Raw genomic sequence first — 56826 nt, 5'->3', positions numbered from 1 at the left:
CGCGTTCCTCCTTGACGCCGCGGAAGGCCTGCTCGTCGCCGTAGTAGATGCTCGGGACTCCCGCGACCGCGAACAGGATCGCCAGCGCGTGGCCGAGATGCCGCTCATCGCGGAGCTGGCTCGCGATGCGGGTGACGTCGTGATTGCCGACGAAGGTCTGCGGCACGAACGTGTCCAGCAACTGGTCGTGCCGCTTCAGCGCGTAGTCCAGCTCGAAGAAGTTGCCGTCGTTCAGCGAACTCCAGATCGCCTTCCACAGCTCGTACTGCGTGACCGAGTCCAGGCCGCTCTGGTTCACATAGCCTGCGTAGTCGCCGTGGATCACCTCGCCGACGAACCACGCGTCGGGAAACCGCGATCTGGCCTGGGTCAGCACCTGATGCCAGAAGTTCGGCGGCACGGCGTACGCCGCATCGAGTCGCCACCCGTCGATCCCCCGCTCGAGCCAGTGGCACATGACGTCCACGACGTACTGGACGACCGCCGGTTCATCGTGGTTGAGCACGACGAGCTGTTCGTGGCCTTCGAAGACGTCTTCGCGGAACCACTCGGGTGGGGCTTGGAAGCTGCGGCCGACGTGGTTGAAGACGCCGTCCAGCAGAACGCGCAGACCTCGGGCCCGCGCCGCCGCGACCAGGCGGTCGAAGTCCTCGTGGTCACCCAGCCGCGGGTCGATGCGGTAGTGGTCGATCGTGTCGTAGCCGTGCGTCTCCGCGGCGAACACCGGCCCGAGCATCAGACCCGAGCAGCCCAGGTCGATTGCGTAGTCGAGCCAGTTCTCCAGCTGCCCGAGCCGATGGGTGACCGGCGCGCCTTCCGTCAGGGCAGCCTCGGCGCCGACGAAACCCAGGGGGTAGACCTGCCACCAGATCGCGTGATCAGCCCACGATGCCATCCGCGCTCCTGGTCTCCTGCCCCGCGGCCCCGCCGGAGGTCTCGTCGGCGAGCTCGCACGCCACTGGGTCGGGCGTCTGCTGTCCAGCGTGCGGGAGCAGGCGGAGGTGGGCGAGGTCGGCCGGCACCGGCGTATCGGGGCGGAAGAAGAGGTCGGACTCGCCGTCGATGCCGGTCGCCGGGGCATCGGTGAGGCGGAAGCGGTCGCGGAGGCGTCCGTAGAAGTCGGTCGGGCGGAGCCGAACGAGGCGCAGCGGGCGAAGAGAGCCGTAGACGCCGATCCAGTCGCCGGGATCGAGGATGCCGCGCAACTGGCCGTCGACGCTCACCGCAGCCTGCCCGGAGTGCGGCAGCACCCGCAGCGCGACCGGCTCGTCCGGCGCAGCCACCACGGTCCGGTTGAAGGTCATGTGCGGCGCCACCGGGGTGAAGACCACCGCTTCCATGTTCGGCGACAGGATCGGACCACCCGCCGCGAAGCTGTACGCCGTACTGCCGGTCGGGGTGGCCACGATGAGCGCGTCGGCCGAGTACGACGCGAGCAGCCGCCCGGCCAGGTAGACCCCGATGGCCACCTGGTGGTCGCGCGCGAGCTTCTCGATCACCACGTCGTTCAGAGCCGTCACGTCCAGGGCGACTCCCCAGCCGTCACCTTCGGTGCTCTCCGGCCGCACAGCCGGCGGTGGGAGCGCCGGGCCGTGCCCGTAGCGCAGCAACGCGTCGATGCCGGGCGGGATCTCCAGCGGCCGCGATGCGCGCATGTTCAGCGTCATCCGGGTCTCGATGGTGGCGCCGCCGTGGTGGACGGCCTCCAGCGCCTCCTCGACGTCGCTGCAGGCCACTTCGGTCAGGAAGCCGACCTTGCCGAGATCCACGCCGAGCACGGCCGCGTCGTTCTTGGCCGCGATCCGGGCGCCGCGCAGGAAGGTGCCGTCACCGCCGAGCGTGACGACGAGGTCCGGATTGCCCGCATGGTGCAACTCGTCCATCCCACCGCGCCGGCCCTCGTGCTGCTTCCACACATCGATGTCGGTGCAGCCGATGTCGTGACGCCGGCACCAGTCACGGACCACCTCGGCGGCCTGGACGGCGAGCGGGCGGCCTTGGTGGACGACTAGGCCGATACGACTGACTGGCACAGTTGACTCCTCCGACTGTTGCGACCAGCCTAGTCGGGGTCGCTACGGCGGGCGGCGGTGATGATGGGGTCGGTCTCGTCGTCGAACTCGCCGATCACCTCCTCCAGCAGGTCCTCCAGCGCGACCACACCGACCGGGCCTTCGGCGCCCTGGACAACCGCCAGTTGCGACCGCTTCTCCCGCATGATCCGGATCGCTGCCGCCACAGGGGTGTCCGCCGGCAGGCGCAGCGGCTCGGTCATCAGGTCGGACGCGCGCAGCGTGTCTCCTCCGCGGGTCGTCGCCCGGGCCGCGTCGCGGACGTGCACGATCCCGCAGATCTCGGTACCGGTACTCACCACCGCGAGCCGCGACCGGCCCTCGCGAAGGCTGACCAGCTCGACCTCGCGGGCAGTGGCCGAGGCCGGCACTGTCGAGAGCCGGGAGGTGGGCGTCATCACCTGGGCGACCGTCGTGTTCTGCAACGCGAGCATGGCCGTCAGGAGATCGTGCTCGGCCGCGTCGAGCGTCCCCTGTTCGCGTGAAGACTGGATCAGCAGACGCAGTTCGTCCGGCCCGTGTGCGTTCGCCAACTCGTTCTGCGGCGTCACCTTCAGCAGCCGGACGCATGCGTTGGCCAGCGTGTTCAGCACGAGCAGCAGCGGCCGGAAGACGTAGGTGAAGCCCCGGAACGGCAACGCCAGCAGCAAGGCCGACCGCTCCGGATCGCTGATCGCCCAGGACTTCGGCGCCATCTCCCCGAACAGCACGTGCAGCAAGCCGATCCCACCGACCGCGATGATCAGCGCGATCGCGTGCGCCAGACCCGCCGGCAGGCCGACCAGCTGGAACAGCGGATGCAGCAGGTTCGCGACAGCCGGCTCGGCCAATGAGCCGAGGCCGAGTGTGCACAGCGTGATCCCGAGTTGCGCGCCCGCGAGCATCAGGGACAGCTCGCTGATGCCGGCGATCGCGGCCCGGGCCGCGCGACTGCCGTTCGCCGCCGTCTGTTCGAGCCGGTACCGCTTGGAGGCGACCAGCGCGAACTCGGCCGAGACGAAGAAGCCGTTGAGGATCAGCAAGAGCAGCGAGACCAGCAGCGCGATCGTGGTGCTCATCTCACCCGCTCCAGCTGAACCAGGCCGGGCACGTGGCGCAGTACGGTCAGCACCGTCAAGTGAGCTTGCTCGGCCGGCAGCGGCCGTCCGTCGTGGTCGAACCCCTGCGGCAGCTCCACGAACAGCTCATCGCCGGTGACCGGTATCCGGCCGAGCCGGGCCATGATCAACCCGGACACGGTGTCGTAGTCGTCGTCCTCGGGCAGCTGGATCCCCGTCTCTTCGGCCACCTGGTCGAGCCGCCAGCGGCCCGGGAGGAGCCAACTGCCGTCCGGGTTCCGCACCAGCTCCGGCTCGGGCAGGTCGTCCTCGTCGCGGATCTCGCCGACCAGCTCCTCGGCGATGTCCTCGAGCGTGACCACGCCGGCGAATCCCCCGAACTCGTCCACGACGATCGCCAGCTGCCGGTGCGCAGTACGGAGCTGTTCCAGTACTGCGGGCATTGGGAGCGTGAACGGCACGAGCACGGGTGGCGACGAGACCGATCCGGTGGTGACGTGGTGCCGGTCGGCCGGTTCAACCTCGACCACATCGCCGATCCCGATCACCCCGACGACCTCGTCCACCGACGTGGCGACCACCGGGAACTTGCTGTGGCCGGTGTCGAGGAGTTCGACCACCCGGGTCAGCGGGTCGTCCTCGTGCACGGTGACCACGTCCACCCGCGGGACCATCACCTCGCCCGCGATCCGGCCGCGGAAATCCAGGCCCCGATCGAGCAGCCGGGTAGTGTCCTGGTCCAGCAGACCCTGCTCGTACGACGTGGCGATGATCCGGTCGAGGTCCTGCGCGGTGGCGCCCTGCGACAGTTCCTCGACCGGCTGGATGCCGAGTCGTCGCAGGATCCGGTTGGAGGTGGCATCGAAGAGCTGGATCAGCGGGCCGGCGATGGTCAGGTACGTCAGGGTCGACCGGGACAACCGCAGCGCCAGCGCCTCGGCCCGGGCGATCGCCAGATTCTTCGGCGCCAGCTCGCCCAGCACCATCTGGATGATCGTTGCCAGCAGCAACGCCAGGATCACCGAGATCGACAGGCTCACGCCGTCCGGCAGGCCCGCGGTATCCAGGAGGTTCTCCAAGCCCTTGCCCAGGTAGGGCTGCGCGACATAGCCGGCCAGCAGCGCGGTCACGGTGATCCCGATCTGTGCCCCCGACAGCACGAACGACAGGCGTGAGGTGACCTTCAGCGCCCTCGCCGCGGCGGCGTCACCTGCCTCGGCCAGGCTCTGCAGCCGGTTCCGGTCGACCGCGACATAGGAGAACTCCTGTGCCACGAAGTAGCCAGTGGCAACGGTCAGCACCAGGATCAGCGCCAGGCCGACCACGATCAACATGTACCGACTTTACGAGGAGCGCGGGCGCCGGAAGACCGCGGGGTTCATGCGCCGGCGGAGTCACCGCGCCAGGGCAGCACCTTGCCGTCGCGGACGGCCATGACTCCAACGAGACTTCAGCGTCTCCCTGGTCGCTGAGAACCGTGGCCACCGAGGTCAGCGCGCCGGATTAGTCAGGTCGGCAGGGTGCCGCTGTCAGGCTTCGCCGGCCTGTCGGCTTTCCCGGCTTCGTCCGCTTCCCGACTGGCGGCGACGGGATCGTCGTCCTTGCCGTTGGTGATCTTCTTGAACTCGACCATCGCTTTCGCCGCGTTCCGGGTGAGTTCGGGCAGCTTCTTCGAGCCGAACAGCAGCACCACGACGATGAGGATGATGATCCACTCGCCGCCTTCGGGCAGCGCCAGCAGTGACACCATGACAAGTCCTTCTTTCCGGAGTCCCTCACCAAGATACGTCGGCGCCCGAACGTAGGGTGACCCAGTGACCGGAACCCTGCCCGACCTGTTCAGCGCCGCGGTCCGCCGCGACGGCGCCGGCCCCTTTCTGACGTACTACGACGACGCGTCCGGCGAGCGGATCGAGCTGAGCGCGCTGACCACCGCCAACTGGGTCGCCAAGACGGCGAACCTGCTCGTCGACGAGTACGACCTGGAGACCGGCGAGACGGTCGCGATCGGGTTGCCGCCGCACTGGCTCGGCGTCGTCTGGGCGCTATCCGCCTGGTCTGTCGGCGCCGCCGTGACCACAGGCGAGGGCACGCTGGCGGTCACCGGCCCCGACTTCGGCATCCGCGGCGCGCGGGAGACCATCGCGTCCGCCCTGCTCCCGCTGGGCGGGCGGTTCCGCGAGCCGCTGCCGGCCGGGGTGCACGACTACGGCGCCGAGGTCTACAACCACCCGGACCTGTTCGTGCCGTTCGATCCCCCCGCGCCCGGCTCCCCGGCGTACGACGAAAGCACGCACGCCGACCTGATCGGTACTGCGAAGCCGATCGGCGAGCGGGTGCTGACCACGAAGAACCTGGTCGCGCCGGACGGCATCGGGCTGCTCGTCGGGGTGATCTCCGGAGGTGGTTCGATCGTCCTCTGCCGCAACCTCGACGAGTCCAAGCTGGACCGGCGGATCGCGGACGAGAAGGTCGATCAAGTGATTGGGGAGAGCTGAGTGCAGCGATTTGAGGGACGGGTAGCGCTGGTCACGGCTGGGGCGCAGGGGATCGGGGCGGCCATCGCGCGCCGGATCGCGGCTGAGGGCGGCTCGGTGATCGTCACCGACCTGCAGGACGAAAAGGTCGCCGAGGTGGCGGCCGAGCTCGGCGACCGCGCCCTGCCGGTGCGGGTCGATGTCACGTCGCGGGCCGACATCGACGCGGCGGTGGCGGCCGGGGTCGAGCGGTTCGGGCGGCTCGACGTACTGGTCAACAACGCCGGCGGCTGCATCATCAACTCGCTGCCCGAGGAGACCACGGTCGAGGACTGGCACCGCCAACTCGATCTCACCCTCGTCGGCGCCGCACAGTGCATCCAGGCCGCGCTCCCGCACCTGATCGAGACCCGCGGCAACGTGGTCACCATCAGCTCGGTGAACGGGCTGGCAGCCTTCGGCAACGTCGAGTACGCCGCGGCCAAGGCAGGCCAGGTCGCGATGACGCAGAACTTCGCCGCCCGCTACGGGACCAGCGGGGTTCGCTTCAACGTGGTCGCCCCCGGCACCGTGCGGACCCCGAACTGGGACAGTCAGCCGGGCACGCTGGAGAAGTTCGCCAAGATGTACCCGCTGGGCCGGGTCGGCGAGCCCGAGGACATCGCGGCCGCCGTCGCCTTCCTCGCCTCCGACGACGCCGCTTGGATCACCGGCCACACGCTGCCTGTCGAGGGCGGTGTCCTGACCGGGCCCGGCCTGCTCGACCTCACTCCGCAGGGCCCCTTCCACAAGGAATGACGAGAGCCGGTCCCCTTGAGGCTCGTTCGCACTGATTGCCAGCCGAAGTCGGCAGCCCTGTTCGACGCGACGCCTGAGCGCCGTGGCGTTCACATCGTGGACGGTCACCCGCAGTGAATGTCTAGTGAGCTTATGGTCTTTTATACGAGGGCGGTCCGTCAGCGGCAGCCCGGGGACATCAGGAGCAGCCATGGCCGAGTGTTGTTGCCGCTAGCACCTGCTTTGCCACTGCGGTAAATCCCCTTTAATCCACCAGGCGTTGCCGATCGGCTCGCTGCCCGGTCACGGGCTCGCGAGCGGATCGGTGCTGCCGTCGCACCCGAGAACAGGACCGTTCGATGAGCGATAACACTCCCAACTGGTCTTTCGAGACCCGCCAGATCCACGCCGGCCAGACCTCCGACCCGACCACCAAGGCACGGGCGCTGCCGATCTACCAGACCACGTCGTACACCTTCGACAGCACCGACCACGCGGCCAGCCTGTTCGGGTTGCAGGAGTTCGGCAACATCTACACCCGGATCCAGAACCCGACCCAGGATGCGGTGGAGCAACGCGTCGCCAGCCTCGAAGGCGGCACGGCCGCGCTACTGGTCTCGTCCGGCCAGGCGGCGGAAACCCTGGCCCTGCTGAACGTCGCCGAGGCCGGCGACCACATCGTCAGCAGCCCGAGCCTGTACGGCGGCACGTACAACCTGTTCCACTACACGTTCCCCAAGCTCGGCATCGAGGTGTCCTTCGTCGACGACCCGAACGACCTCGAGTCCTGGCAGGCGGCGATCCGCCCGAACACGAAGGTGTTCTTCGCCGAGACGATCGCCAACCCGAAGAGCGAGATCCTCGACATCGAGGGAGTCGCCGGCATCGCCCACTCCTACGGGGTCCCGCTGGTCGTCGACAACACCGTCGCCACGCCCTACCTGATCCGGCCGATCGAGCACGGCGCGGACGTCGTGGTGCACTCCGCCACGAAGTACCTGGGCGGGCACGGTACGGCGATCGCCGGTGTCATCGTCGACTCCGGCAAGTTCGACTACGCGGCCGACCCCGAGCGGTTCCCTGGCTTCAACCAGCCGGACCCGAGCTACCACGGGCTCACCTACGGCCGGGATCTCGGCGTCGGCAGCGAGCTGGGCAACCTCGCGTACATCCTCAAGGCGCGGGTCCAGTGGCTGCGCGACCTCGGCCCGGCGGTCTCGCCGTTCAACGCGTTCCTGATCGCGCAGGGTCTGGAGACGTTGTCGCTGCGGATCGAGCGGCACGTGGACAACGCGATCAAGGTGGCGCAGTGGCTGGAGGCGCGCGACGAGGTGGACGGCGTCGCGTACGCGAGCCTGCCGTCGTCGCCGTGGCACGCGCTGGCCGAGAAGTACGCGCCGCGCGGGGCGGGTGCCGTGGTCGCCTTCGAGATCAAGGGCGGCATCGACGCGGGCAAGCGGTTCGTCAACGCGCTGCAGCTGCACAGCCACGTGGCCAACATCGGTGACGTCCGGTCGCTGGTGATCCACCCGGCCTCGACCACGCACAGCCAGCTGTCGGCCGAGGACCAGCTCGCCTCCGGGGTGACACCAGGCCTGGTCCGGCTCGCCGTCGGCATCGAGCACATCGACGACATCCTGGCCGACCTCGAAGTCGGGTTCGCCGCCGCCAAGTCGGCCTGAGGACCGGACTGATGAGCCGGGATCGTCCGTCCGCCGGCCCACCAGGTCAGGTGGCCGGCGGGTGGCGGGCGGGCGATCCTGTCGCCGCGCGGCGGTTCGCCCAGGTCGGGGAGCTCCAACTGGACAGCGGCGGCACGCTGCCCGGCGTACAGGTCGCGTACGAGACCTGGGGACGGCCGAACGCCGCCCGGGACAACGCCGTCCTCATCTGCCACGCCCTGACCGGGGACGCGCACGTCGTCGGCCCTGCCGGCCCGGGGCAGCCGACCCCGGGCTGGTGGGACGGCCTGGTGGGCGAGTACCTCGATCCTGACGACTGGTACGTCGTGGCCGCCAACGTGCTGGGCGGTTGTCAGGGAACCACCGGGCCGTCGTCCCCGGGCCCGGACGGCAAACCCTGGGGCAGCAGGTTCCCGTCCATCACCATCAGGGACCAGGTGGCAGCGGAGGCCGGGCTGGCGTCGGTGCTCGGCATCGACCGCTGGGCCGCGGTGATCGGCGGCTCGATGGGCGGCATGCGCGCGCTGGAATGGCCGCTGATGTTCCCCGACCGGGTGGTGACCGCGGTGGTACTGGCATCGACCGGCTACGCCACGGCGGAGCAGATCGCGTGGTGTGCACCTCAGCTCGCCGCCATCGAGTCCGACCCGTTCTGGCTCGGCGGCGACTACTACACCGAGGGCGTCGCGCCGGTCGCGGGACTTGGCATCGCCCGGCGAATCGCCCACGTCACGTACAGATCGGAGTACGAGCTGGCCACCCGGTTCGGGCGCAGACCGCAGGGCGACGGGCGGTTCGCGGTCGAGTCCTATCTCGACCACCACGCCGCGAAGCTGGCCGCCCGCTTCGATCCGGGCTCGTACGTCGTGCTCAGCCGGGCGATGAACAGCCACGACATCGGCCGGGACCGCGGCGGCCTAGAGGCTGCCCTGCACGGCTTGAAGTCACGCTTGGTGGTGGCAGCGGTCGACTCCGACCGCCTCTATCCAGCCCGCCTGTCCAGCGAACTGGTCGATGCCTACCCCGACGCCGGCCCCCTCCACCTGATCAAATCCCCCTACGGCCACGACGGCTTCCTGATCGAACTGGCCCAGGTCGGCACCCTGATCGCCGACTCTCTCGGCGCGTAGGGTCCGATGGGTGGAGGAAATGAAGGTCGCGTTGGCGGCTGATGACGAGATCGCGAACCACTATGACGAGTTGCCGCTGTGGTCGGCGCCGTTCGGGCAGCTCATCCTCGAGCACGTGCCGCTCCGCCGTGGGCAGACGGTGGTCGACATCGGCGCAGGCACAGGCTTTCTCGCCGTCGAGCTCGCCCAGCGGTGTGGCAGCGAGTCGCGGATCATCGCGGTCGATCCGTGGGCGGAGGCGATGGCCGTGCTGCGACGGAAGGTCGACTACCTGAAGTTGTCGAATGTCGAGCTGGTGATCTCGGACGCTGCGGAGCTCGCCCTGCCGGACGGGTCGGTCGACGTGGTGGTGTCCAACCTCGGCATCAACAACTTCGACAACGCGGCAAGAGTCCTCTCCGAATGCCATCGCGTACTACGGCCAGGTGGTCGCCTGCTGCTGAGCACCAACCTCGTGGGCCACATGGCCGAGTTCTACGACGCCTACCGGCAGGTGCTCGACCAGTTCGGCCTCGACCTCGTGCCGCTTGACCGGCACATCGACCACCGCGCGACCATCGGCAGCACCGCGGCCCTGCTGGAGGCCGCGGGATTCGTCACGAGCTTCGTGGAGAGCTCGTTCCGGATGCGCTTCGCCGACGGCACCGCACTCCTGAACCACTACTTCATCCGGCTGGGCTTCCTCGACGGGTGGAAGTCGATCGTGCCGGCCGAGGACACCGACCGGGTCTTCACAGCTTTGCAGGCCGAGTTGAACCGTCGCTCGGAGGCGACGGAGCTCTCCCTCACCATCCCGACAGCCTGCTTCGATGCTGTCGCTCAGCCCTTCGGCCAGGCCGCCCAGGCGGAGGCGAACATCTCGTCGACCGTGTAGGTGTTCTTCCACTCCAGGTCGCGCGCGGCGAGTTCGCCGGAGGCAACGACCCGAGAGGGGTCGCCCGGGCGACGAGGTCCTTCGGTCGGGGTGAAGTCGATCCCGGTGACGCGACGGGCCGCGTCCATGATCTGGCGGACCGACGTCCCGGTCCCGCTGCCCAGGTTGTAGACCGGCTCGAGCGTCTTGCCCGAGTCGAGGGCCCGCGCCGCGGCCACGTGCGCCCGAGCCAGGTCGGCCACGTGCACGTAGTCCTTGACGGACGTGCCGTCCGGCGTCGGGTGGTCCGTGCCGTAGATCTGCGGGATCTTCCCCTGCGTCAGCAGGTTGCAGACGATCGGGAACAGGTTGTACGGACTCGCGTCGTACACCTTCGGGTCGCCGGAGCCGACCACGTTGAAGTACCGCAGCGAGGTGTGGTTCAGCGGGACGGCCTTCGCCTCGTCCCGGAGCAACCACTCGCCGACGAGCTTCGTCTCACCGTACGGGCTCTGCGGATCCGGGGCGGTCTGCTCGGTCACCACCTCGTCCTTGGGCGTGCCGTAGACGCCTGCGCTGGACGAGAACACGATGTTCTCAACGCCTGTGTCCGCCATCGCGTTCAGCAACGAGACCATCGCGGTGACGTTCTGGGTGTAGGTGTGCATCGGCTTCTCGACCGAGACCCCGGCGTATTTGTACCCCGCCAGGTGCACCACGCCGCTGACCCCGGCCAGCGCCTTGCGCGTCGCCTCGCCGTCGAGCAGGTTCGCCTCGACGAACGGCACCCCTGGCACGAGGAACTCCGGCTTCCCGCTGGACAGGTCGTCGATCACGACGACGTCGATCCCGTCAGCCTGGAACGCGCGCACCACATGCGCCCCGATGTACCCGGCACCACCAGTCACGAGCCATGTCATGTCCGGCATCCTCTCATCAGCCCCCAACCGGGTCGGCGGGCAGTAGCATCCTCGGATGATCGGACTCGTCCTTGCCGCGGGAGCCGGGCGCCGCCTGCGTCCCTATACCGACACCTTGCCCAAGGCACTCGTGCCCATCGACGCGAAGACCAGCGTCCTCGACCTGACCCTGGCGAACTTCGCGTCGGTCGGGCTGACCGACGTGGCGATCGTGGTCGGGTACGCCGCGGAGGCGATCGAGGACCGGCGCAAGGAGCTGGAGAGCCGGTATGGCGTGACCCTCGAGCTGGTCTACAACGACAAGGCCCTGGAGTGGAACAACGCCTACTCCCTCTGGTGCGCGCGAGATCTGTTCGGCCAGGGGATGCTGCTGGCCAACGGCGACACGGTCCACCCGGTGTCGGTCGAGCACACCCTGCTGGAGGCTCGCGGCGACGGCCGGCGGATCATCCTCGCCCTGGACGCCGAGAAGCCGCTGGCGGACGAGGAGATGAAGGTGATCTGGTCTGCGGAGAAGGGGGTCGAGCGGATCACCAAGCTGATGGAACCGGCCGACGCGACGGGTGAGTACATCGGGCTCACCCTGGTCGAGCCGGCGGCCGCTGAGGATCTGGCGGACGCGCTGCGCACCACCTGGGAACGCGACCCGAACCTGTACTACGAGGACGGCTACCAGGAACTCGCGAACCGGGGCCGGCGGATCGATGTCGCCCCGATCGGCAGGGTCGACTGGGTCGAGATCGACAACCACGACGACCTGGCCAGGGCGCGAGAGATCGTATGCCCCTCCTAGCCCGGATGATCACCGCGCCGCTGGTCGTCGAGGTACGCCGCGGTGCTCTCGCCGAGCTGGGCACGATCCTCGCCGACCAACGGATCTCCACCTCCGGCCGGGTGGCGATCGCGGTCGGTTCGACGTACGGGCCGACTGTGCAGGAGGCGTTCGCGGGCGGGCTCGCCGGGGCGGACTGGTTCTCGGTGCGGGGCGGCACGATCAACGCGGCGATCCAGCTGGTCGAGCAGGTCCGCTCCCAGCGGTACGACGCGATCGTCGGCGTCGGCGGTGGCACCGTGCTGGACGTGACCAAGTTCGCCGCCGCCCGGCTGGGCCTGCCGATGGTCGCGGTGGCCACCAACCTCGCGCATGACGGCATCGCCTCGCCGATCAGCACGCTCGACAACGACGCCGGTCGCGGCTCGTACGGCGTACCGGCGCCGATCGCCGTCCTCGTCGACCTGAATCTGATCGCGCAGGCGCCGCCAAGGTCGGTCCGGTCCGGGATCGGCGAGATCGTCTCGAACCTCTCCGCGATCGCCGACTGGGAGGCCGCGCACGCCTTGCGGGGCGAGGAGATCGACGGACTCGCGGTGTCGCTGGCACGGACCGCGGCGCAGGCCGTGATGAACCACCCGGGCGGCATCCTCGAGGACAGCTTCCTCGCCACGCTGGCGGAAGGACTGGTGCTGTCCGGCATCTCGATGGTCGTCGCCGGTACGTCGCGGCCCTCATCCGGCGCCTGCCACGAGATCTCGCACGCGATCGACCTGCTGCACCCCGAGCGGCGCGGGTACCACGGCGAGCAGGTCGGGCTCGGGGCCGCGTTCGCGTGGTTCCTGCGCGGCGATCTCGACCGGTTCCACGCGACCGTGGACTGCCTGCACCGGCACGAGTTGCCGGTCCGGCCGTCGGACCTCGGGTTCAGCCTGGAGGAGTTCGCGGCCATCGTCGACTACGCGCCGCAGACCCGGCCGGGCCGGATCACCGTGCTGGAGGAGTCGTCCTTGACCCCGGCCCGGATCGCGGACAAGGTCGCCGCCTTCAACGACCACGCCTACGCCCGGATCAGCTCCGACGGGGCGGCCATGCCCGAGGGCGTCGTCCTCGACTGAGGCCCTTCCACCAGCGAGGATCGAGGCGAGCCGACCCTCTGGAGGATCCTGTGAGCCCTCAGCTCGACTGGCCCGACTGTCGCAACGTCCGCGATGTCGGCGGGCTGCCGACGGCGGATGGTGGGCGGATCCGCGACGGCGCCCTGATCCGTGCGGACAGCCTGCAGTTCCTGTCCCCCGAAGGCGTCGAGGTGGTCCGGCGGGCCGGGGTGAGCCGCGTCCTCGACCTGCGCTCGAAAGGGGAGCTCACCGGCTTCCCGACCCCGTTCACCGAGGACCTGCTGGGCCTGCACATGCCGCTAGCGGACCCGGCGGATCCCGACGCGGGCGCGACCACCATCGTCGGTGCCTGTATCGCCATGCTCGACCTCCATCCGGAGCTCTTCGCCGCCGCGGTGCTTGCGATCGCCGAGGCACCCGACGGGGCCGTGGTCGTGCACTGCTACGGCGGGAAGGACCGCACCGGCATGGTGGTAGCCCTCGCGCTGAGCGTGGCCGGCGTACCGGAGGAGGAGATCGTCGCTGACTACTTCCTCACCCAGGAGCGGCTCGCTCCCTACCTGGCCGAGCAGCTCGCTGCCGAGCCGGATGCGTCCCTGCACCCCGAGATGATCGAGTTCCGCGACACCCGGGCGGAGTCGCTGGTCGCCATCCTCGACCACCTCGACAAGGCCTACGGCGGCCCTGAGGCCTACCTGCGCCACGGCGGCCTGACCACCGAGCAACTAGCGGTACTGCGCTCCCGCCTGGTCGCCTGAGCGTCCACGGGCTGGGACGGCTGCACGGAACGACGCGGAAAAGTTAGCTTTGTCTATTGGCTTAGTCAACTTGTTCTGGAAGGTGCACCATGAGCGTGACCGACGAACTGCTCGCCAACGCCGAGCGGTATGCGGCGAACTTCGACAAGGGCGACCTGCCGTTGCCTCCGGGCAAGCACGTCGCCGTGGTCGCGTGCATGGACGCGCGGCTCAACCCGTACGGCCTGCTCGGCCTGTCCGAGGGTGACGCCCACGTGATCCGCAACGCCGGCGGCGTGATCACTGCGGATGAGCGACGCAGCCTGGCGATCAGTCAGCGATTGCTCGGCACCAAGGAGATCATCCTGATCCACCACACCGACTGCGGCATGCTGACCTTCACCGACGACGAGTTCAAGGCCGCCATCCAGGCCGAGACCGGTCTCAAGCCGGACTGGTCGGCGGAGGCGTTCCCCGACGTCGAGGAGGACGTCCGGCAATCGCTGCAGCGGATCGCCGCGGACCCCTTCATCCCGATCAAGGACTCGGTCCGCGGCTTCGTCTACGAGGTGGAGACGGGCAGGCTTCGCGAGGTCAAGGACTGACGGCGATCGCTGCGTCACCGAGCGATTGCGGTGACGCGGTGTGCGGCCTGCGACGCGCCTGAAACGGTTCAGGGGGCTCCGATGTCAGATCTTGGGCCCTGGCCCAGTAGATTGGCCCGCATGTCAACCGCCGCCGAGTCGGCCAAGACCGCTGAACTGGCGGCAATGGCCGAGCGCTATGGGTTGTCCAGGAGTTCGGCACGACCGCCGCTCCGGACCTACCTTCGTGACCTGTGGGGCCGTCGCCAGTTCATCGTCAGCTACGCCCGGGCCCGTACCTATGCCGTCTACGCGGGGGCCCGGCTGGGCTCGATCTGGCAGGTCCTCACCCCGTTGCTCAACGCGGGCGTCTACTACCTCGCGTTCGGCGTCCTGCTCGGCACCAAGAACGGCATCCCGAACTACGCCGCGTTCCTGATCTGCGGCATGTTCGTGTTCACCTACACGCAGCGGTCGATGACCGAGGGGTCCCGCGCGATCTCGGCGAACATGTCCCTGATCCGCACCCTGCACTTCCCACGGGCCACGCTGCCGCTGGCCTACGTGGTGAACGAGCTGAACCAGATGTTCCTCTCGATGGCCATCCTGCTCGCGATGGTGGGCTTCACCACCGGGCCGAACTGGCACTGGCTCCTGCTGGTCCCGGCCCTGTTCCTGCAGACGCTGTTCAACGTCGGCGCCACCCTGGTCTTCGCCCGGCTCGGCGCGTTCCTCAGCGACATCAGCCAACTGCTGCCGTTCATCACCCGGACCTGGCTGTACGCGTCCGGCATCTTCTTCTCGATCCCGGCCAAGCTGGAGGGGCTGCACGCCCCCGGCTGGGTGATCCAGGTCCTGTCGCTCAACCCGATCTCGGCGTACATCGACGTCGCCCGCCGTGCGGTGCTCGAAGAGCACGTCAAGAACCAGCTACCGCACGCCTGGGAGATCTCGATCATCTGGGCCGGGATCTCGGTCGTCGGCGGATTCATCTACTTCTGGCGTGCGGAGGACAGGTATGGCCGTGGCTGAGACGGCAGCTCCGACTCCGGCGGCTCCGGCCCCGGCCTCGGATGCTGTCCCCACTGTGATCGCCGACAACGTCAACATCATCTACAAGGTGACCGCCGGCACCGGCGGCAAGGGCACGGCCGCGAGCGCGTTCCGCCGGATCCTCAAGCGCCAGGACCGCCCGACCATCCGCGAGGTGCACGCGGTCAAGAACGTCAGCTTCACCGCGTACAAGGGCGAGGCGATCGGCCTGATCGGCCGCAACGGCTCCGGCAAGTCGACCCTGCTGCGGGCGATCGCGGGCCTGTTGCCGCCCGCCTCCGGCGCGATCTACACCGGCGGTCAGCCGTCCCTGCTGGGCGTCAACGCGGCCATGATGAACGACCTCACCGGCGACCGGAACGTAGTACTGGGCTGTCTGGCGATGGGCATGTCCGCGGCCGAGATCGAGGAGCGCTACGACGACATCGTCGAGTTCTCCGGCATCGGCGACTTCATCGACCTGCCGATGTCGACGTACTCGTCCGGCATGTCGGCCCGGCTGAAGTTCGCGATCGCCTCCGCCAAGACCCACGACATCCTGCTCGTCGACGAGGCCCTGGCGACCGGTGACGCCGAGTTCCGGGTCCGCTCCGAGCAGAAGATCAAGCAACTCCGCGACGAGGCCGGCACCGTCTTCCTGGTCAGCCACAGCCTCGACGTCGTCCTGGACACCTGCAACCGCGCCATCTGGCTCGACAGGGGCATTCTTCGCATGGACGGCGATGTCAAAGAGGTCGTAGACGCCTACAACCAGGAAGCCACCGGCAAACGCTGAGTGACAGCCGATGACGTGCCAGGAAGCCCCCCATCCGACCGCTTTCCGGACCGCGCACAGTTAAGCCTGCTACGGAGTAGTGACGGTCACGACCAGATACGTGTCGGTCGCGCTGTGGTCGCGGCTCGCCGTCGCCAGGACGAGCTTGTAGGGCGGCCGACGGAACGTGGTCGGGGACTCGCGCGTGAAGCCGGCCGCCGTGTAGAAGTCGGCAGTCGACCTCGTCACCTCGTCAGCCGTACCGTTCATCAGGAGCTCGACGCTCCAGCCGCCCGGTCCGCCGGTGGAGTACTGGATCGGGCCTGCCGGCAGGGAGACGTCGGCGGGCCAGGCGGTCGGCAGGCCTGCGGGCTGAGGCCGCCCCGCGGCGTCTGATGGACCGCCACCGCCATGACGACCGCCATGACGACCGCCGTTCGGCGTCGGAGCTGAGGCGGTGGTCATGGCGGGAGCCGGCGCGACGGCCCGCTGCGGGGTCGAACCGCAACTCGCGCAGAGCAACACACTGAGCACGACGGCGGCTGCCCACGCGGATCTCTTGGTGTGCATCCGTAGTTCCTCCCCTTGCAGCCTGACGGGACCGGGAGGCCGGAAGGCCCCCCGATCCCGTCAACCGGTGGTGCGGATCGCTCAGCTCACCACGGGCTGGGCGTCAGCGCCCCGACGCTCGGGCCGATGGCCGACGCCGTGGTCGCCCCTTCGCCGTTGCGGAGGAAGGGCAGCTGCCACAGGTCGTTCGCCACCAGCGGGTCTCCCGGCTTCACGTTCTCCGGGAAGATGTACTCGAACACCGGAGCGGTGTACTCCCCGGCCTGGAGACCGTTCGCCACCACGGGGGCGTTGTTGAGGCAGGCGTCCAGCGCGGCCTGGTCGATGGTCGGATCGGTCGCCGACACGGCCTTCGGCTTGCACAGCGTGCGGACTGCCACCCGGACCGTCCGGGTCGGCTGGTTCAGCAGCAGGAGCACGGCCTTGGTGGCCCGGATCCTGGCCCGCTGCGGTTGCGGGCCGGTGTTCTGCGTCGTGAGGCCACCCGTCGGGTCTCCCGCGATCGCCGGCGTCTGGTTCTCGCCGGTCATCTCGTAGGGGGTCACCCAACGGTTCTTGATCGCGCCGGTGCTCGGGTCGACCTGCGGGTAGTAGATGTCGACCGGGGTCTTGACGTCGGTCGTGGAGGCCTCCAGGAAGATGCGATTCTGGGCCTCCTGAGCGGCGCCGTTGACGCCGTTCGCGACCGGGTCACCGGTACCGACCCCGAACTCGCCGATCGCGAGGTAGCTGGGCTGGGTGCCGGGCTGGGTGTAGATGCCCAGGTTGGCCTCGATGGTGTGCGCGGAGATGCCGTCCACGGTCGAGCCGTCCACGAGCGGAAGCGCCACCCTGGTGCCGGCGAAGCTGACGTAATCGCCGATCTCGAACGGTGCCTGCTGCCGCGGGTCCGGCGTGTTCGCCGGAACGACGCCAGTGGCCGGCACGGCCGGCATCACGAACTCGGTGCAGTACTGGTTCGCAGGCGTCTGGGTCAGCTCGCCGCTGGCGGGTAGGGCGACGCCGGCGTTACCGAACAGTCGGCACGCGGCCACTGCGGGCACCGGAGCGTTGTTCACCGTCGTGGCCTTGCGCGCCGGCCGGTTCTGCTGAGGGCAGGCCGCGTCGTCCGGGCCTGTCGTCGGGTCGGTACGCGGGATGCACATCGGGTAGCCGGTACCGGCGTGGATGGTCGGGTTGGCCTGGTCGACGCTGAACCGCCCGTCCGGTGACTGGCCGGCGCTGTGCCGGCCGGTGTCGGCACCGGTGGCGTCCTTGATCGTACCCGTGGTCTTCGGGTCGTTGATCTGCACGTTGACCGTGCCGGCCGCCCCCTTGAGGTTCTCGACCTTGAGGATCCCGTTCGCGTAGTCGATGCCCGTGACGAAGCCGCTCCCTCCGTTGAGGGTCTGCTGGGAGGTGTACATCAGCGCCGCGATATTCCTGGTGACCCCGTCGGCGTTGTTCGTGACGACGTTGCCGACTGCCTGCAACTCGAGGCCGTCGAGCGGGACCTTGCCACCCTGGTAGGTCACGAAGTCTGCCCACGTGAAGGTATTGGCCGGCATCTGGATGACCAGGTTGCAGGGAACGGTGATCTCCAGTCCGTTGAGTGTCACCGACCCGCCGAAGCGGCTGGCCTCGGCCTCGTTCGGGCACGAGGAGTTGTCGGCGACCGCGTTGCTGATCACGCCGGTGACGTCGAAACCGTGCAGCGTTGCCGTGTTAGCAGTGAAGGCCGGGTCACCGAGCCGCGGCACCTGGAGTGGGACGGGTGCGACGGCACCCTTCACCGGCGGCTTACCGGTGCCCCCTTGCGCGTTGGCTTCACTGATCCCTACCGACAGCATGGCGATGATGACTGCGGCTACGACAGTCATCAACCTGTAGCGATCCCCCCAGCGCCGACGTGTTCTTGCAATCATGTTTGTTCCCCCCACTTGGCACGGACTTGTTACGCGCAGATGGACCCCACGCCCTAGCCTTAACAATGCCTCCTAGCAGCGGGTCTATATACCCCCGCCGTGAGGAGATCGGCAGCTACCCAATCGGAGGGGAATTTCTGAGAGTCTGCTGAGTAGCAGCGCCCAAGTCGTGCTTGTCGGATAGAAGCCCACGAGGTGCGCGCTGCTGGTGAATATGACCAGCGGCACCCGGTGATGAGAGCTCTGGACCGGGGCGATCGCGCTGCATCTGAAGGAAAGGCAGGATCACCGGGACCAAGCCCTGCCGCGTCGGTGATACCTCACAGCTTGGTTTGCCCTTGGTGGAATTGGAGGCACGCCGCCGAGATCGGAAGCTATTTGTGGGTCGAGGGGAACGTCACCGCGAAGAAGAATTCTCCGCAAAACAGCCAAACCCTCGGATTACCTGGCTTGTTACCGCGTGAAAGGTAGTCGCCCACGGCGAAAGATCTACGCAAATCAGTTTGTGCATCAGGGCGACGTACCGACGGACAGGTAAAGGTCGCCGGATCGGTTCACCACGCCGGCGCTTCAGGCGGTACGCCGCGCCTGGCCGGCACTACTTCCTGTCGGTCGGTACACCCGGCTCCGCGACCCGAGGAGCCCAGGGCGGAAGCGTCGACGGAGAAGGCGCGTGGGGTTGCCGGCCGGCGTACGAGGGCTAGTACGACTAGCCGTAGTTCGTGATGATGCCTTTCGGCAAGAGGCCGCGGAGGGCGGGGTGGGTGCGGCCCTGACCAAGAGTGGGGACCTGGGACAGGTAGTCGGGACCTTGAACACGTTATTTCGTGTCCGCGGTCCCTATTTGGTGTTCAAGGTCCCCACTTCGTGACCGCTGGTAGTGCGGGCCTGACCCCGCAACATCACAAACTCCGGCTGTAGGGCTAGGCGTTGTGGGGAGCCAGTGCTGGGCCGGTAGGACGTTCCTGGAGGCCGATGATGAAGCCGAGGCCCCAGGAGACGTGCATGGTGGCGCAGACCAGGGGCAGCCAGAAGATGGCTCTCCAGGGGAGGTAGCGGCCCTCCATGGCGGAACCCAGCAGGAGCAGCACGCCGTAGCCCAGAGGCGCCAGGAAGCCCAGGTCGAGCCAACTGACGCCGGTGGCGAGGCCGACGATGCCGAGAACCGTGCCGATCGTCAGCAGGACCACCGCGACCGGCGGGGCCAGGTAGCGCTTGTTGGCGGTCTCCGGGTGCCGGCGAATCACCTCGCGACGCCATTGGCCGGTGTGGAAGAACTGCTTCGCCACGGCAGCCAGAGATGACCTCGGCCGGTACGTGACGGACAGGTCGGGGCTGAACCAGATCAGCCCGCCGGTCTTGCGGATCCGATAGTTCAGTTCCCAGTCCTGGGCCCGGTGCATGGACTCGTCGAATCCCCCGACCCGCTCCAGCGCAGTACGCCGGAAGACGCCGAGGTAGACCGTGTCCGCGGGTCCGGCCTTGCCACCCTGGTGGAAGGTGGAGGCGCCCAGGCCGAGCCGGGACCGGTAGGCGCAGGCCACCGCCATCTCGAAGGGGGTGCGCCCCTCGGCCGCCATCACGCCGCCGACGTTGTCCGCGCCGCTCTCGGTCAGCACCTCGACCGCCCGGGTGATGTAGCCCTGCGTCAGCACGCCGTGGCCGTCGACCCGTACGACGATGTCGTGGCGGGCCTGGGAGATCCCGGTGTTCAGCCCGGCCGGTGTCTTGCCGGTCGGGTTCGGCACGATCGTGATGCGCTTGTCGGAGTCGGCCAGCCGATCCGCGATCTCCTGGGTGCGGTCCTTGCTCGGGCCGATCGCCAGGACGACCTCGAGCTCGCCGGGGTACTCCTGGTCGAGGACGCGGCCGACCGCTTCCTCGAGGTGACGTTCCTCGTTCAGGACCGGCATCACGACGGACACCGGGGGCCAGTGGGACAGAGCCATATCAGGTCAGGCCTTACAGATCGAAGCGACGTCTTCGACGTCGGTGGTGGGCTTGGACGGGGTGGAACTCGGCTTGCTCGGCTTCTTCGTCGGGGTGCTACTCGGTGTGTTCGACTTCTTACCGTTGCCGTCCGAAGCCGCCTTGTCCAGCGCTTCGGACTTACCGATCGCCTCGGCGACCTTGGAACGGATCAGGCCGAAGTCCGGATCGCCGGTGCGGATCAGCGGCGGGACCGGCGAGAAGCTTGACACCGGGAGCTTCTTCGAGTCCAGCGCGAGGTCTGTCATGGTGCCCAGTTCGCCGGCCGGGACGTTGGTCTGGACCACCTCTTTACTCGCCGAGGCGATGCTCTGGAACTTGGTCAGCACCTTCTGCGGCGACAGCTGGTTCAGCATCGCGGTCATCACGCATTTCTGCCGGGTCATCCGTTCGTAGTCGCTGGCGCCCGCCCGGGACCGCGCGAACCACATCGCATGGTACCCGTCCAGGTGCTGGTTCTTCCCCGGCTGGATGTAGCCCTTGATCGGGCTGCCGATACCGCCGATCGGCACCTTCTTGCCCACGTCCACGGTGATCCCGCCGACCGCGTCCAGCAGGTGCTGGAACCCGGCGATGTCGATCAGCACGTAGTAGTTGACCTTCAGCCCGGTGAGCCCCTCGACCGCCTGCTGGGTCGCGAGCAGACCGGGCTCCTTCACCCCCGGGAAGAACTGCTTGTGTCCCATCGCCCAGGTGTAGACGCCGTTCAGGTAGCAGTCGTGGCCGCAGTTGTTCCACTCGAACCCGTTCGGGAACTGCTTGGCCATCTCGGTGCCGGCCGGGAACGGCACCTTCGCCATGTTCCGCGGCAGCCCGATCAGCACCGTGCGGCCGGTGTTCGAGTCGACGCTGGCCAGGGTGATGCTGTCGGGCCGGGTGCCGATCCGGTCGGCGCCCGAGTCGCCACCGAGCAGCAACACGTTGTAACGGCCCTTGTCCGCCTTCGACTTCTGCCCGTTGCCGAACACGCTCGCCACGAAGTCGCGCTGGGCGGAGACGATCGTGCTCCCCCAGAAAAGAGCGCCCACGACCAGAACGACCAGGACGCCGTCGAGGATGCTCGTGGTCAGCCGGTGGTTCCGTTCCAGGGTCAGCGGGCGGCCGAGCCGGTAGGCGTCGACGAACAGTGCGGCCCAGCCGATCGCCAGCAGGACCATCAGGATCTGCACCACTCGCAGGGTGCGTGGCGAGACCAGCAGGTTGATCGTGCCCGACCGCCAGACCAACGACAGCAGGATCAGGAAGACCACGATCGCGACGATGCCGCCGATCACCCGCCAGGCCCAGCGGCCGGCCCGCTTGCTGCCGGCCGCGATCTGTGCCGAACCGGGCAGGATCAGCGTCATCAGCAGCAGCGTCAGCGCACGTTTGAACCGAACCGGCTCAGCAAGGTTGCGCAGGTCACGCTTCTCCTGCGGCATGACGTCCTTCCGTTCTCCGTACGGCGCGTTTGGTGCCGGTACTCCCCCGGGACGGCGTCTCCCTGTGCCGGTATCGCGTCGTTCAGTATGGCCATGGCACCACGACCACCTTGTCAGGCGCGCCGCCGTGCACCTTCTTCCCCATCCCACCACCTGGTACGACGTGGTGGGTGGTCAGATGGTTCGAGCGGGGCGGATCCGGAGACTGAGGGTAACAGCCCCCACACGGAGAGAGAGCGGCGAACTCCCCTGGACGTGCGCGCGGGGCGCAGCCGGGAATCCCCGGGTGCGCCCCACGCGACAGGGCCGTGCATACCGCTAGCTGGCGGTCACTCCGGCGGCCTCGAAGTTGTAGGTCTTGGCGTTGTAGACCAGCTTGTCCACCGCGCCGTGGAACTCGTAGTCCCGGCCCTTGCCGACCGCCAGGCTGATGACAGCGGCGTCTTCGCCGCCGTCGTTCAGTGCGGCCTGCAACTCGGTCCAGGTGCACCGGGCACCGTTGATGTTGCACGGCATGTCAGCGCCCGTCAGACCCCAGACCTTGCCGAGGCTGTCATCGGTGGCGTCCAGCGCAGTCCAGACGTTGCTGGTGCTGTTGTTCGGCGCGAACACCATCGACGAATAGGTGCGGGTGCTGCCACTGATGTGCGGGTTGATCTCGAACGTGATCGACGGCATGTTGTTGCCTCGGGCGGCGTTCTCCCCGGTTGTGTAGACCGAGACACCCAGCTTCGAGATGTCCTTCACGAGGTCACCGGTGAAGTCGACCTCGTTGCCGAACGACGCCTTGTCGGCGGCAGACGGGGTGTCGATGTTCAGCGCACCGTCGCCCAGCGGGGCGGCGGTGCTGGTGTTGCCGAGTTCGGACCGGCCGTTGCCGAGTACGTTCCGGTTCAGCGGACCCCAGTGCTTCAGGTACGTCGGGCCGGACGCGTTCAGCTTGGCCTTGAGGGCCGCATTCAGGTCGACCTCGCCGAGCGCTCCGTCCTTCACGCTGTTGGAGGTCACTGTGTTGTCCCACGTGCCGGTGAACCATTTGACGACATCGGGGTTGATGTCGGCCCCATAGATCGTGCCGTCCTTCAGGTGCCAGCCGGTGATGCTGCCCTGGCCGAGCGGCGTGCCCGCGGCGATCGTCTTCGGAGTAGGTTCGGCCGCGTCGGCCGACGAGCTGACCAGGATCCCCCCACCGGCCGCCGCAACAACCGCGACGGACACGGCAATGACCTTCTTGGTGATACGCAAGATGTTTCCCCCATCTCGAGTCCCCCAGGCATCGTCGCCCAAGGCAACCTCAGGAGTTAAGCACAAGTCCTGAACCTGCGGGAGATCGATTTCTACAACAATGTGCAAAATCCGCAGAGTCGGAGGAAAACCTCCGTTCTGGTGCGGGGACGAAGATTTCACGGAGTTGTAATGGCCCGCGGCCGTGGTGATCGGATACGAAGAGTCCTAGGGTGACTACGCCCTGCTTGCAAACCCATCGCAAGCAATCTTTCCCGTGAGGACAGGAAACCGCCCATGAGACTGTTCCGTTCCCTTACCGTGTCCGCGATAGCGGTCAGCACAGTGCTGCTCGGCGGCAGCCAGGCGCTGGCCGTCGAAGCAGACCAGGCCGCCACATCCCCGGCAGCCAAGGCCCAGCCAGCAGCCGCAGCCGCGCCCGGCGCCGACTTCACCGGCATCGCCGCGCTCAGCAACTGCTCGGCCTCGCTCGTCCGGTACGCCGAGTCGGTGTCGACCGACAGGGCCCTGGTGCTCACCAACGGGCACTGCTACGAAGGCGGGTTCCTGAACCCGGGCCAGGTGCTGGTGAACCGTGCATCCACCCGGTCGATCACGTTGCTCCGGCCGGACTCCAGCCGGGCCGGCGCCGTCCGGGCCAGCCGGATCCTCTACGGCACGATGACCAAGACCGACATGATCGTGTACGAGGTGAACGAGTCCTACGCCTCGATCAAGTCACGGCTGAACGTCAGCCCGCTCACCCTGGCCAAGCAGGGTCCCGCGGACGGCGCCGGCATGGCCGTGATGTCGGGCTACTGGAAGCGGATCTACACCTGCTCGGTGCAGGCGACCATCCCGGAACTGCGCGAGGGCGACTGGACCTGGAAGAGCTCGATCAAGTACCGCCAGCCCGGCTGCGAGACGATCGGCGGTACGTCGGGTTCACCGGTGGTGAGCACCACCACCGGTGAGGTGATCGGTGTGAACAACACCGGCAACGAGGACGGCCAGCGCTGCACGGTGAACAACCCGTGCGAGGTGGATGCGGCAGGCAACATCACGGTGGATCAGGGTGCGGCTTACGGGGAGCAGACCTGGTGGCTCTACACCTGTCTGACCGCCACGCGCACGATCGACCTGAACAGGGCCGGCTGCCAACTGGTGAAGCCCGCGGCCTGATCACGCTGCGCAGGTACGGCGGTCGCCTGCCACGGCCGCCGTACTGCGAATTTTCGTGAAAGGGTGATGCTGCCCACTTCCGATCAGGTATGGTCGCCGCCCATGGCAGTCGACTCCTCCACACCCGCTCAGGCCAGCGCCGATCGATGGCCCAGCCCCCTCGGCGTGCGTACACGGCTGATCGCGTCCAGCGCGCTGATGCTGTTCCTCGAGCTCGCGCTGATCCGCTGGACCGGCTCGAACGTCGTGCACCTGAGCTACTTCTCGAACTTCGTGCTGCTCGGCTCGTTCCTCGGCATCGGGATCGGCATCCTGCGATCCAGCCGGGCGAAGCGGCTTCCGTACTACTCCCCGGTGATGCTGGGCCTGCTGGTCGCGGTGATCGCCTGGAAGCCGGTAACGGTCAACCGCGGCAGTTCGTCGAGCGTCATCTACTTCACCAGTCTGAGCACCACCGGACCGCCGGTGTGGGTGATCCTGCCGATCATCTTCGTCGCGGCTGCGGTCGTTCTGGCCGGACCGGCCGAGCTGGTCGGCCGGTGCTTCGCCGAACTGCCCCGGCTGACCGCGTACCGGTTCGACCTGATCGGCAGCCTGATCGGCATCGTCTCCTTCACGGCGCTGTCGTTCCTCGGCGCTCCGCCGATCTGGTGGGGCCTGATCGTCACGATCGCTTTCGTGGTGCTGATGGTTCCGCAAGCCAAGACCCCTGCCACGACCACTGCCAAGACGACTGCCAAGACCACCGCCATGGCGCTCAGCGCGGCGTTGGTGCTCACGCCGCTGGTCGTGATGCTCGGCGTGCTGTTCCACGAGTCCACCCAGCCGGAGAACAGCTGGTCGCCGTACTACAAGGTGCAGACGAGCTCGACCGAGTTCCGCAACACGCCGGTGCTGACGATCACGGTGAACGGTGTGCCGCACCAGCAGGCCATTCCGGCGGAAGCCAGGCTGCAGTGGGAGTCGCAGTACGGGCTGCCGTACCAGCGGGCCGCGGCGGGGAAGCAGCCGGACAACGTGCTCATCATCGGCGCGGGCAGTGGTACCGACGTCGCGATCGCGCTGAGCAAGGGCGCCAAGCACGTCGACGCCGTCGAGATCGACCCGCGGATCCGCGACATCGGCCGCGAGCGGCACCCGGACCACCCGTACCAGGACCCGCGGGTGTCGTCCCACATCGACGACGGGCGGGCGTTCCTGTCGCGCACCGACACGAAGTACGACCTGATCCTGCTGGCCCTGCCGGACTCGCTGACGCTGGTGAACGGCGCGAGCTCGCTGCGGCTGGAGAGCTACCTGTTCACCGAGGAGGCGTTCAAGAGCGCGCGGGAACACCTGAAGCCGGGTGGCGCGTTCGCGATGTACAACTTCTACCGCGAGACCTGGTTGATCGACCGGCTCGCGTCGACCGCGCAGAAGGCGTTCGGGCACGTCCCCTGCGTCGACAAGGAGGGCGGTGACCTCCAGCAGGCCGTCATCACCGCGGGGTTGACGGAGGCTGACCAGTCCTGCGGTACCGCCTGGGCCGGGCCGACTGCGATCACGCCGCCTCCTGCGACGGACAACCGGCCGTTCCTGTACCTGTTCACGGACCGGATCCCGTCGCTCTACCTGGTGACGCTCGGGTTGATCCTGGTGGCCGGGCTGATCGGGGTCGGGATCGCGGGCGGCGGCTCGTCGTACCGGCGGATGCGGCCGTATGCGGACCTTTTCCTGCTGGGCGCCGGATTCATGTTGCTGGAGACCAAGAGCATCACCGGGTTCGCGCTGTTGTTCGGAACCACGTGGGTGGTGAACGCGATCGTGTTCGCCGGCGTGCTGGTCGCCGTACTGGCTGCCGTCGAAGTGACGAGGCGGTTCAAGACACCACCGCTGAAGGTGATGTACGTCGTGCTGTTCGCGGGGCTGGCGTTGAGCTGGGTGTTCCCGGACAGCTGGTTGCTCTCGATGCCGGTCGGGTTGCGCGCGCTGGCCGCGGTGCTGATCGCGTTCCTGCCGATCTTCGCGGCGAACGTGGTCTTCGCCAAGCGGTTCACCGATACGGCCGACGGCACCGCGAGCTTCGGCGCCAACCTCCTCGGCGCCATGCTCGGCGGCTGCCTGGAGTACGCCGCGCTCCTGATCGGCTTCCACGGCCTCCTCATTGTCGCCGCCGTCCTGTACGCCGGCGCCTTCCTCCTCCGCCCGAAAACCCTTACGAGAGCAGCAGCCTGAACGACCGACACCGCGGGTTGAGCGTCAGCTGTCTTGCGGTCGGTCGTCTGGGCGTGGGTCCGCGCCCGGGTCGGGGCCGGTTCGGTAGGTCGGGAAGGTGTTGCTCGGGCGGTTGGTGCGGCGGCGCCTCACCAGGGCGAGGATCAGAAGGACCAGGCCCAGCCCGAAGAAGATCAGGACCGAGCCGATCAGGCCGAAGATCGACACGACGAAACCGGCGACGGAGTCGCGCGGGCCGACTGCGTACGTAGTACCGGTTTCGTCGTCGGCGCAGCTGATGACGTAGTCCCCCGGCGGCACCGGTTTCACCGAGCGGACGACCACATACCAGGTCTCGGAGTTGATCGTGAGCAGTTCTGACCCGCTGACCGGGCTCAGCGGCACGTCGGAGCCGTTCGAGTCCTTCGCCTCGCAGGTCGGCGACAGCACCGGCGTGGAGCTGTAGACGGTCAGCCCGTCCTTCTCGAGGTGCACCGTGCTCTCGCCGATCGGTTCCGGCGACTTCGGCGCGGTCTGCACGATCCGCCAGGCGAACAACCCGGCCAGGACCAGCCCGATCACGAACGAACCGACAGCGAACCAGATCAGGGTCCGCCGAGGTGGCGCGGGCTGCACTGAGTCACTCGTCATACCCGAACGCTAGCTGCCCGCAGTGATCTCACGGTACGCCGAGCAGCCGCAATCCCGCCGCGGTGGCTGCGGCTGCCACGACCACCAGCACGAACGGCGCTTTGCGCAGCGCCAGTACGCCGCCAACGAGCACTCCGGCCGGACGGGCGATCCCCGCTGCGCCGTGTCCGTCGGTCAGCGCGGCGGTCGCCACCAACGCGGCGAGCAGCACGACCGCGGCCGCCGCCAACACCTTCTCCGCCCGCTCGGGCAGCTCGAACCGCGTCCGCATCATCGGACCCGCGATCCGCAGCGAAAAGGTGCCCACGGCAAGTACCAGGATCGCGACCAGCAACGTCATCGGACTGCCCCCGGTTCGGGGGCCTGCTGCTCGGCCCGGTAGAAGATCAGCCCCACCAACGCCAGCAGCACAGGCAATCCGGCCGGCAGGAAGGGCGCCGTCGCCAACGCGACCCCCACGCCGACCAACACCGCAGTACGGGTCGATCGGTCCCGCAAGGAGGGCAGCACCAGGGCCAGCAGGACGGCGGGGAATGCCGCATCCAGGCCGAACGCGTCGGTGTCGGTGATCACCGAGCCGGCGGCCGCGCCGAGGACTACACCGAGGTTCCAGCTGACGAAGATCCCGAGCCCGCAGGCCCAGTAGGCCGCGCGCCGGCGGCGGTACTCGTCCTGGCCGAGCGCGAATGCGGTGTTCTCGTCGATCAGCAGGTGGCTCGCGACCACCCGCCGCCAGCCCTTGCCGAGCACATCGCTGAGCGCCAGCCCGAACGCCACGTGCCGGGTGTTCACCAGCAGTCCGGCGATCACCGCCGCGACGGGACTGCCCCCGGCCGCGACGATCCCGACGAAGAGGAACTGGGAGGCGCCGGCGAACACCAGCAGGGAAAGGACCACCGGGACCCAGAGCTGGAATCCCCCGCCGACGCTGATCGCGCCGTACGACAGACCCACCACGCCGTCGGCCACGCAGACCAGCGCGACGTCGCGCAGCAACCCGCGATCCAGTGTTCGCCATATCGAACGCATGGGTTTTATGATGAACAGGAGCCGGGCGTTCGTCAAGCCGAACGGGTAGACCGATGGAGCGAACACAGATGGACAGCAAGGCACCACTCGACGTGATCGCGGCCTCGCTGCGCCGGGAACGCTCACGCGCGGGTCTGTCGCTCACCGAGTTGGCGAAGCGCGCGGGCATCGCGAAGTCGACCCTGTCGCAACTGGAGTCAGGCACCGGCAACCCCAGCGTCGAGACGCTCTGGGCGCTCTCAGTGACGCTGGAGATCCAGTTCGCCGACCTGCTCGAACCACCGCGCCCCAAGGTCCAGGTGATCCGCGCGGGCGAGGGCCCGGCGATCCGGTCCGAGCAGGCCGACTACCGCGCCACACTGGTCGCGAGTTGCCCACCGAACGCCCGCCGCGACATCTACCGCCTCGACGTGGCTCCCGGCCCGGGTCGCGAGTCCCAGCCGCACATGCCCGGCACCGTGGAACACGTGGTCCTCAGCACCGGGAGGGCATTGATCGGCCCGCTCGATGAACCGGTGGAGCTCACCCCGGGCGACTACATCGTCTACCCGGGCGACCACCCGCACCTGTTCAAGGCGCTGGCGCCGAACACCACCGCAGTACTGATCTCCGAGACGAGCTAGTGCTTCAGGGCTTGCGGGCGACGCCGCCGGCGATGCACTCCTCCACCTGGTTGAGCGGGTGGACGCGCGGGCCGTCCGGCCACCAGTCGTCGCACAGCACCAGGCCCGGCTCCACGAACTCCTGGTCGCCGAACATCGCCTTGATCTGGTCGTGGGTCCGGAACACGCCGCTGCCCATCGGGCTGTGGGTGAACCTGTCCTCCATCGCCCGCGCGATCTGCGAGTGCTCGGGGGTCTGCGGGTCGAGGAAGTGCGCGATCACCGTGTACGACCCGGGAGCCAGCGCGTCGACGTACTTCTTCATCAACTCGGGGCCGTCGTCGCCGAGGTAGTGGTGCAACGTGCCGTTGTGGATCAGCGCGATCGGTTGGGAGAAGTCGAGGAACTCCCGGACCTCTGGCGTGCCGAGCACCTCCTCCGGATCGAAGATGTCGGCACTGATGAACAGCGTGTTCTCGTTCTCCTCCAGCAGCGCGCGACCGTGCGCGAGCACCACCGGGTCGTTGTCGATGTACAGCACCTTGGCCTCGGGCTGCAGCCGCTGCACCACCTGGTGGGTGTTCTCGGCGGTCGGCAGTCCGGATCCGCAGTCCAGGTACTGCGTGATGCCCGCCTGGCCGGCCAGGAACCGGCAGGCCCGGATCAGGAAGTTCCGGTTCGACCAGGCGAGGTCGTTCACCTGGGGAGCCACCGTCGCGACTTGCCGCAGTACTTCGCGGTCGATCTCGAAGTTGTCCTTGCCGTTCAGTGCGGCGTCGTAGACCCGGGCGATACTCGCCCGGCTCGTGTCGACGCCCACAGGGACGGAACTGGGGGCTTTGGTGGCGTCGGGCATCGGCGACCTCGCAGGTGATGGGTTTTTCGTACGTCGGAATCGACCCTACTCAGCGTAGGGGGTCCGGCTCGTCCTGTGCGGGCGCGTCGGGGTGGACGGAGTCACCGAATGTCATGAAATGATCCTTCTCCGGGCACGCAGCGATGAGTTGAGGAGAACCGTGACGGAGTCGGGTTCGTTCGGCGGGCCGACCGCCCTGCGAATCATGCTCGGCGCCCACCTGCGCCGGCTTCGCGAGGAGGCCGGCATCAGCCGCACCGACGCGGGCTGGGCGATCCGCGGTTCGGAGTCCAAGATCAGCCGGCTGGAGCTGGGCCGGGTCGGTTTCAAGGTCCGCGATGTCGACGACCTGCTCACGCTCTACAAGCTGGACGACCCGGAGCAGCGCGAGCGGCTGCTGATGCTGGCTCGCGACGCGAACAACCCCGGCTGGTGGCAGCGGTACGACGACCTGACGCCGACCTGGTTCCACTCCTACCTCGGGCTCGAGATGGCCGCGGACCTGATCCGCACCTTCGAGCTCCAGTTCGTGCCCGGCCTGCTGCAGACCCCGGAGTACGCCCGGGCGGTCGTGCAGCTCGGGCGCGACCGTCCGCTGCCGTCCGCGGAGGTGGATCGGCTGGTGACGTTGCGGATGTCGCGCCAAGCGGTGCTCACCCGGAAGCGACCCGCCCGCCTCTGGGCGGTCATCGACGAAGCCGTCCTCCGTCGTCCCATCGGCGGCGACGCGGTGTTCCGCGCGCAGCTGGAGCACCTGCTCGAGGCGTCGCGGCGGCACAACGTCACGCTGCAGGTCATCCCGTTCGACGGGGGCGGGTACCCGGCGACGGGCGGTGCGTTCAGCCTGCTGCGGTTCAACGAGGCCGACCTTCCCGACGTCGTCTACATCGAGCACCTCACCAGCGCGGTCTACCTGGACAAGCGCGAGGATCTCGACCTCTACGTCGTCACCATGGACGCCCTTGCCGTCGCCGCCGCCCAGCCGCGCACTACGGAGCGAGTCATCAACGACGCCATCAAGCGGCTCGACTGACCCTGCCGGATGGCAGGTTCCGGGCGGTGGGCTGGCGATCACGCCCCGCTGAGAGCCTCGGGAAGATTCGTGGCCTGATCCGTGTTACCCGGGCAGCGGACAGAGAGGAACACCATGAAGGTACGACGGTCTTTGAGGGCACTGAAGTCGAAGCAGGGCGCGCAGGTCGTGCGTCGCGGCCGGCGGGTCTACGTCATCAACCGCAAGGAGCCTCGTTTCAAGGCCCGGCAGGGCTGATGACCACCGTCGCGGAAGCGGCCTGGCCGTGGTCTGAGGGTCCTCATCTCACCAACCCGCACCTACAACAGCTGACATAAGCAGGTGGCACCTGCTTATGTCATAGATCGGTCTGACCACAGCAGACCAACGCGTGGTTCCTGGATGGCAAGGCAGGCGTGCATCCCCAGGCGCTGTGACGATGTGCGGCGACCGAAGGCGTCGAGGAGGCGACTCACGCTGCCCGATCAGTCCAGGGTGCGGGGTTGGGCCCCTGGGCCGGGGCGGAAGGCGACTTCGCGTGGGGTGGGTTCGTGGCCGGCTGCGCAACGCAGTACGACGCTGACCTTCTCGCCGCAGTCGCGGTGTTGCGGGACGAGGGGTGGCCCGCCATCCAGCGGAAGGTACGCGTCGCCCCACTGGACCAGCGCGACCAAAACCGGATAGAGGTCGAGCCCGGCTTGGGTCAGCCGGTATTCGTAGCGCTCGCGCTGACCGGGCAACCGGTACGGCTGGCGGCGGAGCAGGCCGCGCTCGATCAGTGCGGCGAGCCGGTCGGTCAGGACCTGGCGGGGAATGTCCGCCCGGGCGCGGATGTCCTCGAAGCGGCGGACGCCGACGAAGATCTCGCGCAGCACGTGGAACGTCCACTTCTCGCCCAGGATCTGCATCGTCCGGGAGATCGTGCAGTTCTCCGTCGACCACCGCATCGCTTCCGGCCTGGTTTGCGGCATGGTGTCCAGCTCACTCATGGTCCGAGGATAAGTCTTCTTGACAGACTCAGCCAGCCCAGGCAACCCTGAATCCGTGAACCAGACTCAGGTGGGGTGCCCGCAGATCCGCACAGCCGGCGAGCCGGACGCGGAGGGACTTGCGACGATGTTGACCGGGCTGGCCGATCACAGCCTGTACTTCCGCTTCCAGACGGCGATCGGCCGTCCACCACGACCGGCCCTGCTGTTGCGGTTGCTCTGCCCGACCGGCGGCGCCTGGGTGGCGACCCGGGACGACTCGATCGTGGGGCACGCGATGTGGGCCTGGGTCGCGAACAGCGCCGAGCCGACGGCCGAACTCGCGGTGGTGATCAGCGAGGCGGAGCAACGCCGCGGCCTCGGAGTACGGATGCTCGCCACGGCCGCGGCTCACGCCTACGACGCCGGCGCGAAGCACTTCCTCTTCGTCGTCAACGCAGCGAACGATCGCGTCGCCAGGATGGTTCGTCGCCGCTGGCCGACCGCCCCGGTCGAACGCGACGGCCCCCTCCTCAACTTCATCGTCCCCGCGGATCCCCAGGGTCGGACAACGGCCGCCTGGACGGCGTTGCCATCGCGCCGAGCACCGGACTACCGTCAGCCTCGTGCCCCCACGGACGCAGTTGCGTCAGCTTGCCGATGAGCAGGCGGCGCTACGGCGGGTCGCGACACTGGTCGCGCGCGGAGCGCCGGCGGACGAGTTGTTCGCCGCAGTGCCTGCCGAGGCGGGGCAACTGCTTCAGGCCGACCAAACGACGATGATCCGGTACGAGTCCGACGGTACGGCGACCATCGTCGCCAACTGGAGAACCACCGGCGGGGCGATGCCTCCGGTCGGCTCCCGGGAACCGCTCGGGGGCAAGAACCTCACCACCATCATCGCGGAGACCCGCCGCCCGGCCCGGATCGACAGCTACGCCGACGCCTCCGGCGGACCTGCGGTGGCTGCCCGGGAGGCGGGTTTCTCGGCGGCGGTCGGGGCGCCGATCATCGTCCAGGGCCGCGTCTGGGGCGCCCTGATCGTCTGCTCGGTCGATAAGCATGCGCTGCCCCTGGACACGGAGGCACGTCTTGCCTCGTTCACGGAACTCGTCGCGACCGCGATCGCCAATGCACGGGCGGAGGCCGAACTTCACGAACTCGCCGACACCCAGGCGGCGCTGCGGCGGCTGGCCACGCTGGTCGCCCGGGGCGAGCCACCGGAGGCTGTGTTCGCGGCCGCGACGAGCGAGGCTCTCCGGCATTTCGGCAGCGGCACCGCCAGGATGATCCGGTACGAACTCGACGGAACGGCGACACTCCTCGCCAATGAAGGCACGACGGGGCCGCACGTGCGAGTCGGGAAACGCTGGGAGGGCTATCCGGCGACCGGGCTGACGGAAACAGTCCTGCGTACCGGCCAGCCCGCGCGCGTCGATGACTACGGCAACGTTCCGGGAGGGGAGCCCTATCTCCGCGAGGGACTGCGGGCCGCCGTCGCCATGCCGATCCACGTCAACGGCCGACTCTGGGGAATGATCGCGGTCGGGTCAGGGCAGGGGCCGCTGCCGCTCGACACCGAGGAGCGGATGACTGCGTTCACTGACCTGGTCGCCACCGCGGTCGCGAACGCGCAGAACCGGTCGGAGCTCCTCAGCTCCCGGGCGCGGATCGTCGCGGCCTCGGACGATGCCCGGCGACGGATCCAGCGCGACATCGACGACGGTGCACAGCAAGACCTGGTCGCACTGGCACTCAGGCTGCGTTCCGTGGCAGCGGCACCAAGCGACAGTGGTGATGACATCCGAACCGAGCTCACGGACGTGGCCACAGCACTCCTCGGGGTGATCGACGAACTGCGAGAGACCAGCCGCGGCATTCATCCGGCGATCCTCTCCAGCGCGGGACTCAAGCCGGCACTGCGAGCACTCGCGCGGCGCTCGGCCGTGCCCGTGGAGCTGGACCTGCGGCTCGACGGCCGGCTGCCCGAGCCACTCGAGGTGGGCGGCTACTACGTCGTCTCGGAGACGCTCACCAACGCGGCGCAGCACGCCCGTGCCTCGCTGGTCGAGGTGGAGGCGGAAAACTCCGGCGGCACGCTGAGGCTGTCCGTACGTGACGACGGCATCGGCGGCGCCGACCCGCGCTTGGGCTCAGGGCTGATCTGGCTGAGGGACCGCGTCGAGGCGCTGGGCGGCACCTTCACCCTGCACAGCCCGGCGGGCGAAGGCACGACGGTGAACTGCGAGCTTCCGGTCAGCCCGGGAGGTCTGTAACCCCTGTTCGCTACCGCTGAGCCCATTAATCAGACCGCCCGTCGACAAGGGAACAGTCGGCATCTTGAGCTAGTAATACGCATGGTTTAACTTTCTGGCGCCGCCCGGCGACAGGGCCTTCCAGGGGCCCGTTCCGCACCACCACGGAGGTCGCTCATGCACGCCCGTTCGACTGTGTCCCACCGCTCCCGCTACATCAGCACGGTGACTGCCGACCTGCGGCTCACCGCAACCTTTACGCCCGAGAGGTGATTCCATGCTGACCGAACCAGCCCGGCGCTCGGCGCCCCGCAGGCGAGCGCTGCTCATCACGCTCCTGTTAGCCCTGCTGGCCCTCTGGCCACTCGCGCCGGCGGTAGCCGCTCCCCCGACGACGGCGGCGCCCGCCGTCGAGACCGCCCAGCCGGCACCCCTCGGCGCCGAAGTCGTCGCGGTCACGCCGATCGCGGACCGCCTGGTCGACCTGTCCGTGCGGTCGCAGGCCCTCGGCGGCCGGACCGTCAAGGTTCGGCTGCTAACACCCGACGGCTGGAACCCCGCCGATCGCAGCCAGCACTGGCCGACCTTCTGGCTGCTGCACGGTTGCTGTGGGAACTACACCTCATGGTCGGGTACCGACATCGCGAAGATCGACAGCCTCCGCAAGGTCCTGGTGGTCATGCCGGAGGCCGGCTGGAACGGCTGGTACAGCGACTGGTGGAATTACGGCGCGGGCGGAGACCCGGCGTGGGAGACCTTCCACACCGTCGAACTGCAACACCTGCTCGAGCACAACTGGGGCGCCAGCACCAACCGCGTCGTCGCCGGACTGTCGATGGGTGGTCAGGGCTCGCTCCTGTACGCCGCCCGGCACCCGGGCATGTTCCGCGCGGTCGCGTCGTACTCCGGTTCGGCGCACCCACTGCTCAACGACGAGTCGGTGAAACGGATCATGGGCTTCTTCGCCGGCCAGGGCAACGACCCGCTCCGCGTCTGGGGCGACCCGGTCGCCCAGCGCGATATCTGGGAGGCACACGACCCGTACTACCTGGCGAAACGGCTCAGGTCCCTGCCTGTGTACCTGTCGTGCGGCGACGGTACCGCCGGACCATTCGACCCGCCCGGGCGTAGTGACGCCCTGGAGGCCGACTTCAACCGTCAGAACCACGCGCTCGCCGCCGAACTCAACCGCGCCGGCGCCAAGCACCTGACGACCAACTTCTACGGACCGGGCACCCACGGGTGGGCGTACTGGCAGCGCGAACTGCACGCTTCACTCCCGATCCTGCTCGACGCACTGGGCGTCGACAGCTGAACCCGAACCGTCCCCGTCACGCTAATTGTGTGACGGGGACGGTCGCTGCCAACTGTCAGCTGAGGCCCTTGAGCAGCTGCCGGGCCATCACGATGCGCTGCACTTGGTTGGTGCCTTCGTAGATCTGGGTGATCTTGGCATCGCGCATCATGCGTTCGACCGGGTAGTCGTGGGTGTAGCCGTAGCCGCCGAGGAGCTGTACTGCGTCTGTGGTGACGGCCATGGCGACGTCGGAGGCGAAGCATTTGGCGGCGGCGCCGAAGTACGTGAGGTCGCTGTCGCCGCGTTCCGAGCGAGCCGCCGCGGCGTACGTGAGTTGGCGGGCCGCCTCGATCTTCATGCCCATGTCGGCGAGCATGAACTGCAGGCCCTGGAACTCCGCGAGCGCCTTGCCGAACTGCTTGCGCTCCTTCACATAGCCGAGCGCATAGTCCAGCGCGCCCTGCGCGATCCCCAACGCCTGCGCGGCGATCGTCACGCGGGTGTGGTCCAGAGTCGACATCGCCGTACTGAACCCGGTGCCCGGGTCACCGATCATCCGGGACGCGGGGATCCGGACGTTGTCGAAGTAGACCTCGCGGGTCGGGGATCCCTTGATGCCGAGCTTCTTCTCCGGCGCACCGAACGACACGCCCTCGTCGGACTTCTCGACCACGAAGGCACTGATGCCCTTCGAACGCGCGGAGGGATCAGTCACCGCGAACACCGTGTAGAAGTCGCTCACGCCGGCGTTGGTGATCCAGCGCTTCACACCGTTCAGGACATAGAAATCGCCGCCGTCAGCTGAGTTGAACACGGCGCGCGTCTTCATCGACACCGCGTCCGAACCCGCCTCGGGCTCCGACAGGCAGTACGAGAACATCGCGTCCCCGGCGGCCACCGGCGGCAGGTAGCGGTCCTTGACCTCGTCCGAGGCCGACAGCAGCAACGGCAACGAGCCCAGCTTGTTCACCGCGGGGATCAGCGAGGTGGACGCGCAGGCGCGGGCCACCTCCTCGATCACGATCACAGTGGCGAGCGCGTCCGCCCCGGCCCCGCCGTACTGCTCGGGGATGTGCGGGGCGTGGAAGTCGGACGCCTTCAACGCGTCGTACGAGGCCTTCGGGAACTCGGCCAGCTCGTCCACGTCACCGGCGTGCGGGGCGACCTTGGCGTCGCAGACGTCGCGCACGGCCTCCCGGATCGCCTGGTGCTCCTCGGACAGCGCGTACAGGTCGAATGAGTTACTCACGAGTCACAATCTACGACGGATCACCCGGCACCGGGACCCGCAGTACTGCGAAAGTGACCAACAGCGCACCGTGAACGAACGCCGGCCATGCTCCGGTCACCAGCTGATAACCACCATCGGTAGAGTCGCCCGCATGACTGAAGGCACGCCCACCAGCGAGCGACCGCTGCGGATCTCCGTGATCGGCACCAACTACCTCGGCGCCAACACTGCCGCGGGGATGGCCGAGTTCGGCTTCGACGTGGTCGGGGTCGAGATCGACGAGCACCGGTTGAAACTGCTCAACGACGGCAAGGCCCCGCTGTACGAGCCGGGTCTGGATCCACTGCTGAAGAAGCACACTGACTCCGGCCGGCTGCGGTTCACCAAGGACTACCGCGAGGTGGCCGACTGGGCTGACGTGCACTTCGTCTGCGTGGGCACGCCGCAACTCGAGGGCAGCGACGCCGCCGATCTGGCCCAGGTGAACTCGGTGGTCGACATGCTCGCCCCGCTGCTGACCCGGCCGTGCCTGGTGGTCGGCCGCTCCACCGTCCCGGTCGGTACGTCGAAGCTCGTGGAGAAGCGGTTCCACGCCGAGGCCCCGGCCGGTGAATCCGTCGAGATCGCCTGGCAGCCGGAGTTCCTCCGCGAGGCCCACGGCGTCGACGACACGCTGCACCCGGACCGCCTGGTGTTCGGCGTACAGTCCGAAGCCGCCGAGGCGAGGCTGCGCGAGGTGTTCGCCGGCCCGATCGCCGAGGGCACGCCCGTCGTGGTCTGCAACCTGCCCACGGCCGAGCTGGTCAAGGGCGGCGCGAACGCCTTCCTGGCAACGAAGATCTCCTTCATCAACGCGCTCGCGGAGATGGCCGACGCGACCGGCGCGGACGTCACCCAGCTCGCGGACGCACTCGGCCACGACAAGCGGATCGGCCGCGGCATGCTGAACGCCGGCCCGGGGTACGGCGGCGGCTGCCTGCCGAAGGACCTGCGCGCGTTCATGGCCAGGGCGGGTGAACTCGGCGTGGAAGAGGTGATCACGCTGCTCCGCGAGGTCGACGACATCAACCAGCACCGGCGGGCGCGGATCGTGGACGTCACCCACGAACTGCTCGGCGCGGAATGGGTGGGCCGGAACGTCACCGTGCTCGGCGCGGCGTTCAAGGCGGGCACCGACGACGTCCGCGACTCGCCTGCGCTCGATGTGGCCGGGCGCATCCAGCTGCACGGCGCGACCGTCACCGTGTACGACCCGGAGGCGATGGAGAACGCCCGGCGGGTTCGGCCCACACTCCGGTACGCCGCGTCCGCGGCCGAGGCCTGCGAGGGCGCTCACCTGGTCCTGCACCTGACCGAGTGGCCCGAGTTCCGCGAGCTGGACCCGGCCGCCTTGCGGGGAGCGGTGGAGACCCCGGTGGTGGTGGACGCCAGGCTGTCGCTCGACGCGAAGAAGTGGCGCGACGCCGGCTGGATCTACCGAGCCCCGGGAAAGCCCTAGCAGGGGTCAGGAAACCGTGGCGTTCCGAAGGACGGGGCGGGTGAGTGCGACGAGTCCGATCAGGGCCGACGCGATACCGATGCCGAGGCAGACACCGGTGATACCCACCCCGTTCACGTCCGCCAGGCTGCCCAGCACCGGGTTCATCACGACGAGCGCGAGGCTCTGACACAACACCACCACGGACTGCAGCCGCGACTGGTACTCCCGCTCGACCGAGTTCATCAGCAGCGGCAGCACGTGTCCCGTGAAGGTCCCGACGCCGACGCCGCTCACGAAGGCAGCGGCGATCGTCAACGGCAACGGGTCCAGCACCGACAAGCCGATGACGCCGACGCTTCCGAGCAGAAGCCCGAGGGCAGCCACCAGGCCCGGGCGGCGGAAGGCACCACGGGTCAGGATGCGCAGCGCGATCACGCCGACCCCGACACTCCGGCAGGCGATCAGCAGACCTGCCGTCGCCGCGTCCCAGCGGTGGTCCCGGGCCAGCAGCGGCAGCAGCAGCGTGTCCATCGGCATCAACAGGCCGGCCGCGATCGTCATCGTGATCAGCAGCGTCCGGGTCAACGGGCGCCCGAACGCCATCTTCACGCCGTCCACGATGGACCGGAACATCCCCGTCGTGACCCGCCCGTGCGGCGCGGTCGTGCCGCGCAGGGAAAGCAGTACGACGATCATCACGGCGAACGTCAGCGCGTCGAAGCCGGCCGCGGCCGTCAGGCCGGACCACCTGACCAGCAGACCACCCACCGCAGTACCGGTGACGGCGAAGACGACCCCGGTCACCTGGAAGCTCGCCAGGGCGCGCGGGATCTGCTCCGGCGGGACGAGGAGGCGGGGCATCGAGCGGGACGAGGGCATGAAGAACGCGTCGATCACACCGACCGCCAGGGCCGTGACGATCAGCAGTGAGACCGTCTCCCCCAGGGCGATGGTCGCCGGAACCAGCGCGGCCGTGAGCACGAACATCGCGACACAACTGGCCAGCAGAACCTTGGGCGCACCGAAGCGGTCGCCTACGGCACCACCGATCAGCAACAGGGCAGCGCGAGGTGCCGCGGCGAGCAGGAGGACCAGCCCGGCGACGCGGCCGCCGTGCTGAGTGGCGGACCATCCGATGGCGAACATCATCGTCAGGTCGCCGAGGAGGGACACGGCAGCACCGAACAGCCAGACCCAGTAACGGGCCGGGATGCTCTGTGTGTCCGAGTCAGTGGGCGGAGTCACGATCGACGACCTTAGACGACAAAGATTGGGATCTCACGGCTACCCGCCCCCGGCCTGCGGAAACCGTTGCACGGTCAGCCTTTACGCAGCTTTGCCGCGCCGTCACGCACAGTAGCGCCCTTGGCTCTGGCCTGCGCGGCCAATGTCTCCTGGAAAGCACTCATCCGCGCCCGCAGCTCCTCGTCGTACGCCGCCAGGATCCGTACTGCGAGCAGCCCGGCGTTGCGGGCGTTGCCGATCGACACGGTGGCGACCGGGACCCCGGCAGGCATCTGCACGATGGACAACAGCGAGTCCATGCCGTCCAGGTATTTCAGCGGCACCGGCACCCCGATCACCGGCAGCGGGGTGACCGCCGCCAGCATGCCGGGCAGGTGCGCGGCCCCGCCGGCGCCCGCGATCAGCACCTTCAGCCCCCGCTCGTGCGCTGACCGACCGTAGTCGATCATCTCCACCGGCATCCGGTGCGCCGAGATCACATCTGCCTCGAACGGCACCCCGAACTCGGTGCACACCTCGGCCGCGGCCTTCATCGTCGGCCAGTCGGAGTCCGACCCCATCACGATTCCCACCAACGCGGTCAAGCCGGGCCTCTCATTCATCGATGGTGCCGGTCAGGTACGCCGCGGCGTGCCGCGCGCGCTCGCGGACTTCCTCCAGGTCGTTCCCGTACGCCGTGACGTGGCCGACCTTGCGCCCCGGCTTCACGGACTTCCCGTAGAAATGGACCTTCAGCCCGGGATCCCTTGCCATGCAGTGCAGCAAGGCATAGTGCATGTCCGCTGTGTCTTCACTGTCGCCGCCGAGCACGTTCACCATCACCGTGTACGGCGCCCGCGCGGCCGGTGAGCCAAGCGGAAGATCCAGTACTGCGCGCAGGTGGTTCTCGAACTGCGAGGTGACAGCCCCCTCGATCGTCCAGTGGCCGGTGTTGTGCGGGCGCATGGCCAGCTCGTTCACCAGCAGCCTGCCGTCGCGGGCCTCGAACATCTCGACCGCGAGGATCCCGACGACGCCCAGCTCGCCCGCGATCCGCAGCGCCGTCTGCTGGGCGCGTGCCGCCTGCTCGGGATCGAGACCCGGCGCCGGCGCGGTCACCTCGACGCAGATGCCGTCCCGCTGGACGGATTCCACGATCGGGTAGGCCACCGCCTGGCCGTGCGGCGAGCGCGCGACGACAGCGGACAGCTCGCGGACGAAGTCGACCTTCTCCTCGGCCAGGATCGGCACGTTCGCCTGGAACGCCTCCGCGACCACCGGGTCCTCGGGCCCGTGCGCGACCCAGACACCCTTGCCGTCGTAACCGCCGCGGGTGGTCTTCAGGATGATCGGGAAACCGCCGATCCGCTTGGCGAAATCGGCGACGTCCTCCTGCGTGGCGACCACCTGGTGGGCCGGCGACGGCGTGTCGATGGTGTCCAGACGCTGCCGCATCACCGCCTTGTCCTGGGCGTGAACCAGGGCGTCGGGGCCGGGCCGGACCTTGATCCCGGCGGCTTCCAGCTCGTGCAGCAGGTCGGTCGGCACGTGCTCGTGGTCGAACGTGACCACATCCGCCTCGGCGGCGAAGCGTCGTACCGTCTCGGGGTCGCGATAGTCGCCCACGGGTGCGTCGGCGACCGCCTGCGCAGCGGAGACGGTCGGCCCCTCGGCGAGCACCCGCAACTGGATCCCCAGCGCGATCGCCGTCTCCTGCGTCATCCGGGCCAGCTGTCCGCCACCGATCATCCCGACCACGGGAGTGCCGACCGGAAGGTCCTTACGCTCGAACTTCACACGCCGGAGCCTAATCTGCGCACCACGGTCCGGCCGGTGCGGGGTTGTAGCGGCGCGCGGCGGATTTCGGCGCGGGACTGGTCGGCAGGTACCGTGGGAAGCTGCCCAGCCGTGGTCCGTGTTCACAGAGAGCCTGCCAGTCCGTTGAAAATCGTCACCACGCTGTACCGCCAGTTCGAGCACTTGGTGCACGAAGTGGCCAAATTCGGTCTGGTCGGACTGATCGGCACGCTTGTGGATCTGCCGATCTACAACTGGCTGGTGTTCGACAACCCGCTGATCTTCGGCTCGGCCGGTCACGGCATGCTGCACGACAAGCCCGTCACGGCGAAGATCATCTCGACAGTGATCGCCACCGTCGCGACGTACCTGGGCAACCGGCATTGGACCTGGAAGCACCGCGAACGCACCGGCCTGCATCGCGAGTACATCCTGTTCTTCGTCCTGAACGGGATCGGCCTCGGCATCGCCGCCGCCTGCCTGGGCTTCTCCCGCTACGTGCTGGACCAGCACAACGCGCTCGCAGACAACATCGCCGCCAACGTGATCGGCCTCGGCCTGGGCACGCTGTTCCGCTTCTGGTCCTACCGCAAGTTCGTCTTCCGCGAAGAGATCGCCCTCGACGAGGCCGAGCACCCGCGAGCCCCCGAGAGCCCCGCCGCCCTGGACCCGGAGTCCACCGGCGACCTCCCCGCCGTCCGCTGACCCAAGTCGTCCAGCTCCCGCCGCAGGCCCTGGACCGACGGTGGCCGGTTCTTCGCCGTGCCGGGTAACGCCTGACACGCCGCCCCGGCCAACCACACCCCCAGCCAACCCGACTTCAGCCTCGACCACGGCCCCGGCCCACCACAGCCCTTTGCGCACTTCCCGGCCGGACACGCCGACCCCACCGCTGACTCCCCGGATCGACCCGCCGCCCCATGCGACTACCCGGCCCGACCCGCCGACCCCACGCGACCACCCGGCCCGACCCGCCGAAAACATGACGGCGGACCGGCGCGTCGAGCCGGGTAGTGAGGGCGCCGCGGCGGGTCGAGCCGGGAAGTCGACCAGCAGGCCGGCCGGTCGAGCCGGGAAGTGACCCCCGACCCCGCTGCCCGGGACGCGGAGTCCACAGGACCGAAATACGACCCCGGCCCACCACAGCCCTGGCGCCACTTTCCCGGCCCGACACGCCGGCCCATCTCGGACTACCCGGATCGACACGCCGGCCCTACCTCGGACTACCCGGATCGACCCGCCGGCCCCACGCGACTACCCGGCCCGACCCGCCGAAAACATGACGGCGGACCGGCGCGTCGAGCCGGGTAGTGAGGGCGCCGCGGCGGGTCGAGCCGGGAAGACGACCAGCAGGCCGGCCGGTCGAGCCGGGAAGTGACCCCCGAGCCCCTCCGCCCGTGACGCGGAGTCCACCGGCGACCTACCCTGCCGTCCGCTGATGCTCGTCAACCGGAACCAAACCCGGCCGGGACCCGGACCCGGACTGACGGTGGCGGGTTCATCGACGGATAACGCCTGATACGCCGCCCGCCAACCACACCACCAGTCCGCCCGGACCGAACTACCACCCCGGCCCACCACTGCCGTGGCACCACTTCCCGGCCCGACACGCCGGCCCTACCGCGACTTCCCGGATCGACACGCCGGCCCCGCGCCACTTCCCGGCCCGACATGCCGGCCCCGCGCAACTACCCGGCCCGACCCGCCGAAAACATGACGACGGACTGGCGCGTCGAGCCGGGTAGTGAAGGCGTCTCGGCGGGTCGAGCCGGGAAGTGACCCGCGAGCCGGCGTGTCGAGCCGGGAAGTGACGACCAGCAGGCCGATCGGCGGGTCCAGCCGGGAAGTGACCCGCGAGCCGGCCGGTCGAGCCGGGAAGTGACGACCAGCAGGCCGATCGGCGGCTCGAGCCGGGAAGTGACCCGCAAGCCGGCCGGTCGAGCCGGTAGGTGACGACCAGCAGGCCGATCGGCGAGTCCAGCCGGGAGGTGACCAGCGAGCCGGCGGGTCGGGGGCGTGGCCGACCAAGAAGTCGGCGGGTCGGGCCGGGAAGTGGGCTCTCGAGCGAGACCACCTCCGGCGTGCTGCCATACCGCAGTGCCGGGGCCTGGTCCGGGACCGCGCCGTGGTCGTAGCGCTGGTCAGCTGGCGGAGGACTCGGCGGGGTGGTCGGTCAGCCCGCCCAGCGCCGTTAGCGGCGGTCGTCGTCCTCCGAGCTGAAGAGGGTGGCTGCGTCACCGCCCGACGACTGGGCACGACGGGGACGCTGGTGTTCCGGCGGGGCCTCGTCGTCGAGGATGCCGTCGCCGGGCTTGCCTTCGGGTCCGCCGAAGAGCAGGTCTGACATCTGCAGATGCATGTGCTCGACGTGCGGGACGTCCGGCAGGATCACCTGGCCGCGCTCGCCGGCCGACTCGATCTGCAGGGTGCCGCAGCCCAGCAGCCGGTCGATCAGGCCGTGTTCGTACGACACGTCGTTGATCCGCATCAGCGGGATGTCGCGGCCGGTCCGGGTCAGGATGCCGTGCCGGGTGATCAGGCGGCGGCTCGTCAGGGTGTAGGTCGAGAAGAACCAGTTCAAGAACGGCTTCGCGCCGAACACCAGCAGCACCAGCAGGCCGACCACCCCGATCGCGATCCGCGCGGGGGTCTGCAGGCTGCCTTGCGGCACGATGGCGGCCAGGAACCCGCCGGCAGCCGCCACCACCAGGAGCAGGAACACCGGGAAGATCAGTGCTTTCCAGTGCGTCCGGGTGCTGACGACGATGTATTCGTCCTCACCCAACAACTTCGCCGAGATCGCCATACCCCCAGTCTCACAGTTCCCGGGGTGACTTGTCCGCAGGCGACACGAGGGGACCCGGTGGTTGAAGACTTCACAAATTGAATACAGTTCGCAAGGATTCGCCGGGGGGTACCGCTACTGGGGGGCAAGACAGAAGGAGCCGTGATGGGCATCTTGTCGGTACTCGATCGGGAGCACACCATCGCGCCCCCGGGATACAGCCGTTGGCTGATCCCGCCGGCCGCCCTGGCAGTGCACCTTTGTATCGGGCAGGCATATGCGACCAGCGTCTACAAGACGTCGATGGTCAAGCATTTCGATGCGAGCCAGACCGCGATCGGGGTGATCTTCAGCATCGCGATCGTGATGCTCGGCCTGTCGGCCGCGATCGGCGGCACCTGGGTCGAACGCAACGGGCCCCGCAAGGCGATGTTCGTGTCCGCCTGCTTCTGGGCCACGGGTTTCCTGGTGGCCGCCCTGGGCATCGGAACCGGCCAGCTCTGGCTGGTCTACCTGGGCTACGGCGTGATCGGCGGCATCGGCCTGGGCATCGGCTACATCTCGCCGGTGTCCACCCTGATCAAGTGGTTCCCCGACCGCCCGGGCCTGGCCACCGGCCTGGCGATCATGGGCTTCGGCGGCGGCGCCCTCGTCGCCAGCCCGCTGGAACGCCAGCTGCTCAGCGTCTACGACAGCAACTACGATCCGAACAACTCCGCATCGGTGGCCGGTGGCGGCGCGCTGGTCGCGTTGTTCGTCACCCTGGGCATCGGCTACTTCCTGATCATGATGTTCGGGGTGTTCAACATCCGCGTCCCGGCCGCGGACTGGAAGCCGGCAGGGTTCGATCCCTCGCAGGTGAAGGCGAAAGCCCTTGTCACGACGGCCAACGTGTCCGCGGCGAACGCGATCAAGACCCCGCAGTTCTGGTTCCTCTGGGTGGTGCTGCTCTGCAACGTCACCGCGGGCATCGGCATCCTCGAGCAGGCCAGTCCGATGATCCAGGACTTCTTCCGCGGCGCGGACGGAAAGTCCACCGTGGCGGTCGCGGCGGCCGCCGGTTTCGTCGGGTTGCTGTCGATCTTCAACATGGCCGGGCGGTTCGCCTGGTCGACGACGTCCGACTACATCGGCCGCAAGCCCATCTACGCGATGTATCTGGGCGTCGGGATGGTCGCGTACTTCCTGCTCGCCACGATCGGCCACAACAGCACAGCGATCTTCGTCCTGCTGGCGGCGGTGATCCTGTCCTTCTACGGTGGCGGATTCGCCACTGTGCCGGCCTATCTGCGGGATCTCTTCGGCGGCTACCAGGTCGGCGCGATCCACGGCCGGCTGCTCACCGCCTGGTCGGTCGCAGGGGTCGCCGGCCCACTCATCGTGAACGGGTTCCTCGACAGGCAAGGCAAACCGGGAACATTGACGGCCGAGGCCTACCGGCCGGCGCTGTTCACCATGGTCGGCGTGCTGGCGGTCGGCTTCATCGCCAACCTGCTGATCCGCCCGGTCGCGGATCGGTTCCATGAGCAGACCAGCACGGCGGAAGCCACGGAGGCAGCGAAATGAACCAGACATCCACTAGCCAGACAGCCCGCCTGGTCATCTCCTGGCTGCTGGTCGCCATCCTGCTCGGCTACGGCATCATCGAAACGCTGATCACCGCGGCCAAGCTGTTCACGGAGTAGTCCGTAGGTGCGTCACATCGCCGGCGGCTAGGGAATGCGGGCCGTCGGCGGTGTCGACCACCAGCCGGCCGTCCGTGTCCAAGCCGGACGCCTTGCCTTCCAGGAAAGTCCCGTCCGGCAACTCCACCCGCACCGACCGCCCGAAGGTCGCAGACAGCTCGCCGTACTCCGGCAGGATCACCTCAGGATCCCCGGCAGCATCTACCCAGGTCTGATAGCGAGTAGCCAGCTCCCGCAGTACTGCGGCCAGCACCGTCGCACGATCCGTTGTGGCAGCACCTTCCAGTGCCAGTGAGGTCGCCGCGGGATGGGGCCGCTCGTCCTCGCGCAGGCTGACGTTCAACCCGATGCCGACGACCACGGCCGGACCGTCCACCCGTTCCAGCAGGATCCCCGCCAGCTTGCGGTCTTCCACGAGTACGTCGTTGGGCCATTTCACCTGCGCCGGGATCTCCCCGACCCGGCGTACGGCTGCAGCGACCGCAAGCGGAACTAGCAGACCCAGCCAAGGCCACCGGACGGCCGGTACAGCCGTAGGGCGCAGCAAAGCCGACATCAGCAAGGCAGATCGCGCAGGAGTCGTCCACGTGCGTCCCAGCCGCCCACGACCCGACGACTGGTACTCCGCCGCAACCAGCAGCCCCTCGGCCGCTCCAGCGCGCGCTGCGGCCGCTACCACCGCGTTGGTCGACTCCGTCTCCGCCAGTACGTCGATCTGGCTCCACAAGGCTCCAGGTCGCACCAGCCGGCTCCGAAGGAACCGCTCATCCAGCGGCGGGCGCTCCAGGTCGGAAAAGCCTGGCATCAGCCGGTGTTCTGCAGGCCGGCAGCAACGCCCGACACGGTCAGTAGCAGCAGTCGCCTGGTGCGCACGATCTGCTCCTCGTCGAGCGAGTCATCTGTCCGCAGCGTCCGCAAGGCCCGCAGTTGCAGGTAGCTGAGCGCGTCCACATACGGGTTCCGCAACTCGACGGCACGGCCCAGCACGCGACGACCGGCCAGCAGGCGGTCCCCGCCGAGCACCTTGAGCACCCACTCAGTGGTGAGCTCGTGCTCATCCAGCATCAGCTGCGTCAGGTCCGGCCGGTCTCCCAGCTCCAGGTAGCGCCCGAGGATGCGGCGGTCCGTCTTGGCCAGCGACATCTCCGCGTTCTCCAGCATCACCTGGAACAGCGGCCAGTTCTTGTTCGCGTCCTGCAGTACGGCGACGTCCCCCACCGCGGCAAGCGCAGAACCCAGGCCGTACCAGCCCGGCGCGTTCACGCGGGCCTGCGACCAGGCGAACACCCACGGGATCGCCCGGAGATCCTCCAGCGAGGACACGGCGACACCACGACGCGCTGGACGCGAGCCGAGCGGCAACTGCCCGAGCTCCTCCAGCGGGGTGACCCGGCCGAACCACTCGGCGAACCCCTCCGCCTTGACGAGCCGGTGGTACGTCGTACGGGCGGCCTCGTCCAGGGTCTTCTCCACCACGGCGAACCGCTGTGCCGCAACGGCCGCTCGCTCTTCCACAGCAGGAGTGGACGCCAGCAGGGTCGCGGCTGTCACCTGCTCGATGTGGCGCAGGGCGATCGCCGCGTTGCCGTAGCGGGCCGGGATCGCCTCGCCCTGCTCAGTGAGCTTGAACCGTCCGCCGACCGAGCCCGGCGCCTGGGCGAGCACCGCGCGGTTCGCGGGACCACCGCCACGACCCAGGGCACCACCGCGGCCGTGGAACAGCGTCAGCCGGATCGCGTTGCGTTGCGCCCAGGCAGTGATCCGCGCCTGCGCGTCGTACAGGGCGAGCGTCGCGGAGACCGGTCCAACGTCCTTGGCGGAGTCGGAGTAGCCCAGCATGACCTCGAAGCGCCGGTCGTTGGCGGTGAGGCGGTGCCGCACCCGGGTGAGCTGGATCGCGTTGTCCAGCACCTCCACCGAGTTCTGCAGGTCCTCGCCGGTCTCGAAGAGCGGCACCACGTCCAGCTCGATCGGCCGGCCGTCCATCGCGGCATCGGCCAACTCGTAGACGGCTGCGAGATCCCCGGCGTTGCGGGTGAAGGACACGACATACCGACGGCACGCCTCCGGGCCGAACCGCTGCTGGATCTGGCCGATCACCCGCAGCGTGGCCAGAACCTCCTCTGTCTGGTCCGACAGCTCGCCACCGCTGAGCACGTCTTCCAGTGCCTTCGCGTGCACCGACGAGTGCTGCCGCACCTCCAGCTCGGCCAGGTGGAAGCCGAACGAGCTCACCTGCCAGATCAGCTGCTGCAGCTGGCCGTACGCCTGCCGAGGCGCACCTGCCGAAACCAGGGAGTCCTGCAGCACCTTCAGCTCATGCAGGAAGTCACCGGACCGCGGATAGCCGAAGTCGGCGTCGCGGGCCCGGGTGGCAGCCAGCCGGCGCGCAGCGAGCAGCAACAACTGGCGGTGCGGCTCGGAGGGCGAGCGGGTCTCGATGTCCGCGATCAGCTCGGGGTTCACCGCGCGCGCGTCCTCGAGGATCCGCCGGACCGGCGCCGAGGGCGGGGTCGTCGACGCATCCAGGGTCAGCGCCCTGCCGAGTTCGTCGGTGGCCAGCTCGAGCGCACGCAGTACGTGATCGGCCTGGATCTGCATGGCCTCGCGGGTGATCGCCGCAGTCACGTTCGGGTTGCCGTCGCGGTCGCCACCGATCCAGGAGCCGAGCCGCACGAACGGCGCGACCACCGGCTGCTTCGTCCCGGCAGCATCACCGGCCAGCGCGTCGTCCAGCCGGCGGTAGACGTTGCCTACGACATCGAACAGGGTCTCCTCGAACACGGCCATCGCCGAGCGGACCTCGTCCAGCGGGGTGGGCCGGCTGGTCCGGAGCTGCGAAGTACGCCAGAGGATGTCGACCTGCTCGACCAGCCGGCGCTGGTTCTCGGCCAACTCGCTGTCACCGGCCCGCGGGTCGTTCCGCTCCTCCAGCAGCGACGAGATCCGCCGGATGGTCGCCAGTACTGCGCGACGCCGGGCCTCGGTGGGATGCGCGGTCAGGACCGGGCGGAACTCCAGGCCGTTGAGCAGGGCACGGGCCTGCTGCTCACCACTGTCGGTCGCGATCTGCTCGACTGCCTGGGCGAGTTCGGACACGGCCGGCGCGTCACCGGCGCGGTCGCGCTCGCGCAGCACCCGGGCGCGGTGGAGTTCCTCGCTCAAATTGGTCAGGTGGAAGTAGCAGGTGAAGGCCCGGGCGACGTCCTCGGCCCGCTCGTGCGGCCACGAGGCGACCAGCTTCTCGGCGCCTTCACCGTCTCCCGCGATGGTGAGTTCCCGCAGCTTCTCCACGTCGTCCAGGAGCGGCTGACCGGCGTACTCGACGAGCACCCGGCCCAGCAGTTCGCCGAGCAGACGCACGTCGGCCCGGAGTTCCTCAGGGACTTCGAAACGTGCGCGGGTTCGGGTGCGGGCGATCGCCTGGCTGCCGGTCTCGGTCACGTTCGCCCACGATATCGGGGGGCACGCTCAATCACCCCCTCAGTCCGACCAGTGAGCGCTAACCGTGACCAAGGGTGACGGTGCGTGGGGGTGACGCGACAGTAACCGCACTAGACGGCACCGAAGCCGCCGCCGACCACCTGGGAGACGACCCTGGCCAGCTGGGCCGGGGTCCGGTCGGTGCCGTCGACGACGAGCATCCGGGCGCAACTCTCGGTCATCGAGGCGAGCATCTCCGCCAGCACCGGCAGGTTGGCATCGGGATCGGTGACGGCTGGCAACGATTTCATCAGGGTCAGCCGAAGGCCCTCGACCAGGAAGGCGCGCGCCGCCCGGACGCGCTCGGCCACCGCCGGCGCGGCGCCGTACTGGGCTCCGAAGACGATCCGCCAGGACTGCGGCGACTTGGCGGCGGTCTCGAGGAACGCCGTCAGGCCTTCGAGCACGTGCTCCTCGGGCGTGCCGACGGTGGGATCGGCAGGCAGCGCGGCCACGATCGAGATCACCAGGTGCTGCTCCTCGCGGGCCAGCAGCGCCAGCAGGAGTTCGTCGCGGTTGGCGAAGGAGTCGTAGACGACGGGCTTCGTCACACCGGCGGCATCGGCCACGGACTGCATCGTCGTACCGGCGTACCCGCGCTCGGAGAAGACCTCGAGCGCAGCGTCCAGGATCATCGGCCGGCGGCGCTCGGGGCCCAGGTGCGCGGCCCGTCGGCGCACCGGATCTTCGGAGCCGACCACTTGACAAACCTACCAGATCGTAGGAAATTCCTACGGTCTGGTAGGAACTGCCGGGGAGGTCTCCGTATGGCCGAGCGAGGCAGTGCGCGCTGGCTGGAGTCGGACGATCTCGGCGCCCTCGGCGTGGCCGAACTGGCCGCTCTGGTGGATCGCACCTCGGAGCGAGAACTCCGGCATCGGCTCATCGGGGGTGTGCGGGAGGTCGCGTTGCGCGAGATCTTTCGCCGGATGCCGGAGTATCTCCGCCCCGCCCGGGCCGCCGGGTTCGACGCGGTCGTCGCCTGGCAGATCACCGGTGCGGGTGGTGGGGGCGTCGACGAGTACCTGATCCGGGTCAGCGACGGCCGGTGCCAGGTGCTCGACGACCACTCGGAGCCCGCCGCGATCTCCGTCCGGACGGATCCCACCACGCTGCTGATGATCGTCACCGGCAACGAGGACCCCGTCATCGCAGTACTGAAGCAGCGCCTGTCGGTGCGCGGCGACCTGGCCCTGGCAGCGCGCCTCACCAAGCTCTTCGCCGTCGGCCCCGGCACAGTGTGAACCACGTCATCCGGCCGGGCGGCCCGCTCCGCGCCCGGGGAAGTTAGGCTGCCCGCTTATGGGAGAGACCGTGAACATCCACACCACCGCCGGGAAGGTCGCGGACCTGGAGCACCGGCTGGACGAGGCCGTGCACGCCGGGTCCGAGCGCGCGGTGGAGAAGCAGCATGCCCGCGGCAAGAAAACCGCCCGGGAGCGGATCGCGATGCTGCTGGACGAGGGCTCCTTCTCCGAGCTGGACGAGTTCGCCCGGCACCGCTCAACCTCCTTCGGGCTGGACGCGAACCGCCCGTACGGCGACGGCGTGGTGACCGGGTTCGGCACCATCGACGGCCGCCAGGTCTGCGTGTTCGCCCAGGACTTCACCGTCTTCGGCGGCAGCCTGGGTGAGGTCTTCGGCGAGAAGATCGTCAAGGTGATGGACCTGGCGATGAAGATCGGCTGCCCGCTGATCGGCATCAACGACTCCGGTGGCGCCCGGATCCAGGAAGGCGTGGTGTCGCTCGGCCTGTACGGCGAGATCTTCCGCCGCAACGTGCGCGCGTCCGGCGTGATCCCGCAGATCTCCCTGATCATGGGCCCCTGCGCGGGTGGCGCGGTCTACTCCCCCGCGGTGACGGACTTCACCGTGATGGTGGACGAGTCGTCGTACATGTTCATCACCGGCCCGGACGTGATCAAGACCGTCACCGGCGAGGACGTCACCCAGGAGGAGCTCGGCGGCGCCCGGACGCACAACACCAAGTCCGGCAACGCGCACTACCTGGGCAGTGACGAGGAGGACGCGATCGACTGGGTCAAGGCCCTGGTCGCGCACCTGCCGCAGAACAACCTCGAGGACCCGCCCGCCTTCGACGAGCCTGCCGACCTCGAGCCGAGCGAGACCGACCTGGCGCTGGACACCCTGATCCCGGACTCGCCGAACCAGCCGTACGACATGCACACGGTGATCGAGTCGGTCATCGACGACGGGGAGTTCCTGGAGGTCCAGGCGCTGTTCGCGCCGAACATCCTCGTCGGCTTCGGCCGGGTCGAGGGCCGTCCGGTCGGCGTGGTCGCGAACCAGCCGATGCAGTTCGCCGGCACCCTCGACATCGACGCGTCCGAGAAGGCGGCCCGGTTCGTCCGCACCTGCGACGCGTTCAACATCCCGATCCTCACCTTCGTGGACGTGCCGGGCTTCCTGCCGGGCACCGACCAGGAGTGGAACGGCATCATCCGCCGCGGTGCGAAGCTGATCTACGCGTACGCCGAGGCGACCGTGCCGATGATCACCGTGATCACCCGCAAGGCCTACGGCGGTGCGTACGACGTGATGGGGTCCAAGCACCTCGGCGCCGACATGAACATCGCCTGGCCGACCGCTCAGATCGCCGTGATGGGCGCGCAAGGTGCCGTCAACATCCTGCACCGCCGGGAACTCGCCGCGGCCGAGGACGTCGAGACCCGTCGCCAGCAGCTGATCACGGAGTACGAGGACCACCTGGCGAACCCGTACATCGCGGCCGAGCGCGGCTACATCGACGCGGTGGTGAAGCCGAGCGAGACCCGCTCCGAGATCATCCGCGCCCTCCGCCTGCTGCGCACCAAGCGCGACACCCTGCCCCCGAAGAAGCACGGCAACATCCCGCTGTGATGGCCGCCTGCGTCCGAAGAACCGTGGGGCAGACCCCTCGCCTCTTCGGACGCAACCAGATTGGAGTACGCCGATGACCGAGCCCGTACTGCGTGTCGTCAAGGGCGAGCCGACTCCGGAGGAACTGGCCGCCCTGGTCGCCGTCGTCTCCGCCCGCGCCGCCGCCGCAGCCGCTGCCCCGACCTCCGAACCCACCCGCGCCAGCAACTGGGCCACCTACTGGCGCAACGCCCGCCGCCCCCTTCACCCCGGCCCCAACAGCTGGCGTACCAGCGCCCACCCGTAAATCCCCTGGCACAATCGGGAGATGGCCAAGTATGCGGTCAATGACGCGGCTGTGGAGCATGCCCGGAAGTTGATCGAGGGCAGGCAGTATGTGCTCGACAGCGAGTGGGGCGAGGTGCAGCCTGATGCGGCGGCGCAGAACGCGTACCTCGACTCGCACTCGTGGGACCAGTACGCCGAGTGGCATCTCGGGTTGACCGACGGCGCGAACGACGAGACCAAGGCCCGCTACGCCTTCGTGTACGGGGACTTCCGGCGGATCCACCGGACCGGGCTGATCGCCTGCGTCTATCGCGCCTCCGAGTGGCGCCACAAGGACGTCGAACTGGCCGCCCACGACCTCCTCCAACTGTTGGACGCCAAGTCCGGCTGACCCGGGAGCGGTAAGGCCTCAACCGCAGGTAGTGTCGGCCGGGTGACGGACGCAACCACACCGAACAGCCCGATCGACCAGGTCGCCGACCGCTTCCTCGAAGCCTTCGTCGAGCTGTCGCCGACCGCAGCCACCTACATGGGGATCAAGGGCCACGACCACGAACTGCCGGACTACTCGCCGGCCGGGTTCGACGCGCTGATCGAGCTGAACCGCCGGTACATCGCCGAGGCGCAGGCCGTGCAGCCCGGATCCCCGCGCGAGGAGGTCGCCAAGGACGCCTTCCTGGAGCGCCTCGGGCTCGGACTGGAGACGTACGAGGCCGGCGTCCCGCAGTACCAGCTGAACGCGATCGCCTCGGTCCCCGCCGAAATTCGCCAGGTCTTCGACCTCATGCCGACCGCGACCGACAGCGATTGGGAGACGATCGCGATCCGGCTCAACCAGGTCGGCACCGCGCTGGACGGGTTCCGCGACACCCTGACCGAGCAGGCCGCCGCCGGGCGGGTCTCGGCGTTGCGCCAGGTGAACGATCTGGCCGGCCGCATCGCGAGCTGGACCGGCGCGGACGGCGACGACTTCTTCGCCGGACTCGCCGCGCAGGCACCCGAGAGCGTCAAGTCGACCGTCGAGGCCGCTGCCGCCTCCGCACGCAAGGCCTACGACCAGTTCGGCGCGTGGCTGGAGACCGACCTGGCCCCGCAGGCACCGGCGCGCGACGCGGTCGGCCGCGAGGTCTACGAGCTCGCCTCGCGCGACTTCCTCGGCGCGGCCATCGACCTCGAGGAGACCTACGCCTGGGGTTGGGAGGAGCTCGCCCGGATCGAGGACGAGATGCAGACCATCGCGGCTTCGCTCAACGACGGGAACCGCAGCATCGAGGCCGTCGCCGAACTGCTGGACAACGACCCGGCCCGCAAGATCCACGGCAAGGAAGCGTTCCGCGACTGGATGCAGCAGCTCGCCGACGCCGCCGTCGAGGAGCTGGCCGGCACCCACTTCGACATCCCGGACGCGATCAAGCGGATCGAGTGCATGATCGCGCCGACCTCCGACGGCTCGATCTACTACACAGGGCCGAGCGAGGACCTGACCACCCGGCCCGGCCGGATGTGGTGGGCCGTGCCCAACGGCGTCGAGGACTTCGCCACCTGGCGCGAGGTCACCACCGTCTACCACGAGGGCGTGCCCGGGCATCACCTCCAGGTTGCCCAGACGATGCTGCGCACAGATCTGCTGAACCGGTGGCAACGGATCGGCTGCTGGGTCTCCGGTCACGGCGAGGGTTGGGCCCTGTACTCCGAACGGCTGATGGAGGAGCTCGGGTACCTCGAGGAGCCCGGCGCCCGTCTTGGCATGCTCGACGCGCAGGCGTTCCGCTCGGCCCGGGTGATCATCGACATCGGCATGCACCTGGAGCTGGAGATCCCGCGCGACAACCCGTTCGGCTTCCACCCCGGCGAGACCTGGAACGCAGAACTCGGCTTCGAGTTCCTCCGGGCCCACTCGCGGATGGAGACGGAGTTCCTCAAGGCCGAGCTGAACCGGTATCTCGGCTGGCCCGGCCAGGCCCCGTCGTACAAGGTGGGCGAGCGGATCTGGTTGCAGGCGCGCGAGGAGGCCAAGCAGCGCAAGGGATCCGCGTTCGACCTGCAGACCTTCCACCGGGACGCACTGAATCTGGGTTCGATCGGCCTTGACCCGCTGCGCCGCGCACTTGGCCGCCTGTGAACGCGCCTTCCGCCCGGCCTCGTTTCGTGCTTGCGTCGGCGTCCCCGGCGCGTTTGCAGACGCTGCGCGACGCCGGGGTCGAGCCGGAGGTGATCGTCTCCGGAGTGGACGAGGACCACGTCACCGCTGACAGCCCGGGCGACCTCGCCCGCACGCTCGCAGTACTGAAAGCCCGCGCGGTCGTGGCCACTCTGGACGACCACGCGACCGTGCTCGGCTGCGACTCGGTGCTCGAGATCGACGGCGTCGCCTACGGCAAACCCGGTACGCCGGAGATCGCGCGCGAGCGGCTGCGTTCGATGCGCGGCCGTTCGGGGATCCTGCACACGGGGCACTGCCTGTTCGACACCGCGAGCAAGCGGGAGCTCCGCGAACTGGCGTCCACCACGGTCCACTTCGCCGACCTCACCGACGACGAGGTCGACGCATACGTGGCAACCGGCGAACCTCTCGTCGTCGCCGGCTCCTTCACCGTCGACGGTCTCGGCGGCCCGTTCGTCACCGGCATCGAGGGGGATTACCACAACGTCGTCGGCGTCTCCCTGCCTTTGCTCCGCAGGATGCTCGCGGAGGTCGACATCGCCTGGCCGTCGCTCTGGCAGTCACCGAAGCCCTTCGCGTACGACGAGGCCGAAGCAGCCCGGTACGACGAGTCGCGAGGTGGTCTGGAGCGAGCTCATGCCGCGGCGTCGGCTGTTCATGACCTGCTCCCCAAGGGCGGCCGCGTCCTCGAGGTCGGCACCGGCACCGGTTCGGTCGCCGCCGAGCTGGTTGCCCAAGGCAACCTGGTGCACGGCGTGGACCTGTCCCCCGCGATGCTGCACCACGCACGCTTCCGGCTCCCCGGCCACGTCGCCCTGGCGGACGCCACTCGCCTCCCCATCGCGGATCGCCGCTGCGACGCCGTGGTCGCCGTCTGGCTGCTCCACCTCGTGGACGACAGCGAGCCGATCCTTGCCGAGGTAGCCCGCGTACTCCGCCCCGACGGCGTCTTCATCACCACCACCGAGAAGTCCGACGCCACCCGCTATGCCAGCGGCCGCGTCCCTCCCGAGCGCCGCTCCCAGGATGCCCTGACCCACCTGGTGGCCCGCGCCGCGCAGTACGGCCTGACCCTCGACGCCGCCACGTCCTTCGCCGGCCACAACCAATCGCGCAGCAGCGGCCCCGACCCCATCTATCCGATGATCCGTTTCCGCCGCTCCACCCACTGACCTTCCACCGGCGGCTCGTTGTAGCCGGCTAGTCGTCGTTGGTGATGGGGTGGGTGCCGGTGTGGTCGACGCGGAATTTGTAGCCGTGTTTGGTGGTCCATTCCAGGGCGTGGTCGTTCAGGGTGCGGACTTTCCAGCCGCCGTGGGTTTTGATGCGGTGGCTGAGGCGGCCTTGGGGTCGCAGGTTCTTGGTGCTGGTTTGTCCCGGGGGTCCGGTCGGGTCGAACGGGCTGACGTGGTCGAGGTCGGTGCTGGTGGTGGTTTCGAGGGTGCCGTAGGGGAACTGCTCGATCGGGTAGGTGAGTTTGATGCGTTCCCGGATCCGGTGCGGGATTTCGTAGGCGTTGACGCTGACGTGGTCGTTCAGGTCGATCACCGGCTGGACGACGATACGGTCGTGGCCGAGCAGTTCGGCCAGCTTGGCCGCGAACACGGGCCCGAAGGCTTCGACGCGCGCGGTTCCGGCACCGGCGAGCAGGGTCTCGTCGGTGATGTGGACATACAGCTTGATCCGCCCGGGTCTCCGCCCACCGGACCCACCACCACCACCACCGCTGCTGCTGGTGGTGGTGGTGTTGGTGTCGGCGGCGTGTTTGATCGCTGCGAGTTTCGCGGCCAGGTCCTGGCGCGCGGCGGTCTCCAGCCCGTAGACGATGTCCTGGACTGTGCCGGTGCCGGTGCGGCGTGGTGGGGGTGGGTCGAGTGGGTGGGCGGGGTGGCTGGGGTGGGGGGTGTCGCGGTCGGCTTCGGTGTGGGGGCCGGGTTCGTCGGCCAGGAACAACTCGGTGGCCGGTTGCCCGTCCCGGGTCACCTCGTCGACCCGCAGGCCGACGGCCCGCGCGGCGGCGGTGTTACCCGCGGCCGCGGCGTCACGCGAATCCGCGGTGTCGTCCACGTCCGCGGTGTCAGTTGCCCGTGGGGTGTCGCCGGTGCCGGGCGCATCGGCCGGCTGCGCGCCGACGCCGACGCCTGGTTCGCTGTCGGTCTGCGCGGCGTCATCGGCGCCGGGTCCGCTGTCGGTCTGCGCGGCGACGCCGACGCCGGGTCCGCTGCCGACCGGCGCGGCGACGCCGACGCGGGGGCCGTGGTGTACCTGCGGGGTCGCGTCCTCTGCGCCCGGGGCGTCACCTGCTCCGGCTCCCGCGTCCGGCCGGATCCCGTCAGTCGGGCTCGGAACACCCGTCGCCGCCGGGTCGGCGACCGGCCCGAGGTCGTCCTTGGTGGGCGTGCCGGCACCGGCCTGATCGGTCGCCGCGCACTGAGCCGGGCCGCTCTCGGCCGACGCCTCGGGCCCGGCCGACGCCTCGGGCCGGGTCGGCGCCGCAGGTCCGGTCGGTGCCGCGGCCTCGGTGCGGGCCTCGGCCCCGGCCGGGTCGGTGCCGTCGCCGCTGTCGCCGCCGGTGCCGCCGGTGCCGCCGTCGTCGCCGGTGCCGCCGGCGCTGTCGGTGCTGTCGGTGGGGTGGTGGCGGGTGGTGAGGTGTTGGGCGATGTCGAGCAACTGGTGGGCGAAGGCCGGGT

At 68.7% G+C, this 56826-nt stretch carries 53 protein-coding genes and 1 pseudogene (1 of these 54 only partly in view); 29 read left to right on the top strand and 25 right to left on the bottom strand.

Annotation, left to right across the window (positions count from 1 at the left end; all coding sequences use genetic code 11):
- The 5 genes from ABD210_RS29695 to tatA form a co-directional block, all read right to left on the bottom strand.
- Nucleotides 1–895: the 5' portion of an alpha-amylase family protein gene (locus ABD210_RS29695; RefSeq protein ID WP_344115978.1), read on the bottom strand. Its footprint begins 350 nt before the window's first position; only the first 895 of its 1245 coding nucleotides appear in the window; the start codon lies at nt 893–895; the stop codon falls past the left edge of the window.
- Nucleotides 879–2033 carry an NAD(+)/NADH kinase gene (locus ABD210_RS29690; RefSeq protein ID WP_344115977.1) on the bottom strand — a complete coding sequence of 385 codons (1155 nt, stop codon included), beginning with the start codon at nt 2031–2033 and terminating at the stop codon, nt 879–881. The genes ABD210_RS29695 and ABD210_RS29690 overlap by 17 nt, the downstream gene beginning before the upstream one ends.
- A 29-nt stretch (nt 2034–2062) precedes the next feature.
- Complete coding sequence (locus ABD210_RS29685; protein ID WP_344115975.1) at nt 2063–3130, bottom strand: hemolysin family protein; 1068 nt, start codon at nt 3128–3130, stop codon at nt 2063–2065.
- On the bottom strand, nt 3127–4464 hold the full coding sequence (locus tag ABD210_RS29680) for a hemolysin family protein (protein WP_344115974.1): 1338 nt from the start codon (nt 4462–4464) through the stop codon (nt 3127–3129). Before ABD210_RS29680 ends, ABD210_RS29685 begins: the two co-directional genes overlap by 4 nt.
- A 173-nt stretch (nt 4465–4637) precedes the next feature.
- Nucleotides 4638–4880, bottom strand: a complete 243-nt coding sequence (gene tatA / locus ABD210_RS29675) for a twin-arginine translocase TatA/TatE family subunit (RefSeq protein WP_344115973.1) — start codon at nt 4878–4880, stop codon at nt 4638–4640.
- Between the two features lie 64 nt (nt 4881–4944).
- Here tatA and ABD210_RS29670 point away from each other — a divergent pair, with 64 nt between their 5' ends.
- From ABD210_RS29670 to ABD210_RS29650, 5 genes are all read left to right on the top strand, one after another.
- Entirely contained in the window at nt 4945–5628 is a 684-nt protein-coding gene (locus tag ABD210_RS29670; RefSeq protein WP_344115972.1) for a TIGR03089 family protein, read from the top strand.
- On the top strand, nt 5629–6405 hold the full coding sequence (locus tag ABD210_RS29665) for an SDR family NAD(P)-dependent oxidoreductase (protein WP_344115970.1): 777 nt from the start codon (nt 5629–5631) through the stop codon (nt 6403–6405).
- Nucleotides 6406–6743: 338 nt separating this feature from the next.
- Complete coding sequence (locus ABD210_RS29660; protein WP_344115968.1) at nt 6744–8066, top strand: bifunctional o-acetylhomoserine/o-acetylserine sulfhydrylase; 1323 nt, start codon at nt 6744–6746, stop codon at nt 8064–8066.
- Nucleotides 8067–8077: 11 nt separating this feature from the next.
- Nucleotides 8078–9196 carry a homoserine O-acetyltransferase MetX gene (gene metX / locus ABD210_RS29655; RefSeq protein WP_344115966.1) on the top strand — a complete coding sequence of 373 codons (1119 nt, stop codon included), beginning with the start codon at nt 8078–8080 and terminating at the stop codon, nt 9194–9196.
- Nucleotides 9197–9215: 19 nt separating this feature from the next.
- On the top strand, nt 9216–10070 hold the full coding sequence (locus tag ABD210_RS29650) for a class I SAM-dependent methyltransferase (protein WP_344116028.1): 855 nt from the start codon (nt 9216–9218) through the stop codon (nt 10068–10070).
- On the opposite strand, the gene galE is transcribed toward ABD210_RS29650, so the two are convergent.
- The gene (gene galE, locus ABD210_RS29645) at nt 10016–10969 is read right to left on the bottom strand and encodes a UDP-glucose 4-epimerase GalE (protein WP_344115964.1); all 954 of its coding nucleotides are present in this window, start codon (nt 10967–10969) and stop codon (nt 10016–10018) included. The two genes, ABD210_RS29650 and galE, sit on opposite strands and share 55 nt — an antisense overlap.
- Nucleotides 10970–11024: 55 nt before the next feature.
- Here galE and ABD210_RS29640 point away from each other — a divergent pair, with 55 nt between their 5' ends.
- From ABD210_RS29640 to ABD210_RS29615, 6 genes are all read left to right on the top strand, one after another.
- Entirely contained in the window at nt 11025–11762 is a 738-nt protein-coding gene (locus tag ABD210_RS29640) for a phosphocholine cytidylyltransferase family protein (protein WP_344115963.1), read from the top strand.
- A gap of 5 nt (nt 11763–11767) precedes the next feature.
- Nucleotides 11768–12859 carry an iron-containing alcohol dehydrogenase family protein gene (locus ABD210_RS29635; protein ID WP_344115961.1) on the top strand — a complete coding sequence of 364 codons (1092 nt, stop codon included), beginning with the start codon at nt 11768–11770 and terminating at the stop codon, nt 12857–12859.
- A 50-nt stretch (nt 12860–12909) separates the two neighbouring features.
- Entirely contained in the window at nt 12910–13617 is a 708-nt protein-coding gene (locus tag ABD210_RS29630; RefSeq protein WP_344115959.1) for a tyrosine-protein phosphatase, read from the top strand.
- A gap of 89 nt (nt 13618–13706) precedes the next feature.
- Complete coding sequence (locus ABD210_RS29625; protein WP_344115958.1) at nt 13707–14201, top strand: beta-class carbonic anhydrase; 495 nt, start codon at nt 13707–13709, stop codon at nt 14199–14201.
- 120 nt (nt 14202–14321) lie between these two features.
- Entirely contained in the window at nt 14322–15212 is an 891-nt protein-coding gene (locus tag ABD210_RS29620) for an ABC transporter permease (protein ID WP_344115957.1), read from the top strand.
- A complete protein-coding gene (locus tag ABD210_RS29615) occupies nt 15199–16008 on the top strand; it encodes an ABC transporter ATP-binding protein (RefSeq protein ID WP_344115955.1) in 810 nt (269 codons plus the stop codon). Before ABD210_RS29620 ends, ABD210_RS29615 begins: the two co-directional genes overlap by 14 nt.
- Before the next feature lie 69 nt (nt 16009–16077).
- Here the strand turns inward: ABD210_RS29615 and ABD210_RS29610 are convergent, their stop codons facing one another.
- From ABD210_RS29610 to ABD210_RS29590, 5 genes are all read right to left on the bottom strand, one after another.
- Entirely contained in the window at nt 16078–16557 is a 480-nt protein-coding gene (locus ABD210_RS29610; protein WP_344115953.1) for a hypothetical protein, read from the bottom strand.
- Nucleotides 16558–16643: 86 nt separating this feature from the next.
- Nucleotides 16644–18416: a hypothetical protein gene (locus ABD210_RS29605; RefSeq protein ID WP_344115951.1), complete on the bottom strand. Its 1773-nt coding sequence runs from the start codon at nt 18414–18416 to the stop codon at nt 16644–16646.
- Nucleotides 18417–19384: 968 nt separating this feature from the next.
- The gene (locus ABD210_RS29600; RefSeq protein ID WP_344115950.1) at nt 19385–20410 is read right to left on the bottom strand and encodes a glycosyltransferase family 2 protein; all 1026 of its coding nucleotides are present in this window, start codon (nt 20408–20410) and stop codon (nt 19385–19387) included.
- Between the two features lie 6 nt (nt 20411–20416).
- Entirely contained in the window at nt 20417–21871 is a 1455-nt protein-coding gene (locus tag ABD210_RS29595; RefSeq protein WP_344115948.1) for an LCP family protein, read from the bottom strand.
- Between the two features lie 318 nt (nt 21872–22189).
- Nucleotides 22190–23116 carry a hypothetical protein gene (locus ABD210_RS29590; RefSeq protein ID WP_344115946.1) on the bottom strand — a complete coding sequence of 309 codons (927 nt, stop codon included), beginning with the start codon at nt 23114–23116 and terminating at the stop codon, nt 22190–22192.
- A 276-nt stretch (nt 23117–23392) separates the two neighbouring features.
- On the opposite strand from ABD210_RS29590, the gene ABD210_RS29585 reads away from it, so the two are divergent.
- On the top strand, nt 23393–24277 hold the full coding sequence (locus ABD210_RS29585; protein ID WP_344115944.1) for a S1 family peptidase: 885 nt from the start codon (nt 23393–23395) through the stop codon (nt 24275–24277).
- A 165-nt stretch (nt 24278–24442) separates the two neighbouring features.
- The gene (locus ABD210_RS29580) at nt 24443–26491 is read left to right on the top strand and encodes a spermine/spermidine synthase domain-containing protein (protein ID WP_344115942.1); all 2049 of its coding nucleotides are present in this window, start codon (nt 24443–24445) and stop codon (nt 26489–26491) included.
- 24 nt (nt 26492–26515) lie between these two features.
- Here the strand turns inward: ABD210_RS29580 and ABD210_RS29575 are convergent, their stop codons facing one another.
- From ABD210_RS29575 to ABD210_RS29565, 3 genes are read right to left on the bottom strand one after another with little or no spacing between them, the layout of a single operon-like run.
- A complete protein-coding gene (locus tag ABD210_RS29575; RefSeq protein ID WP_344115940.1) occupies nt 26516–27121 on the bottom strand; it encodes a hypothetical protein in 606 nt (201 codons plus the stop codon).
- Between the two features lie 28 nt (nt 27122–27149).
- Complete coding sequence (locus ABD210_RS29570) at nt 27150–27461, bottom strand: AzlD domain-containing protein (RefSeq protein ID WP_344115938.1); 312 nt, start codon at nt 27459–27461, stop codon at nt 27150–27152.
- Complete coding sequence (locus ABD210_RS29565) at nt 27458–28150, bottom strand: AzlC family ABC transporter permease (protein WP_344115936.1); 693 nt, start codon at nt 28148–28150, stop codon at nt 27458–27460. The genes ABD210_RS29570 and ABD210_RS29565 overlap by 4 nt, the downstream gene beginning before the upstream one ends.
- A gap of 53 nt (nt 28151–28203) precedes the next feature.
- Between ABD210_RS29565 and ABD210_RS29560 the strand changes: the two genes are divergently transcribed.
- Entirely contained in the window at nt 28204–28773 is a 570-nt protein-coding gene (locus ABD210_RS29560; RefSeq protein ID WP_344115934.1) for a helix-turn-helix domain-containing protein, read from the top strand.
- A 4-nt stretch (nt 28774–28777) separates the two neighbouring features.
- Here ABD210_RS29560 and ABD210_RS29555 read toward each other — a convergent pair whose 3' ends face one another.
- The gene (locus ABD210_RS29555; RefSeq protein ID WP_344115932.1) at nt 28778–29608 is read right to left on the bottom strand and encodes an SAM-dependent methyltransferase; all 831 of its coding nucleotides are present in this window, start codon (nt 29606–29608) and stop codon (nt 28778–28780) included.
- A 160-nt stretch (nt 29609–29768) separates the two neighbouring features.
- On the opposite strand from ABD210_RS29555, the gene ABD210_RS29550 reads away from it, so the two are divergent.
- On the top strand, nt 29769–30641 hold the full coding sequence (locus ABD210_RS29550; RefSeq protein ID WP_344115930.1) for a helix-turn-helix domain-containing protein: 873 nt from the start codon (nt 29769–29771) through the stop codon (nt 30639–30641).
- Nucleotides 30642–30755: 114 nt separating this feature from the next.
- Nucleotides 30756–30878 (top strand): 50S ribosomal protein L36, encoded by a 123-nt coding sequence (locus ABD210_RS29545; protein WP_344115928.1) that lies wholly within the window; start codon nt 30756–30758, stop codon nt 30876–30878.
- A gap of 227 nt (nt 30879–31105) precedes the next feature.
- On the opposite strand, the gene ABD210_RS29540 is transcribed toward ABD210_RS29545, so the two are convergent.
- The gene (locus ABD210_RS29540; RefSeq protein WP_344115926.1) at nt 31106–31609 is read right to left on the bottom strand and encodes a winged helix-turn-helix transcriptional regulator; all 504 of its coding nucleotides are present in this window, start codon (nt 31607–31609) and stop codon (nt 31106–31108) included.
- Nucleotides 31610–31664: 55 nt separating this feature from the next.
- Between ABD210_RS29540 and ABD210_RS29535 the strand changes: the two genes are divergently transcribed.
- From ABD210_RS29535 to ABD210_RS29525, 3 genes are all read left to right on the top strand, one after another.
- Complete coding sequence (locus ABD210_RS29535; protein ID WP_344115924.1) at nt 31665–32252, top strand: GNAT family N-acetyltransferase; 588 nt, start codon at nt 31665–31667, stop codon at nt 32250–32252.
- Nucleotides 32215–33864 carry a sensor histidine kinase gene (locus tag ABD210_RS29530; RefSeq protein WP_344115922.1) on the top strand — a complete coding sequence of 550 codons (1650 nt, stop codon included), beginning with the start codon at nt 32215–32217 and terminating at the stop codon, nt 33862–33864. The genes ABD210_RS29535 and ABD210_RS29530 overlap by 38 nt, the downstream gene beginning before the upstream one ends.
- A gap of 256 nt (nt 33865–34120) precedes the next feature.
- Nucleotides 34121–35158, top strand: a complete 1038-nt coding sequence (locus ABD210_RS29525; RefSeq protein ID WP_344115920.1) for an alpha/beta hydrolase — start codon at nt 34121–34123, stop codon at nt 35156–35158.
- Between the two features lie 55 nt (nt 35159–35213).
- Here ABD210_RS29525 and ABD210_RS29520 read toward each other — a convergent pair whose 3' ends face one another.
- Nucleotides 35214–36389, bottom strand: a complete 1176-nt coding sequence (locus tag ABD210_RS29520) for an acyl-CoA dehydrogenase family protein (RefSeq protein WP_344115918.1) — start codon at nt 36387–36389, stop codon at nt 35214–35216.
- Between the two features lie 133 nt (nt 36390–36522).
- Between ABD210_RS29520 and ABD210_RS29515 the strand changes: the two genes are divergently transcribed.
- Nucleotides 36523–37869, top strand: a complete 1347-nt coding sequence (locus ABD210_RS29515; RefSeq protein ID WP_344115916.1) for a UDP-glucose dehydrogenase family protein — start codon at nt 36523–36525, stop codon at nt 37867–37869.
- Nucleotides 37870–37875: 6 nt separating this feature from the next.
- On the opposite strand, the gene ABD210_RS29510 is transcribed toward ABD210_RS29515, so the two are convergent.
- The 3 genes from ABD210_RS29510 to ABD210_RS29500 form a co-directional block, all read right to left on the bottom strand.
- Nucleotides 37876–39096 carry an MFS transporter gene (locus ABD210_RS29510; protein WP_344115914.1) on the bottom strand — a complete coding sequence of 407 codons (1221 nt, stop codon included), beginning with the start codon at nt 39094–39096 and terminating at the stop codon, nt 37876–37878.
- A gap of 74 nt (nt 39097–39170) precedes the next feature.
- Nucleotides 39171–39698, bottom strand: a complete 528-nt coding sequence (gene purE, locus ABD210_RS29505; protein ID WP_344115912.1) for a 5-(carboxyamino)imidazole ribonucleotide mutase — start codon at nt 39696–39698, stop codon at nt 39171–39173.
- A complete protein-coding gene (locus tag ABD210_RS29500; protein ID WP_344115911.1) occupies nt 39691–40872 on the bottom strand; it encodes a 5-(carboxyamino)imidazole ribonucleotide synthase in 1182 nt (393 codons plus the stop codon). Before ABD210_RS29500 ends, purE begins: the two co-directional genes overlap by 8 nt.
- A 144-nt stretch (nt 40873–41016) precedes the next feature.
- On the opposite strand from ABD210_RS29500, the gene ABD210_RS29495 reads away from it, so the two are divergent.
- Nucleotides 41017–41577: a GtrA family protein gene (locus ABD210_RS29495; RefSeq protein ID WP_344115910.1), complete on the top strand. Its 561-nt coding sequence runs from the start codon at nt 41017–41019 to the stop codon at nt 41575–41577.
- A gap of 1486 nt (nt 41578–43063) precedes the next feature.
- On the opposite strand, the gene ABD210_RS29490 is transcribed toward ABD210_RS29495, so the two are convergent.
- Complete coding sequence (locus ABD210_RS29490) at nt 43064–43678, bottom strand: PH domain-containing protein (protein ID WP_344115908.1); 615 nt, start codon at nt 43676–43678, stop codon at nt 43064–43066.
- A gap of 144 nt (nt 43679–43822) precedes the next feature.
- Here ABD210_RS29490 and ABD210_RS29485 point away from each other — a divergent pair, with 144 nt between their 5' ends.
- The gene (locus tag ABD210_RS29485) at nt 43823–45223 is read left to right on the top strand and encodes an OFA family MFS transporter (protein WP_344115906.1); all 1401 of its coding nucleotides are present in this window, start codon (nt 43823–43825) and stop codon (nt 45221–45223) included.
- On the top strand, nt 45220–45342 hold the full coding sequence (locus ABD210_RS29480; RefSeq protein ID WP_344115904.1) for an MFS transporter small subunit: 123 nt from the start codon (nt 45220–45222) through the stop codon (nt 45340–45342). Before ABD210_RS29485 ends, ABD210_RS29480 begins: the two co-directional genes overlap by 4 nt.
- Here ABD210_RS29480 and ABD210_RS29475 read toward each other — a convergent pair.
- From ABD210_RS29475 to ABD210_RS29465, 3 genes are all read right to left on the bottom strand, one after another.
- On the bottom strand, nt 45332–46147 hold the full coding sequence (locus ABD210_RS29475; protein WP_344115902.1) for a biotin--[acetyl-CoA-carboxylase] ligase: 816 nt from the start codon (nt 46145–46147) through the stop codon (nt 45332–45334). The two genes, ABD210_RS29480 and ABD210_RS29475, sit on opposite strands and share 11 nt — an antisense overlap.
- Nucleotides 46147–48786 carry a phosphoenolpyruvate carboxylase gene (locus tag ABD210_RS29470; protein WP_344115900.1) on the bottom strand — a complete coding sequence of 880 codons (2640 nt, stop codon included), beginning with the start codon at nt 48784–48786 and terminating at the stop codon, nt 46147–46149. The genes ABD210_RS29475 and ABD210_RS29470 overlap by 1 nt, the downstream gene beginning before the upstream one ends.
- Before the next feature lie 110 nt (nt 48787–48896).
- A complete protein-coding gene (locus ABD210_RS29465; RefSeq protein ID WP_344115898.1) occupies nt 48897–49526 on the bottom strand; it encodes a TetR/AcrR family transcriptional regulator in 630 nt (209 codons plus the stop codon).
- Between the two features lie 66 nt (nt 49527–49592).
- Here ABD210_RS29465 and ABD210_RS29460 point away from each other — a divergent pair, with 66 nt between their 5' ends.
- The 6 genes from ABD210_RS29460 (at nt 49593) to ABD210_RS29435 (ending at nt 55308) form a co-directional block, all read left to right on the top strand.
- Nucleotides 49593–50069 carry an SCP2 sterol-binding domain-containing protein gene (locus tag ABD210_RS29460; RefSeq protein ID WP_344115897.1) on the top strand — a complete coding sequence of 159 codons (477 nt, stop codon included), beginning with the start codon at nt 49593–49595 and terminating at the stop codon, nt 50067–50069.
- 58 nt (nt 50070–50127) lie between these two features.
- Complete coding sequence (locus ABD210_RS29455; RefSeq protein ID WP_344115895.1) at nt 50128–51705, top strand: acyl-CoA carboxylase subunit beta; 1578 nt, start codon at nt 50128–50130, stop codon at nt 51703–51705.
- Between the two features lie 73 nt (nt 51706–51778).
- Nucleotides 51779–51991, top strand: coding sequence for an acyl-CoA carboxylase subunit epsilon (locus tag ABD210_RS29450; RefSeq protein ID WP_344115894.1), 213 nt, complete (start codon nt 51779–51781; stop codon nt 51989–51991).
- Between the two features lie 21 nt (nt 51992–52012).
- Nucleotides 52013–52363: a hypothetical protein gene (locus ABD210_RS29445; protein WP_344115893.1), complete on the top strand. Its 351-nt coding sequence runs from the start codon at nt 52013–52015 to the stop codon at nt 52361–52363.
- Nucleotides 52364–52405: 42 nt separating this feature from the next.
- Nucleotides 52406–54094, top strand: a complete 1689-nt coding sequence (locus ABD210_RS29440; RefSeq protein ID WP_344115891.1) for a DUF885 domain-containing protein — start codon at nt 52406–52408, stop codon at nt 54092–54094.
- A gap of 26 nt (nt 54095–54120) precedes the next feature.
- The gene (locus ABD210_RS29435; protein WP_344115890.1) at nt 54121–55308 is read left to right on the top strand and encodes a Maf family nucleotide pyrophosphatase; all 1188 of its coding nucleotides are present in this window, start codon (nt 54121–54123) and stop codon (nt 55306–55308) included.
- Between the two features lie 28 nt (nt 55309–55336).
- Here the strand turns inward: ABD210_RS29435 and ABD210_RS29430 are convergent.
- Nucleotides 55337–56826, bottom strand: a pseudogene (locus tag ABD210_RS29430) (hypothetical protein); the annotation flags it as partial.

It is taken from the genome of Kribbella alba (assembly GCF_039529635.1).
In the GTDB taxonomy this organism is placed as follows: domain Bacteria; phylum Actinomycetota; class Actinomycetes; order Propionibacteriales; family Kribbellaceae; genus Kribbella; species Kribbella alba.
This window is presented reverse-complemented; position numbering and strand designations above follow the sequence as displayed.

Excerpts from the sequence above, each read along its gene's own strand:
- ABD210_RS29560 (WP_344115934.1), top strand. The coding sequence starts at position 28,204 with ATGGAGCGAACACAGATGGACAGCAAGGCACCACTCGACGTGATCGCG.
- ABD210_RS29475 (WP_344115902.1), bottom strand. The coding sequence starts at position 46,147 with ATGCCAGGCTTTTCCGACCTGGAGCGCCCGCCGCTGGATGAGCGGTTC.
- ABD210_RS29600 (WP_344115950.1), bottom strand. The coding sequence starts at position 20,410 with ATGGCTCTGTCCCACTGGCCCCCGGTGTCCGTCGTGATGCCGGTCCTG.
- metX (WP_344115966.1), top strand. The coding sequence starts at position 8,078 with ATGAGCCGGGATCGTCCGTCCGCCGGCCCACCAGGTCAGGTGGCCGGC.
- tatA (WP_344115973.1), bottom strand. The coding sequence starts at position 4,880 with ATGGTGTCACTGCTGGCGCTGCCCGAAGGCGGCGAGTGGATCATCATC.
- purE (WP_344115912.1), bottom strand. The coding sequence starts at position 39,698 with ATGAATGAGAGGCCCGGCTTGACCGCGTTGGTGGGAATCGTGATGGGG.
- ABD210_RS29480 (WP_344115904.1), top strand. The coding sequence starts at position 45,220 with ATGAACCAGACATCCACTAGCCAGACAGCCCGCCTGGTCATCTCCTGG.
- ABD210_RS29450 (WP_344115894.1), top strand. The coding sequence starts at position 51,779 with ATGACCGAGCCCGTACTGCGTGTCGTCAAGGGCGAGCCGACTCCGGAG.
- ABD210_RS29565 (WP_344115936.1), bottom strand. The coding sequence starts at position 28,150 with ATGCGTTCGATATGGCGAACACTGGATCGCGGGTTGCTGCGCGACGTC.
- ABD210_RS29545 (WP_344115928.1), top strand. The coding sequence starts at position 30,756 with ATGAAGGTACGACGGTCTTTGAGGGCACTGAAGTCGAAGCAGGGCGCG.
- ABD210_RS29555 (WP_344115932.1), bottom strand. The coding sequence starts at position 29,608 with ATGCCCGACGCCACCAAAGCCCCCAGTTCCGTCCCTGTGGGCGTCGAC.
- ABD210_RS29680 (WP_344115974.1), bottom strand. The coding sequence starts at position 4,464 with ATGTTGATCGTGGTCGGCCTGGCGCTGATCCTGGTGCTGACCGTTGCC.
- ABD210_RS29525 (WP_344115920.1), top strand. The coding sequence starts at position 34,121 with ATGCTGACCGAACCAGCCCGGCGCTCGGCGCCCCGCAGGCGAGCGCTG.
- ABD210_RS29515 (WP_344115916.1), top strand. The coding sequence starts at position 36,523 with ATGACTGAAGGCACGCCCACCAGCGAGCGACCGCTGCGGATCTCCGTG.
- galE (WP_344115964.1), bottom strand. The coding sequence starts at position 10,969 with ATGACATGGCTCGTGACTGGTGGTGCCGGGTACATCGGGGCGCATGTG.
- ABD210_RS29585 (WP_344115944.1), top strand. The coding sequence starts at position 23,393 with ATGAGACTGTTCCGTTCCCTTACCGTGTCCGCGATAGCGGTCAGCACA.
- ABD210_RS29455 (WP_344115895.1), top strand. The coding sequence starts at position 50,128 with ATGGGAGAGACCGTGAACATCCACACCACCGCCGGGAAGGTCGCGGAC.
- ABD210_RS29660 (WP_344115968.1), top strand. The coding sequence starts at position 6,744 with ATGAGCGATAACACTCCCAACTGGTCTTTCGAGACCCGCCAGATCCAC.
- ABD210_RS29595 (WP_344115948.1), bottom strand. The coding sequence starts at position 21,871 with ATGCCGCAGGAGAAGCGTGACCTGCGCAACCTTGCTGAGCCGGTTCGG.
- ABD210_RS29490 (WP_344115908.1), bottom strand. The coding sequence starts at position 43,678 with ATGGCGATCTCGGCGAAGTTGTTGGGTGAGGACGAATACATCGTCGTC.
- ABD210_RS29685 (WP_344115975.1), bottom strand. The coding sequence starts at position 3,130 with ATGAGCACCACGATCGCGCTGCTGGTCTCGCTGCTCTTGCTGATCCTC.
- ABD210_RS29640 (WP_344115963.1), top strand. The coding sequence starts at position 11,025 with ATGATCGGACTCGTCCTTGCCGCGGGAGCCGGGCGCCGCCTGCGTCCC.
- ABD210_RS29485 (WP_344115906.1), top strand. The coding sequence starts at position 43,823 with ATGGGCATCTTGTCGGTACTCGATCGGGAGCACACCATCGCGCCCCCG.
- ABD210_RS29540 (WP_344115926.1), bottom strand. The coding sequence starts at position 31,609 with ATGAGTGAGCTGGACACCATGCCGCAAACCAGGCCGGAAGCGATGCGG.
- ABD210_RS29650 (WP_344116028.1), top strand. The coding sequence starts at position 9,216 with ATGAAGGTCGCGTTGGCGGCTGATGACGAGATCGCGAACCACTATGAC.
- ABD210_RS29620 (WP_344115957.1), top strand. The coding sequence starts at position 14,322 with ATGTCAACCGCCGCCGAGTCGGCCAAGACCGCTGAACTGGCGGCAATG.
- ABD210_RS29635 (WP_344115961.1), top strand. The coding sequence starts at position 11,768 with ATGATCACCGCGCCGCTGGTCGTCGAGGTACGCCGCGGTGCTCTCGCC.
- ABD210_RS29615 (WP_344115955.1), top strand. The coding sequence starts at position 15,199 with ATGGCCGTGGCTGAGACGGCAGCTCCGACTCCGGCGGCTCCGGCCCCG.
- ABD210_RS29610 (WP_344115953.1), bottom strand. The coding sequence starts at position 16,557 with ATGCACACCAAGAGATCCGCGTGGGCAGCCGCCGTCGTGCTCAGTGTG.
- ABD210_RS29575 (WP_344115940.1), bottom strand. The coding sequence starts at position 27,121 with ATGACGAGTGACTCAGTGCAGCCCGCGCCACCTCGGCGGACCCTGATC.
- ABD210_RS29625 (WP_344115958.1), top strand. The coding sequence starts at position 13,707 with ATGAGCGTGACCGACGAACTGCTCGCCAACGCCGAGCGGTATGCGGCG.
- ABD210_RS29445 (WP_344115893.1), top strand. The coding sequence starts at position 52,013 with ATGGCCAAGTATGCGGTCAATGACGCGGCTGTGGAGCATGCCCGGAAG.
- ABD210_RS29570 (WP_344115938.1), bottom strand. The coding sequence starts at position 27,461 with ATGACGTTGCTGGTCGCGATCCTGGTACTTGCCGTGGGCACCTTTTCG.
- ABD210_RS29460 (WP_344115897.1), top strand. The coding sequence starts at position 49,593 with ATGGCCGAGCGAGGCAGTGCGCGCTGGCTGGAGTCGGACGATCTCGGC.
- ABD210_RS29605 (WP_344115951.1), bottom strand. The coding sequence starts at position 18,416 with ATGACTGTCGTAGCCGCAGTCATCATCGCCATGCTGTCGGTAGGGATC.